The following is a 54,408-nucleotide window of genomic DNA, read 5'->3' as shown; positions in this document are numbered from 1 at the left end:
CCGGCGCCGGCGATGCGTGCCACCAGTTATTTCGCGGGTGCCATAGGCGGCGCTTCCGAGATGACCCTGCTGGCTGAACGTGCCCATGCGCGCACCGACCTGGTGGCGGCCTCGCACAGCCTGCGGCTGCTGCTGGTCACGGTGAGCATTCCTTTTGCGATGCAGTTCAGCGGCCTGCATGGCCTGGATCTGAACCCGCCGGTGCTGCGCGCGGTGAACGTGCCTGGCCTGGCCGCGCTGGCCTTGGCCACCGCCGCGGGTGCCTGGTTGATGCTGCGGCTGGGCCGGGCCAACCCGTGGTTCATGGGGCCGCTGCTGGTGACCATGGGCCTGACGATGGCCAGCCTGCATCTGTCGGGCATTCCGCCCTGGTTGACCAACACCGCGCAACTGTTGATTGCGGTGGGGCTGGGCGTGCGGTTTTCACCGACCTTTCTGCACGCGGCGCCGCGCTGGATGGCCTCGGTGGTGCTGGGAACCCTGGGCATGTTGGTGCTCTGCAGCGGCTTCGCCGCACTGCTGGCATGGGTCACCGGCCTGCCGCTGGCCACGCTGATTCTGGGGACCTCCCCGGGCGGCATCGCCGAAATGGCCATCACCGCCAAGGTGCTGCAGCTCGGTGTGCCGGTGGTCACGGCGTTTCAGGTGTGCCGGCTCGTGGCGGTGCTCATTCTGGTGGCGCCGCTGTACCGCTGGCTGTATCCGGCGGACTGAGTCCGCGTCTTCCATTCTGGAGCTTGCCGGAAGTTGCCGGCCATCCGCCGGGTGGCGACCAAGGCATGGGCACTCAGGCCGCTTCAGTGCAGTCCCACCGGCGTGTGCGCCAGTTCGGCATAACTTTCGAGCATGTCCTCGACTTCTTCCTGCGTCGGCGTGTTTTTCTGCCAGACGTTCAGGCGCTGCTGGAACAGTTCGGCCCAGGAGCCGTCCAGATAGACCTCCTTGCCGGAGCGTTTGTCGACAATTTCAAAGCCGTTGCGCACGAGCTGGGGCACGGCCGGGGCGGGCGCAGACTCCTCTGGGGCGTTGGCATGAATCTGCACCACCGCAAAGGATTCGGAGTCGTAGAGCATTTGCATGGTGTGGTTTCCTTCTTTTCTTGTATCTATATATCAACGGCTGGGCGGAGTTCAAGAGCCACAGGGTTAATCCCTGAAATGCCAAAAAAATCACATCGTGAAGGAAAGAGACGCGCTGGCGCCTGCGGATGTCAGGGTTTCTCGACCACGCGCAGTTGCTGGTCGACGAAGTCGCCGTTCTGCTGGGTGATGCGGCTGCGCACCGGCAGGTAGTCCATGGAGGGCGCGAACCAGATTTCGACGGTCTGGTCGTAGTCGCGCTGCGGCTTGCGCGTGAGCTTGAGCGTGGCAGCCTCGCCGGCGGGCAACTGGAGGGTTTCCTCGGACTCGACCGTGAACGTCCAGGTGTCGGCGTCGCGCGGGCCGGCGGTGTAAAGCGACACGCTGCTGCCGACCGGGTAGCTGGCCGGGGCGCCGGCGAGCAGGCTGCCCAGTTGCAGGAAAACACTGAGGCGGTCCTGCGCGCCGCGCAGCCAAGGGGCGTCAGGCGTGTTGGCACTGAAGCTGATCTTGCCCTTGTCTTCCTCGAAGTGCGCCGCGCGTTCGCTGCGCGACTTGTCCAGAAAACGCGTTGGCGCCAGGCCGTCGGCGGTGATGCGGCCGCTGCTGGTCATGCTGCGCGATCCCAGGAACAGGGCGCTGACCACCATCTTGGCGTCATAGGTCTGGCCGTCCTGCAGCCAGTCGAGCTGGGCAAAGGCGCTGTAGTTCATGTTTTTTGATCGCCCCGTCATCACGTATTTCAGGCGCACCGAGCCGGGGATGGTCAGGGCCGTGCTGGCGTCTGGAGGCGGCGCTGCTTCCACGGGCGTGGGCGCGACCGGTTCGGTGGTGGTTGCGGTGACCTCTGGTGGCGGGGTCTGGGGGTCGACCGGACTTGTGCTGTCATCGGCTGATGGCGCTATCGATTCGATAGCTGCTGGCGCTGTCGAAACGGGGGCTGGTGCCCGATTTGCTTGCGAAACAGGGGCGCGACGCCGGACCGGGCGCGGACGCACCGGCGTGGCCGCGGGCGCACTGGTCACGACCGGTTCCGGCTTGATCTCCAGCGTGCGCGTGATGAAGGGGCGTGGCGCGGTCGCCTGCGGGTCGGGCACCGGCCCCCATGCCAGCGGCGCCGCCTGCAGCAGCAGGACATGGGCCAGGATCACCAGCGCGGTCAGGGCGATCAGGGGTCGCGCCGGCAGCGCTGGGGCCTGCCGGGCGGTCGGGGTGTTCATGCCCCTGTGAATCCCAGATCAGCGGAAAGTTGCCGTGCGGCAGCTGCCAGCGGCCGGGCTACGGCGCCGTCCCAGGCCGGGTCGAAGCTGGCCAGCGAGCCCATCGCCACCACGCCCAGCACCAGGTGCCCGTCGGCGTCGAACACCGGCGCGCAGAATCCGGCCACTCCGGGCAGCAAGGTGTCCACCACGCGGGCCAGGCCACGCCGGCGCACCTCTTCCAGTACCGCCGTGACCTCGGCCATGGTTTGGGGAACATCCTTGCGCGCGAGCTTGTGCATGCGTGCCAGTTCGTTCTTGAGCAAGGGGGCAAGACGGTCGTGGGGGTGCCGCCGCCCGGCAGACGGCTGGGCCATGAAGGCGGAGAAACACAGGCCGGTGGCCGAGGACAGCAAAGGCATCACGTCGCCGAGGCGCAAATTGACGGTGACGGCCTGTGGCGATTCTTCCCAGTGCACGATGGTGGGCCCCTGGTTGCCCCACACCGCCAGCGCCAGGGTTTGGCCAATCTGCTCCATCAGCGGCGCGAGGCGCTGGCGTGCGAGCTTGACGCTGTCCAACCGTGAAAGTGAAGCCAGGCCGAGCTTGAGGGCCGCTGGCCCAAGGTCATACCGTGTGCTGCCCGGATCCTGGGTCACCAGCTCTAGCCGCTGGAAACTCACGAGGTAGCGGTGCGCCTTGGCGGCACTCATGCCGGCTGCAGCGGCCAGGTCGCGCAGCATCAGCGCGCCCGGTGACGCGCCCAGCACCTGCAGCAGGCTGAAGCCGACCTCTACAGACTGGATGCCTGCACGCTGGGCGGGCAGGCTGCCTGGCGAGTTTTCGGTCGGCGTTTTGCGCTCTTTCATGGAATTCGACTAAAATTAAAAATTACATTTAGGTAAATTGATTTCACTTATCGTAACTCTAGCGCAGAGTGTACGCAGGGTGCAATCAGCTTCACCCATCCGGCCCCCAGAACAGAGGAAACTGATGAAACTCGCTACCTACAAAGACGGCTCACGTGACGGCCAGCTCGTGGTTGTCTCGCGCGACCTGTCGACGGCCCATTATGCGACGGGCATCGCCAGCAAATTGCAGCAGGTGCTCGACGACTGGAACTTCCTCGCCCCGCAATTGCAGGACCTGTACGAGACGCTGAACAACGGCAAGGCACGCCACGCGTTTCCGTTCGAGCCGGCGCGCTGCATGGCGCCGCTGCCGCGCGCCTACCAGTGGGCCGACGGCTCGGCCTACATCAACCATGTGGAGCTGGTGCGCAAGGCACGCGACTCCGACGTGCCCGACAGTTTCTACAAGGACCCGCTGATGTACCAGGGCGGCAGCGACGACTTCATCGGCCCCTGCGACGACGTGGTCTGCCCCAGCGAGGACTACGGCATCGACTTCGAAGCCGAAGTGGCGGTCATCACCGGCGACGTGCCCATGACCAGCACGCCCGAGCAGGCGCTCGAAGGCATACGACTGGTGATGCTGGCCAACGACGTGAGCCTGCGCAACCTGATCCCCAACGAGCTGGCCAAGGGTTTCGGTTTTTTCCAGAGCAAGCCGGCCACGGCCTTCAGCCCGGTGGCGGTGACGCTGGACGAACTCGGCGACGCCTGGGACCACGGCCGCCTGAACCTGACCGTGCAAAGCACCTGGAATGGCCGCAAGGTCGGCATGTGTGACGCCGGGCCGGAGATGACCTTCCACTTCGGACAGCTGATTGCCCACATCTGCAAGACCCGCAATGTGCGCGCCGGCTCCATCATCGGCTCCGGCACCGTCAGCAACAAGGGTGTCGAGGTCAAGGGCAAGACCGACTGGCCCAAGGGTTACAGCTGCATCGCAGAAAAGCGCGCGATTGAGACCATCCAGGACGGCAAGCCTTCGACGGCTTTCATGAAATACGGCGACACCATCCGCATTGAAATGAAGGGCAAGGACGGCGAGCTGATTTTCGGCGCGATTGAGCAGAAGATCGTGCCGGCCGCACTGGTCAAATAAGAAAGGGCGGGGGCCGCGCGCCCGTCAGCCCGCAGCGCGCGTCTGGACGATGAACAGCTGGATGCCGCGCAGCAGCATCTCGACCGAAATCGCCACCAGGATCAGGCCCATCAGGCGCTCGAAAGCCAGCACGACCCGTTCGCCCAGCACCCGCTGGATGCGCTCGGCCAGCACCAGCACCACGGCGCACACCGCCATGGTCACGCACAGCGCCGCCACCCACTCCATGCGTCGGGCCGGTGCCTGCGATACCAGCAGCAGCACGGTGGCCAGCGCCGACGGCCCGGCCAGCGCCGGAATGGCCAGCGGCACGATCAGGGGTTCGCCCTGCAGCGGCTCCGCCACCGGATGGCCGCCTGGAAAAATCATGCGCAGGGCGATCAAAAACAGGATGACCGCGCCGGCGATCTGCAGCGACAACTCGCTGAGGTTCATCACGCGCAGGAAGCGGTCGCCGACAAACATGAAGGCCAGCAGCAGCAAAAAGGCGATCAGCACCTCGCGCAGGATCACGAAGGCGCGCCGCTCGGGCGCGACGTGGCGCAGCGCATTGGCAAAAATCGGGATGTTGCCGAGCGGATCGGTGATCAAGAGCAGCAGGATGGTGGCCGAGGCAAAGGTGTAATTCATGTCAGCCCCCACGCTCACTCACTGCGTGTAGTTCGCTGCCCCCCGAGGGGGCGCTGCGCCTGCGGACTGGCAAAGCCAGATCCGGGGCCCCCGCTTGATTGAAGAGCCTCCCCGGTAGCCCGCTGCGCGCCGGCGTGCTCAACTGCCCATCCTCATGAGGCGTAAATGGCCTGAAGGTCACGGAAACCCTTGATCTCCAGCGGGTTGCCAAACGGGTCGCAGAAAAACATGGTCCACTGCTCGCCCGGCTGGCCTTCAAAACGCACTTGCGGCGCAAACAGGAAGTCGGTGCCCGCGGCCTGCAGGCGTTCGGCCATGGCCTGCCAGTCGGGCAGCGCCAGGACCAGCCCGAAATGCGGCATGGGCACCAGCGTGTCGCCGACATGGCCGGTGCGTTCGGTCTTGAAAGGCTGGCCCAGGTGCAGCGAGAGCTGGTGGCCCATGAAGTCGAAATCGACCCAGGTCTCGGTGCTGCGGCCTTCGGCGCAGCCGAGCACGCCGCCGTAGAAACGGCGGGCCTCGTCGAGGTCGGTGACATTGAAGGCGAAATGAAACAGGCTGCGCATCCGGTCAAGGATAGCAGCCTGTGCGTCGCCGGGTGCTGTCCCGGCGAAAAATCCGCAGGTCAGACGATCGAAGGATCGGCCGCCATGTTGTCGAACTTCTTGAAGTACTGGCGGGCCAGTGCAACCAGCTGGGGGTCGCTCGGATGGTCGGCAGCCACCGAGTCCACCACGTTGTCGGCCACGGCCGGCAGGTGGCTGCTGCACCAGTCGCGGAACTGGTTGCGCACCAGGCCGGGGCCGGTGAGCAGCACTTCATGCGTGCCGCTCAGTGCCCGCGCGACGTCGGCAAAAAAGGCGGCGCTGTCGTCGGCCTTGCCCTGGTGTTTGTGGTGCGTGCGCGACTTGATGCGCTGGGCTTCCATGTGTTCGCGGTCAAACATCACCACATGGGCTTCGGACTGGTCGATCCAGACAACGGCGTGAAAAGTGCTCATGAAATCCTTGGTAGAAAGAGAGAAAAAGAAAGAGGGGTCAAGCCGGACGTGTTTGTTCGGCCTTTTCCTGGCAGGCGATGCAGCGCCACGCTTCGGGGCTGGCCTGCAGCCTGGCGGCAGGAATGGTGACGCCGCAGTCGGTGCATAAGCCGTAGGTCCCGGCTTCGATGCGGGCCAGTGCCGCGTCGATCGCCGCGAGTTCGGCCGTTTCGCGCTCGCCCAAGGCGAACTCGAGTTCGCGTTCGGTGGCTACCTGGGCACGCGAGTCCTCGGGTTGGCCGAAATGGTCGGCTGCGGCGTCAGCGCGGCTGACGGTCCCGCCACGCTGCTCCGAGATCTGTGCGAGCAGGGCGGTGCGCATGTCCAGCAATTGCTGTTGGTAGGGTGCGCTGTGTTGTTTGTCCATGGGTCATTCCTTCTTGTATTCGCCTCCATCATGCGCCACGGCGTCATGCCCCCGGTTGATGAAGGTCAAGCGGGCGGCTCCGGGTCCGTGCAGGGCACAATTCGGGGATCCCTTTTGCCACCTGACGGAGACACCATGACTGCCCAGACTATGGATTACAGCGCCTACCAGACCCTTCACATCACGCGCCGCGGCGTCGGCGGGGCGGTGCTGGATATCCAGATGAAAGCCCTCAACGGCAAGTTGCCGACGGCCGGGCACGACGGCCACCGGGAACTTGCGCAGATCTGGCGCGACGTGGGCAGCGACGACTCGGTGCGCTGCGCCGTGTTGCGCGGCGAAGGCCTGGGTTTTTCCGGCGGCGGCGATCTCGCGCTGGTGCAGGACATGGCGGAGGATTTTGAAACCCGTACCCGCGTCTGGAAGGAAGCGCGCGACCTGGTCTACAACGTGATCAACTGCGACAAGCCGATTGTCAGCGCGCTGCACGGGCCGGCGGTCGGCGCCGGTCTGGTGGCAGGCCTGCTGGCCGATATTTCGATTGCCGCCAAAAGCGCCAAAATTGTCGACGGCCACACGCGGCTGGGCGTGGCTGCCGGCGACCACGCCGCCATCATCTGGCCCCTGCTGTGCGGCATGGCCAAGGCCAAGTACTACCTGATGCTCTGCGAGCCGATCAGCGGCGAAGAGGCCGAACGCATCGGCCTGGTGTCGCTGGCAGTGGACGAAGAGCAGCTGCTGCCCAAGGCCTACGAGGTGGCCGACCGGCTGGCCGCCGGCTCGAAAACCGCCATCAGCTGGACCAAATACGCGCTCAACAACTGGCTGCGCCAGGCCGGGCCGGCCTTCGACGCCTCGCTGGCGCTGGAGTTCATGGGTTTTGCCGGCCCCGACGTGCGCGAAGGTGTGGCCAGCCTGCGTGAGCGCCGCCCGCCTTCTTACGCTCCGAAAGCCTGATTTGCTATTAAATCAATAGCTTGTGACGCCTGTCAGTCAAGGGTTTGCGGCTGATTTTACTTGAAGATTCGCAGGTGAGGACGAAGCAGCTGGTGAGCGGCCCGGGCAGGTGCGCTGCGCCAGAGGTATGCAAAAAAACGGGTTGACGCGCCGCCACGACCCTGCACAATGAAAGCACCGTGAACCGCAGACAGGTGCAGTGTTGCATCAGGGCTTCGGGCACGTCCTACAACACCAGGAGACAGCATGAGCGACGCAGACAACCCATCCTTCGCCGGTTTCGGCAAACTGGTTCCGGGCTTTGACTTTTTGCAGAACCTTGCCAAGCAGGCCGCCGGCAGCGCGTCGCAAAGCATTCCCCAGTTGCCCAACCTGGGCAACTGGGTCGCGCCGACGCTCAATGTCGAGGAGCTCGACAAACGCATCGAGGAGCTCAAGGCCGTCCAGTTCTGGCTGGACCAGAACGCCATGGCGCTCAAGGCCACCATCCAGGCGCTGGAAGTCCAGAAGATGACCCTGGCCACGCTCAAGGGCATGAATTTCAACATGGGCGACGTTGCCAACGCTTTCAAACTCAAGGTCGCCGATACGGTGGCTGGCGGCGTGCAGAAAGTAGCCGACAAGGCCAAGACGTTTTCGGGGCTGGAGGTTCCGCCCACCAGTTACCAGAACAGTGAAACGCCCGCGAAGGCCAAAACCTCGAAGCCCAAGGCTGAAAAAGCCGCCGAAGCTGCGCCTGGCGTCGTCGACCCGATGCAGTGGTGGGGCGCGCTGACGCAGCAGTTCCAGAACATCGCCACCACGGCCATGCAGGACGCCGCCAAAAAAACCGCCATGAGCACGACGAAGAACATGGCCACCGGCCTGGCCAAGGACGCGATGAAAACCGCCACCGGCATGGCCACGGACCTGGCCAAGGGCATGGCCAACTCCGCCGGCAAGACCGTGGCCCGGGGCGCCCGCTCGGCGATGGACAGCGCCCTGCGCAGCAGCCAGGCCTGGCCCACCCCGGCGGCGGCCACAACGGCGGCGCGGGCCAAACCGAAGCCGAAAGCCAAGGCGCCGGTGCGCCGGGCGGCGCGCAAGACCACGCGTTGAAACCCTGCCGGGCCGGTGGCCGGCTGGCAGTCACCTGAAAGAAAGCGAGAAAGCGTTCCCATGTACCGTCTTCATGGTTTTTGCCAGTCGGGCAACACCTTCAAGGTGGCATTCCTGCTGCGCGCCCTGGGCCAGCCCTGGGAGCCTGTCTTTGTGGACTTCATGAAAGGCGTCACGCGCACCGGGCCCTGGCGCGAGCAGACCAACGAGATGGGCGAGGCGCCGGTGCTGGAAGACGGCACGCGCCGCCTCACCCAGTCGGGCGTCATCCTGGGCTACCTCGCGAAGAAACATGGCGCGTATGAAGGGGCCACGGAAGATGACAGGCTGGAAGTGCTGCGCTGGCTGTTTTTCGACAACCACAAGTTCACGAGTTACTTCGCCACCTACCGCTTCATGAAGGCCTTCGGCCCCGCCGCACCCGACCCGGCCGTGATGGCCTGGCTGCGCGCGCGGATGGACGCCGCGTTTGCCATCGTCGACAAACATCTGGCGACGCGCGAGTGGATGGTCGGCGGGGCGGCCACCATCGCCGACTTCTCGCTGTGCGGCTACTTGTTTTATCCGCTGGAGGAAAGCGGCTATGAGGTCGCCGGCCGATACCCCCACATCGAGGCGTGGCTTGCGCGCCTGCGTGGGTTGCCCGGCTGGGCTTCGCCATACGATGTGCTTCCCGGAGAGCGATTGCTGCCCAAGTGGTGAGGCAGTGTGCCAGCGCCAACCTACCGTGACAACACCATGAAACTTTTCCCCTACGGCCACGCCACCCACCCGCAATGGCGCATGGCGGCCGGCTTGGTGCTGGCCCAGTTGCGCGCGCAGATGGCCCTGCACGGTTATGCCAGTTCGCCCGGCCTGGGCCTGCTTTACATCACCGACCACTACACCGCGCAGGCGCAGGACATCCTGGATTTTTTGGGCGCCGAGCTGCCTGAAATCACCGACTGGGCGGGCACGGTCGGCATCGGCATCGCGTCGAACAATGTCGAGTATTTCGACGAGCCGGCGCTGGCGGTGATGCTGTGCGAGCTGCCGTCGGACCAGTACCGCGTGTTTTCCGGCGTGTCGCCCCTGCCACCGCCCGGTGCCAGCCATTTCCAGGCGCACACCGCGCTGGTGCATGCCGACGCCAGCACCCCCGACGTGGCCGAGCTGATCGCCGAGATGGCCCAGCGCACCAGCAGCGGGTATGTCTTTGGCGGGCTGGCGTCGAGCCGCAGCAAGGCGGTCCAGTTCGCACTCAGCGGCAGCGGCAATGTGAAGGGGCAGGGTGCCGCCAGCGGGGTGTTCAGCGGCGGCCTGAGCGGTGTGGCCTTTGCCCAGGGCGCCGGTCTGATGTCGCGCGTGACGCAAGGCTGCCAGCCGGTTTCAAGGGAGCACGAGATCACCGCCTGCGACGCCAATGTGGTGACGGAACTGGACGGCCGGAGCGCGCTCGATGTGATGCTGGCCGACCTCGGTGTGTCGCTCGATGCGCCGCGCGAGGCGCTCGAAAAAGTGCGGACCACGCTGGTCGGGCTGAGCAGCGCTGACGCCGCCCTGCAGGACGGCCGGATCCGGCGTCCGGGCCAGTTCGGGGCCGATGTGCTGGTGCGCCACATCATCGGCCTGGACCCGGCGCGCCAGGGCGTGGCCATTGCCGAGGTGCCCAGCCCGGGCATGAGGCTGGCTTTTTGCGAACGCAATGCCGAGGCGGCGCGCGCCGACCTGGTGCGCGTCTGCGCCGAAATCCGCGAGGAACTGGAGCCGGAGGAGTTGACGCTGGAAGTCGCCAGTGCGCTGAGCGCGTCCGAAGCCGAATCGGCCCCGCACCCGGCCCGGCGCATCGCCGGCGCGATCTACATCAGCTGCGCCGGGCGCGGCGGCCCACACTTCGGTGCGCCCAGCGCCGAGCTGCAGATTGTGCGGCGTGCCCTCGGCGACGTGCCGCTCGTCGGGTTTTTTGCCGGCGGCGAAATCGCACGCCACAACCTCTATGGCTACACCGGCGTGCTGACGGTGTTTACCGCCCCGGAGTGACAAGCGTCGCTTTTTGAGGGGGGACTGCGCCATGGCCCACTCGCAGCAGGGACCGCAGATTTGGCTCCGCCAGTTTGCAGGCGCAATCACCCGCAAGGGGAGAGGCCGCTACACGCAGTGAGCGGCAACAGGGGTGTGCCCAATTTATCGCCGCAAGGCCGCAAACGCTTCGAACTCCCAGCTGCGCATCGCCAGCAGCAGGGTGTAACCTTCGCGGTCTTTCTCGGCGAGCTTCTGGTCGGCCTGGTGTTGCTGCGCAAAATCCTGCGCGACACGCTGCATGCGTTCGAGAAACGACGGCGCGAGGCTGCGGCTGATGGAGCCATGCACCAGCAGCAGCCCCTCTCCGCCGCCGTCAAAACCGCCCGAGAAGTAGTCCAGCAGGGCGTTGTCCCTGAAGTAGTCCATCACCGGCCCGTGCGGCCGCCAGCGGAAGGTCTTGGCGAGTTTGAGCCGGTAGCGGTTCTGCGGCTTGAGCTCGATGATGCCGATGTGATCGAGTTGCACCAGGTATTTGACGCATTCGGCCTGTGACAGGCGGTAGCTGCCCGTGATCTGCTCCAGCGTCCACTGCGATAACACGCAGATCGCGGTGAGCAGGAGTTTCTTGTCGGCCACCACGGCTTTTTCCTGGGCCTGCGTCAGCTCGGCCAGCAATGGCTGGGCATCGGCCACCCGCCTGGCCAGTTCAGCAAAGTCCAGTTTCAGCGCGCGGCAGATCGCATCGATGCGCGACAGCGGCATATCGCCTTTGGCCAGCATGCGTTTGACGCTGGACTCCGCCATGCCCAGCTTGGCCGCGAGATCGGCATAGGTCATGTGGACGGCTTTGAGTTCCTTCTTCAGCAGAAGAACCAGGTCGGCGGTGGTGCTCATGGGTATCAATTATCAATACTTTTGGTTCCAGAAGGAAAGACCGGGCTGAATATTGATGCTTTGAGAGCGTGCCTCACCGCACATTGCAGGCTCATATATTTCAGGAGCCATCGTCATGCAACACACCCTTCACCCCCAGCCGCGGCAAGAGGTGCGGCCCGCGCACTCTCCGGCGTGGCCGCGCGAACGCGCCTTGCTGCTTGTTGTTCTGCTGCTGGCCCTGGTGGCTGTGGCCGGGCCAGCCCTGCTCCAGCCGTCGCGTTACCACGACTTTGCCGACCAGCGAGCCTGGGGCGCGCTGCCTCATGCCATGGATGTGCTGAGCAACCTGCCGTTTGCGTTGTGGGGGCTGGCGGGTGCGGGTGTGCTGGTTCAGGCCCTCCGCCGGCAGGCGGTGGACAGGACGGTGGCCTGGCTGGCAGGCCTGTTTTTTGGCGGCCTGATGGTGACCACCGCTGTCTCTGCGATGTACCACTGGCAGCCAGACAATGCGGGACTGCTCTGGGACCGCGGCGGCATGGTGCTGGCCTTTGCCGGGCTGCTGGGCCTGGCTGCGTGTCAAGGCATCAGTGCCCGGGCTGGTGTGGCACTGGCAGCGGCGGTGCTGGTACTGGGGCCGGTGTCTGTCCAGGTGTGGGCGGTGTCAGGCAATCTGTTGCCCTGGGGCGTGCTGCAGTTCGGCGGCATGGCGCTGATCGTCGGACTGGCCTGCCTGCGCCCCGTAGCCGCCGGTGCGGGGCCATCGCACCGGGGCCTGCCCATCCGCTGGTCGCTGCTGATCGCCTTGTATGCCCTGGCCAAGGTATTGGAACTGGGTGACCATCAGGTGTTTGAGTGGACAGGGCACCTCGTTTCGGGTCACAGCCTTAAACATATCGTGGCCAGCTGTGCCGCCTGGCCGCTTGTTGCCGCGCTGATGGCTGTCATGAAAAGCAGGGCAGAATCCGGTTCACCCTCCAGAGCAGGCTCTAAGGGAGCAGACAGGCTGTCCCCGACGCCTGCTGCATAACAAAACTGAAAAGAGGAGTCCATCATGAGTGTTGAAGCCACCGTTCAGGCATCCCCGCCCAAGGCCCAGGAGTACCCCAACCAGTTCGCGCTGCTCCGCCAGCGCCGCTTTGCCCCCTTTTTCTGGACCCAGTTCTCGGGTGCCGCCAACGACAACCTGTTCAAGTTCGCCTTCACCGTGATGGTGACCTACCAGCTCAGCGTGAGCTGGTTGCCGCCCGCGCTGGCGGGGCTGGTGATTGGCGCGCTGTTCATCCTGCCCTTTCTGCTGTTTTCGGCCACCAGCGGGCAGCTCACCGACAAATACGAAAAGACGCGCGTGATCCGCTTCGTGAAGAATCTGGAAATCGTGATCATGGCAGTGGCCGCCGCCGGCTTTCTCAGCAGCGACGTGAACCTGCAGGTGCCGCTGCTGCTGGCCTGCACTTTTTTGATGGGACTGCATTCCACGCTGTTCGGCCCGGTCAAGTTCGCCTACCTGCCGCAGGCCCTGAACGAGCGCGAGCTGACCGGCGGCAACGGCATGGTGGAGATGGGCACGTTTGTCGCCATCCTGCTGGGCAACATTGTCGGTGGGCTGATGGTGGCCGTGCCGGGGGTCGGTCCGCTGTATGTGGCGCTGTCCTGCGTATTGCTGGCCGTGGCAGGACGGGTGGTGGCGCAATTCATTCCTTCTGCGCCGGCCACCGACCCTGGCCTGAAGATCAACTGGAACCCGGTCACGGAGACCTGGCACAACCTGCGGCTCGCTTACGGCAACATCGTGGTGTTCCGCTCCATGCTGGGCATCAGCTGGATGTGGTTTTTCGGTGCGGTCTTTCTGAGCCAGTTCCCCAGTTTTGCCAAGGAGGTGATGCACGGCAATGAGCAGGTGGCCTCCCTGCTGCTGGTGGTATTTTCCATCGGCATTGCCACCGGTTCGCTGCTGTGCGAGGTGCTGAGCCGGCGCCATGTCGAGATCGGCCTGGTGCCGCTGGGCGCCATCGGCATGAGTGTGTTTGCGATCGACCTGTATTTCGCCTCGCGTGGACTGCCGTCTTCACCGATTATGGGACTGGCCGCCTTTGTGGCCCAGCCGGCGCACTGGCGCGTGTTGCTGGACCTCACGCTGCTGAGCCTGTTTGCGGGCCTGTACAGCGTGCCCATGTATGCGCTGATCCAGCTGCGCAGCCAGCCTACCCACCGCGCCCGCATCATTGCTTCCAACAACATTCTCAATGCGCTGTTCATGATCGTCAGCGCCATCCTCGCGGGCGCCCTGCTCAAGGCCGACTTCAGCATTCCTCAGGTCTTTCTGTTCGTCGGCCTGGCCAATGCGGTGGTGGCGTTCTACATCTTCATGCTGGTGCCGGAGTACCTGCTGCGTTTCATCGCGCTGATCGCCTCGCGTTGTATTTACCGCTTCAAGGTCACGGGAGACGACAACATTCCGGCGCAGGGCGCGGCCGTGCTGACCTGCAACCATGTCAGTTTCATTGACCCGGTGCTGTTGATGGCGGCCAGCCCGCGGCCCATTTATTTCGTGATGGACCACCGCATTTTCAAAATGCCGGTGCTCGGCTGGCTGTTCCGGCTGGCCAAGGCGATACCGATCGCCCCGCGTGCCGAAGACCCGGCGGCGTATGAAGCAGCTTTCGAGGCGGCGGCCAAAGTGCTGCGCAATGGTGATCTGCTGGCGATCTTTCCCGAGGGCGGCATCACCCAGGACGGTGAACTCCAGCCCTTCAAGGGGGGCATCATGAAAATCCTGGAAAACGCCGACCGCGACGGCCTCAGCGTGCCCGTCATTCCCATGGCCTTGACCAACCTCTGGGGCTCATTCTTCAGCCGCATTGAGAAAGGCGGTGCCATGGTGCGGCCTTTCAGGCGCGGCATCTTCAGCCGTGTGGGGCTCACTGCCGGCCCCGCCATGCCCTTGGCCCAGGCGCAACCTGAAATCCTGCGTGCCCGCGTTGCCGCACTCATGAAACCCTGAAAAGTATCTCAATTCAATACCAACAGGGTATTCAAACGTCACCGTATTGTTATTCGCCCCTGCTTCCGGCCATCCCGGTGCACATTGGCGTCACATCAACAAGCAAGAAGGATTTTATGCAAGTACTGATTCACCGCGATTCCAAACCCTGGCAGTTCCAGGTCTGGGCCTCTTTCCTGATTGCCGTTTTCCTGTGCGCCGTCGGCCTGTCATACCTGCCCGGCCAGGACCTGGACCGCGCTTTCATGATCATGGGTTACTTTTTCTGCCTGTCTGCGGCTTTTGTGCTGGCCAAGTATGTCCGCGAGTAGGAGAAGGCCGAGGCCGAAAGCAAGCTGACCGAAACGCCAATGTTCAGGTTTGTGGTGTGGGGTGGCTTTTTCCTGGCCATGTCGCTCACCGGCTGGGGTTTGTGGCGCATGGAGGTCAACGAGACCTACAAGGCTTTTCTCGGCGTCAGCTGGCTCTACCTGATCACCTGCAGCTTCACGCTGGCCAAAACCCTGCGTGACAAACATGAAGCCGACCTGAGCGAAGCGCGTCTGGCCGGCCGCGCCACGGTGCGAGACACCGACATTGAATAAACCTGATCCAGGACATGCAAGGAAGTATCATGAAAAAGAAATTTGCTACTTATTTAATAGCTGTTTGCGCAATGACGACGGGGGCTACGGCCTCTTTTCATGTCCAGGCGCAAACCGGCGCATCGGCCCTGAGCGCGGTGTCTGCCTTGCCGGTGGCGTCCGTGGTGGTCGGCACCAGCGCGGTTGCGGGCGCCGTCGTGGCGATACCGGTGGTGCTATCGACCACCGGCGCGGTGCTGGTCGTCAAGACCGTGGAGAGCACCGCCCGCGGGACGGTGTATGTGCTGGAGCGGGCCTCCGACGGTGCGCGGGCCAGCATTGAAGTGGTGGGCAAGGGTGTGGCTGGTGCGTCCATGGTGGCCGGAACGGCCGTGGTTGTGAGCGTGATCGGTACCGGCGTGGTGCTGTCCGCGGCCGGCGAGGCGATTGCCTTCATTCCCAATGCCCTGGGCCGCGCCCTGCTGCACAACGAACGGCTGACGCAATGAGAAAACGCGAGGGAACACCCATGAAAAAAGCTTCTCTGACTTTTCTGTGCCTCGGCCTCACCGCCGCTTGCATGCTGGCGCCAGCAGCCCATGCGGGACGCTCGTGCGAGGCCAGCAAGATCACCCCGCAGACGGTGGAGCGCGGCATGTCGCTGGCCGAAAAAACCCTGGCCTCGCTCAATGCCAGCGGCGAGAAGGTCGTGCTGCTGGCACGCGCCGGTCAGGACCTGAGCAAATACAAGCTGCGTTATTCCCACCTGGGGTTGGCTTACCAGGAGCCTGACGGGCAAGGCGGCCACACCTGGCGTGTGCTGCACAAACTCAACGAATGCGGCACCAGTGAATCGGCGGTTTACCGCCAGGGCCTGGGCGAGTTTTTCCTGGATGACCTGTGGCGCTTTGAAGCGGCCTGGGTGGCGCCTGTGCCCGAGGTGCAGGCCAAGCTGCTGGCGTTGCTGCAGGATCCTGCGCGCACCGTGAGCATGCACCACAAGCCCTACAGCATCGTCAGCTATGTCTGGGGCCGCACATACCAGCAGTCCAACCAGTGGGCCATCGAAACGCTGGCCGCCGCTGTGGAGCCCGGCGCCAACTCGCGCGAGCGGGCCCAGGCCTGGCTGCAGTTCAAGGGTTACGAGCCCACCGTCCTCAAGCTGGGCCCGCTGACGCGGCTGGGTGGCCGCATGACCGCGGCCAATGTGGCGTTTGACGACCATCCCAACGACAAACGTTATTCGGACCGCATCGAAACCGTCACGGTGGATTCGGTCTTTGACTGGCTGCAGCGTGCACAGCTGACAGCGACCGGCAAGTCGCCGACCTTCGTCAAACTTTAACAATGGCTGTTTAACTCCCGGAGTTTCCATGAGCAAAGCATTACGACTGTCCGAAAAATGGTTTCAGCGCGGCCTATGGCTGGTTGCCTTTGTGTTTGCCGCCTTCCTCATCGGGCTGGGCAGCACGGTCGTGGGCGACCTGCCGCAGGTCGAGAAAACCCTGACCCTGGACGATTTCATCGAGCAGCCTGCCGCCATGCAGGCGCGCGAGAGCCTCAGGACGGCCGAACGCCAGGGGCGGCAGGCGCAGGAAGCGCTGGACCAGGCCAGGCTCAAGCTGCGCGTGGCGCAGGCCAATTCGCGCTCTGCCAGCGAGACCTTCAACAACTGGCTGGCGACACGGCGTGCGACCGAGCGGGCCGAACAGGACCCCGAGCTGATCGAACGAACACGCGCGCTGGACAGCCTGAAGGCGGCCGAGCGGCAGGCGCTGGCCACGATGGAGGCCGAGCAGCAGAAGGCACTGGACGCCAGCCAGGGCGCCACGCGCACGCGTGAACGCATCGCCGAGCTGGAGCGCGCGGCGCAGGACAAGTGGCAAAGCGCGCGGCGCGCCCAGGAGCTGCGCGTGTTTTTGTACCGGCTGGCCCTGACGCTGCCGCTGCTGGTGGCGGCCGGCTGGCTGTTTGCCAAAAAACGCAAGAGTACCTACTGGCCTTTTGTCTGGGGCTTCATCTTTTTTGCGCTGTTCGCCTTTTTTGTCGAACTCGTGCCCTACCTGCCCAGTTACGGCGGTTATGTACGCTACATCGTCGGCATCCTCATCACGGTGCTGGTCGGGCGGCAGGCGATTGTTTCGCTGAACCGCTACCTGGAAAAGCAGAAGCTCGCCGAACAGCTGCCCGATGCGCAGCGCCGAGAAGAGCTGAGCTACGACACGGCGCTCACCCGCCTGTCCAAGGGGGTGTGCCCCGGTTGCGAGCGGGCGGTGGACCTGAAAAATCCGGAGATCGACTTCTGTCCGCACTGCGGCATTGGGCTGTTCGACCATTGCGCGCAGTGCACCGCGCGCAAGAGCGCGTTTGCCAAGTTCTGCCATGCCTGCGGCGCGGACGGCAAGCGGGCCGGCGTGCTTTCCGCGCCCGCGCCGGGCGCTGCAGCGCAGGCAGGCTCCACGCCCATGGGTTGACGGCGTCTTGTCCTTGGCGCTTCCCGCTGGCCGCCTACGGCCGGCGACCCCCGGCGCCTACAGGTTGTGCGTTGCGCTGCCATCACAGTGGGCAAACCCATTTACAAGGTTTGAACATCATGAAAAAACAGATACGCAACCAGGTCGCAGCCTTTTTCCTGCTGCTTCCCGCCGCCACCGCCCTGCTCGCCCTGCCGGGTACTGCCATGGCCCAACCGGCCGCGCCCGAGTTGCGATCACTGCAGGTGGGTACCGACGGAGGTCTCCAGGCCGGCGCCAAGCTGCAGTTCACGCTGGAAGGCACACCGCGGGGTCAGGTCCGCCTCACCGTGCGCGGTGCGCCGCGCACCATCGTGCTCAAGGAAACCGCACGGGGGATCTACACGGGAAGCTACACCATCCGGCGCCAGGACCGGATCACCGAAAGCAGCGCCATCCGCGCCACGCTGAAAGTGCGCAACCGCAGCATCGCAACCAACTACACCTTTCCTGCCGGCATCGCCAGCCAGGACGTGGCCACGGCGCCGGCCGGCCTGAAAATCGACCGCTTCTCGGTGGCTCCCGTCGACAGAATCGAACCGGGCGCTGAACTGCGCTTCACGCTGAACGGCGCACCTGGCGGTACGGCGGAGTTCGACATTCCCGGTGTCATCAACAATGTTGCGATGCGCGAAGTGCGGCCCGGTGTTTATGAGGGCGCCTACACCATCCGCCGCCTCGACAACCTGGCGCCGTCACGGCCTGTCGTCGCCACCCTGCGTGTCGGCGACCGCGCTGTCACCTCGACCCTGACCCAGCCCCTGATGGCCGATGCGAAGCCGCCGGTGATCCGCAACATGTCCCCGCGCGATGGCGAGTCGGTCACGCGCGGTGCGGCCACCTCGGTGTCCGGTACCTTTGACGATGCGGGCGGCGTGGGTGTGGACCCCAAGAGCGTTCGCATCATGCTGGCGGGGCGCGATGTCACCGCCGCCACACAGATCACGCCGCAGTTTTTCACCTATCGCGCGGACCTGCCCGCCGGCCGCTACGCGGTGGACGTGACAGCCAAAGACCTGGTCGGCAATGCCGTGCGCCAGACCTGGACCTTCGACGTAGCTTCGGCCGTGAGCGCCGCGCCTGCCACCGTGCTGTTGCAGGTAACCAGCCACGCCAACAACGCCGTGGTTGAAGGCAGCCCGGTGGTGGTGCGCGGCCGCACCGCGCCAGGCGCGGTGGTTGATGTCAAGGTCAACGCCGTCGGAACGCTCGCCGGCCTATTTGGCATGAACCAGGATTTGCTGACGCAGCGGATTCAGGCCGATGGCAACGGCAACTTCTCGTTCAGCTTCACGCCGCAGTTGCCGCTGCCCGGCACGCGTTACGAGGTGTCGATGACAGCTGGCAAGGACGGCATGGTCGCCACCGAAACCAAGCTGGTGCTGTTCCAGAAGCAGGGTTAAGCCGGATTTGCAGTAAAAACTGCCTGCAGCCCTTATGTAGCGGGCGCAGGCAGCTACTGATTAAATAGCAACGGGCTGAAGCGGGCGGCCGTAAAAAGGATAACTCGGGTCGTTGTAGCCGTGGCTGGAGGCGTGGCCCGGAATCACCAGCTCGTTGATGAAGGCCTCGTCCTCAGCGTCCAGCACTAACTCGGTCGCGCCGTAGACGTCTTCCAGGTGCGAGAGCAGGCGGGGCCCGGCAATCACCGAACTGACCAGCGGATTGGCCAGCACCCAGGCGGCGGCAAACTGGCCCGGCACCCAGCCTTTGGCCTCGCAGCGCGCCTTGATCTTCTGGGCAATCACCAGCGACTCTTCACGAAACTCGGTTTCCAGGATCCGTTTGTCGCCGCTGCCGGCGCGTGTGCCCTCGGCCGGTGGTTGGCCCGGCGGGTACTTGCCGGTGAGCACGCCGCGCGCCAACGGGCTGTAAGGCACGACGCCCAACCCGTAGTGGCCGCAGGCCGGCAGGATTTCCACCTCGGGGCCGCGGTTGAGCAGGTTGTAATACGGCTGGCAGACCACTGGTTGCGGCACGCCGGTTTTTTCGCAGAGGCGCATGATCTCGGCAATGCGCCAGCCGCGGAAGTTGGACAGGCCAAAACTGCGAATTTTTCCGGCGCGAATCAGGTCACCCAGCGCGCGAACCGCTTCCTCGAGGTTTTCGCCGTGGAAGTCGCGGTGCAGGTACAGGATATCGAGGTAGTCGGTGCCCAGCCGCGCCAGGATGGCATCGGTCTGCTGCATGATCCAGCTGCGCGAATAGTGGCCCTGGTTCACGCCCGGCCCGGCCTTGTTGCCCAGCTTGCTGGCCAGCACCCAGTGCGGGCGTTGCCCGGCCAGCAGTTTGCCCAGCAGGATTTCGGACTTGCCTTCGTTGTAGACGTCGGCCGTGTCGATGAAATTGATGCCGCGTTCCTTCGCCGAAGCGACGATGCGCGCCGCCTCGCCGTCGGGCGTCTGTTCACCAAACATCATGGTGCCCAGGCACAGGACGGACACCTTCAGGTTGCTGTTTCCAAGCCGGCGGTATTTCATGGGAGTTCCTTGTCTTTGATGGACCGCGGGCTAGACACCGCGCTGCCGGTCCTGTTTGAATTGCAGCACAAAGGCGCCGAAGCGGCCGGCGTCGAGTGCGTCGCGTACTTCCTGCATCAGGTTCAGGTAGTAGTGCAGGTTGTGGATGCTGCTGAGCATGGGGCCCAGCATTTCGCCGCAGCGGTCCAGGTGGTGCATGTAGGCACGGCTGAAATTTTTGCAGGTGTAGCAGCTGCAGGTGCTGTCCACCGGCGCCTCTTCGGTCTTGTAGCGCGCGTTGCGGATTTTCAGGTCACCGAAGCGCGTGAACATGTGGCCGTTGCGCGCATTGCGAGTGGGCATCACGCAGTCGAACATGTCCACGCCCGCGGCCACGCCTTCGACCAGGTCTTCCGGCGTGCCCACACCCATGAGGTAACGCGGCTTGTGGGCGGGCAGGCGGTGCGGCGTGTGCGCCATGATGCGCTGCATCTCTTCCTTGGGCTCGCCGACACTGACGCCGCCGACGGCGTAGCCGGGAAAGTCCATCTCGACCAGGGCGTCGAGCGATTCCTGGCGCAGGTTTTCGAACATGCCGCCCTGCACGATGCCGAACAGCGCGTTGGGATTCTCCAGCCGGGCAAACTCGTCCTCGCAGCGTTTCGCCCAGCGCCGGCTCAGCTCCATCGAAAAACGCGCTTCGTTCTCGGTCGTGATGTGGCCCTTGGTGTCGTAAGGCGTGCATTCGTCGAACTGCATGACGATGTCGCTGTTCAGGATGGTCTGGATCTGCATCGAGATCTCGGGCGTCAGGAACAGCTTGTCGCCGTTGACTGGCGAGGCGAACTTCACGCCTTCCTCGGAGATCTTGCGCATCTCGCCGAGCGACCAGACCTGGAAGCCGCCGCTGTCGGTCAGGATGGGCTTGTGCCAGTTCTCGAACTTGTGCAGGCCGCCGAATTGGGCCATCACGTCCAGCCCCGGTCGCATCCACAGGTGGAAGGTGTTGCCCAGGATGATCTGAGCGCCCATCTCGTGCAGCGACTGCGGCATCACGCCCTTGACCGTGCCATAGGTGCCGACCGGCATGAAGATGGGGGTCTGCACCACGCCGTGGTTCAGGGTGAGCGTGCCGCGGCGGGCGAAGGAGCCGAGGTAGGCGCCCTCGGGGCCGGTGGTGGGCGCGTCGGTGGTCAGGACTTCAAATTTCAGCATGGGGTGATTGTCTCAGGGGCGTCGTTGCAGCAGCATGGCGTCGCCGTAGCTGAAAAAGCGATAGCGCTGGGCGATCGCGTGGCGGTACAGCGCCATGATGTGTTCGTAGCCGGCAAAGGCGCTGACCACCATCATCAGCGTGCTTTTGGGCAGGTGGAAATTAGTCAGCAGCAGGTCCACCACCTGGAACTCGAAGCCCGGGGTGATGAAGATGTTGGTGTCGCGGCAAGCGGGGCCGAACTTCGCGGCAGATTCGAGCGCCCGCACGCTGGTGGTGCCGACCGCGACCACGCGGCCGCCGCGCGCCTTGCACGCCGTGATGGCCTGCAGTGTTGATTCCGGCACCTCGAAGCGCTCGAAATGCATCTGGTGATCGGCGATGTTCTCGGTCTTGACGGGCTGGAAGGTGCCTGCACCGACGTGCAGGGTGACGGTGGCGCGCTGGATGCCACGCGCTTCCAGCCGCGCCAGCACCGCGTCATCAAAATGCAGCGCTGCGGTCGGTGCGGCGACCGCGCCCGGGTTTTTGGCAAACACCGTCTGGTAGCGTTGCTCGTCCACGGCCGAGTCGGTGTGGGTGATGTAGGGTGGCAGTGGCACATGGCCATGGCTGGCCATCAGCGCATACGGATCGCTGCTCAGGGCGAAGCGGTACAGCGGTCCGTCCTCGTTGGGCCAGCGGCCCAGCAGCGTTGCGGTGAAGCCACCGTCCATCTGCAGCACCGCGCCCGGCAGCGGCTTCTTGCTGACCTTCATGTGGGCGGCGACTTCATGGCCGGCATCCGGCGTGGGTGAGAGCACCCGCTCGATCAGCAGCTCCAGCCGGCCGCCGCTGCTTTTCTGCCCGAACAGCCGCGCCTTGACGACCTGGGTGTCGTTGAGCACCAGCAGGTCGCCGGGCTGCAGCAGGTCCGGCAGCTCGGTAAAACGGCGGTCCACAGGGGTGTCGCCCCGGCCGTCCAGCAGGCGCGAGGCGCTGCGTTCTGCGGCCGGGTGCTGGGCGATCAGTTCGTCGGGGAGCGTGAAATCAAAGTCACTGAGGCGGAACAAGGTCTTCATGGATGCACAATTGTCCCATGTCCCCCCCCGCAGCTTCTCCCCGCAAGGCGCCGCCGGCTGAGGCTGGCACCGGCAACGCGGTGGCGCCCAAGTCCCAGCCGCAGAAAGCGCTGGAAAAGCTGGGCCTGCGCCGTGACATCGACCTGGCGCTGCACCTGCCGCTGCGTTACGAGGACGAAACCCGCATCACCCGGCTGGCCGATGCGCGCGACGGTGACATGGTGCAGATCGAGGCGCAGGTCACCCACAGCGAAATCACGTTCCGCCCGCGCCGACAGCTGCGTGTGACGGTGGACGACGGCAGCGACACCTGCGTGCTGCGTTTCATCAACTTTTACCCGGTGCACCAGAAAACCCTCAGTGTGGGCGCGCGCGTGCGGGTGCGCGGGGAGATACGCGGGGGTTTTGTCAGCCGCGAAATGGTGCACCCGAGCTTTCGCGCCGCCGGCGGTGAACTCGCGACCGCCCTGACGCCGGTGTATCCCACGGTGGCCGGTTTGCCGCAGGCCTATCTGCGCAAGGCCGTGCTTGGCGGGCTGGCCCGGGCCGATCTGGCGGAAACCCTTCCGGCCGAATTTACAAGTAAAAACCTGCCCCAGCCCTTGTCCAGCCTGCGCGAGGCGCTACAGTTTTTGCACCACCCGACGCCGGACGTGATGCTGGCCACGCTGGAGGACCGCAGCCATCCGGCCTGGCAGCGGCTCAAGGCCGAGGAGCTGCTGGCCCAGCAGTTGTCGCAGCTGCAGGCGCGTCGCGTGCGCGCCGCCATGCGGGCGCCGCCGTTGCGGTCGCCCATACACGGCCCCCAGTGCACGCTGCAGGAGCAACTGCTGGAGCGCCTGCCCTTTCGCCTGACGGCCGCGCAGCAGCGCGTCGGCACCGAGATCGCGGCCGATCTGACGAGGAATGTTCCCATGCACCGCTTGTTGCAGGGTGACGTGGGCTCCGGCAAAACCGTGGTGGCGGCGCTGGCTGCGGCGCGCTGCATGGACGCTGGCTGGCAGTGTGCGCTGATGGCGCCCACCGAAATCCTGGCCGAGCAGCACTTTCGCAAGCTGATCGGCTGGCTCGAACCGCTGGGCATCCAGACCGCCTGGCTCACCGGCAGCCAGAAGGCGAAGGAGCGGCGCGAAGCCCTGGCCATGATCGAAAGCGGCGCGGCCGGCCTGGTGGTCGGCACCCATGCGGTGATCCAGGACAAGGTGGTTTTCAAGAACCTCGCGCTGGCCATCATCGACGAGCAGCACCGCTTCGGTGTGGCGCAGCGGCTGGCCCTGCGCAGCAAGATGACCGAGGGTGGCGAGGAACCTCACCTCTTGATGATGACGGCCACGCCGATTCCGCGCACGCTGGCCATGAGTTATTACGCCGACCTCGATGTTTCGACGATTGACGAGCTGCCGCCCGGCCGCACACCCATCGTCACCAAGGTGGTCAGCGAGGCGCGGCGCGACGAGGTGGTGGAGCGCATCCGCAGCCAGCTCGCCGAGGGCCGGCAGGTCTACTGGGTCTGCCCGCTGATCGAAGAGAGTGAATCGGTCGACCTGATCAACGCCACCCAGACCCATGAAGCGCTGAGCGCCGCCTTGCCCGGTACGCCCGTCGGCCTGCTGCACTCACGCATGCCGCCGGCTGAAAAGAAAGCGGTGATGGCCTTGTTCACCAGTGGCCAGCTCGGCGTGCTGGTCAGCACCACGGTGATCGAGGTGGGGGTGGACGTGCCGAACGCCTCGCTGATGGTGATCGAACACGCCGAACGTTTTGGCCTGAGCCAGCTGCACCAGCTGCGCGGCCGCGTCGGGCGCGGCGCCGCCGCCTCGGCCTGTGTGTTGCTTTATTCGACCGGCGAAGCGCCGCGCCTGGGCGAGACCGCACGCGCCCGGCTCAAGGCCATGGTGGAAACCCAGGACGGCTTCGAAATCGCCCGGCGCGATCTGGAGATCCGAGGCCCTGGGGAATTTCTGGGGGCACGCCAGTCGGGCGCGCCGCTGCTGCGGTTTGCGGACCTGGCTACGGATACCGAGCTGCTGGCCTGGGCGCGGGCCCTGGCGCCGGTGATGCTGGACAAGTACCCTGAGCTGGCGCACCGGCATATCTTGCGGTGGCTGGGGGGGAAGGCGGAGTTTTTGAAGGCTTGAAAAGCTTGCAAACATGACGGGCTGTTGGGATTCCCGTCCTTGAAGCGCTGCGCGCTTCAAGGACTCCGGATTCTTTTTCCCGCATTGGTTGTTCCCCACCCGTCGGGCTGGGCGCGGAGGGACCCAGACCATCGGGTCGCCTTCTCTTTGCTTACTTTCTCTTGGCGAAGCAAGAGAAAGTGAGTCGCCCGCCGGGGCGAGACCCGGCTTGCCGGCGTACTCTCGGTGGTGGAAAAAGATCCGTCCACCACGAAAAGCCGCACAATAAGCCCATGACGCTCACCGAACTCAAATACATCGTCGCCGTCGCCCGCGAAAAACACTTCGGCAAGGGCGCCGAGGCCTGCCATGTGTCGCAGCCGACGCTGAGCGTGGCGATCAAGAAGCTCGAGGAAGAGCTGCAGGTCAAGCTGTTCGAGCGCAACGCCAATGAGATCACGGTGACACCGCTGGGCGAAGAGATCGTGCGTCAGGCGCAAAGCGTGCTGGAGCAGGCCGACAGCATCCGCGAGATTGCCAAGCGCGGCAAGGACCCGCTGGCCGGCGCCATACGCCTGGGCGTGATCTACACCATCGGGCCCTACCTGCTGCCCGACCTGGTGCGCCAGGCGATTGCGCTGACGCCGCAGATGCCGCTGATGCTGCAGGAGAACTTCACCGTCAAGCTGCTGGAAGAGCTGCGCACCGGCGAGATCGACTGCGCGATCCTGGCCGAACCTTTTCCCGACACCAACCTGGCGATCGCGCCGCTGTACGACGAACCCTTCATGGCGGCCGTGCCGAGCAACCACCCGCTGGCGGCGCGCAGCAACATCACCGCCGAAGAGCTGAAGAAAGAAACCATGCTGTTGCTGGGCACCGGCCACTGCTTTCGTGACCACGTGCTCGAGGTCTGCCCCGAGTTCGCCCGGTTTTCGAGCAACGCCGAGGGCATACGCAAAAGTTTTGAAGGCTCGTCGCTGGAGACCATCAAACACATGGTTGCAGCCGGCATGGGTGTGACGCTGGTGCCGCGACTCAGCGTGCCCAAGGAGGCCCTGCTGCCCCCGGCACCTGCCAAAGCCGTTTCGAAAGCCAAGAGCAAGGAAGTGCCGGAGTTGCCCTCCTACATCCGTTACCTGCCGTTTGAGGGCCATGTGCCGACGCGGCGTGTGGTGCTGGCCTGGCGCCGCAGTTTCACCCGGTATGAAGCCATCGCCGCCTTGCGCAACGCGATTTACGCCTGCGAGCTGCCGGGTGTGACGCGCCTGTCCTGAGCGGCGCCCGCGGGCATTTCATGATGCCTATCAAGGCGATACAGTTTGACTGTTGCCTTGGGCTTGCCGATTGCTTAGAGTGATGTCCAGACTCTTTTATCCAAGTCAATCAAGGACACACCATGGCCAAAACATCTCCCAAGGCTTCTGCCGGCCGCACTGGCGCACCGCCCATCAACATCGGCATCGGCGAAAAAGACCGCGCTGCGATTGCCCAGGGCCTGAGCCGTTTGCTGGCGGACACCTACACGCTGTACCTGACCACGCACAACTTCCATTGGAACGTGACGGGGCCGATGTTCAACACCCTGCATGCCATGTTCATGACGCAGTACACCGAGCTGTGGGCGGCGGTGGACCCGGTGGCCGAACGCATCCGCTCGCTGGGTCACCCGGCGCCGGGTTCGTACGCGCAGTTCAGCAAGCTGGCCTCGGTGCCCGACGTGCCCACCACCCCGCCCAAGGCGCTGGAGATGGTGCGCATTCTGGTGAAAGGCCATGAGGCGGTCGCGCGCACGGCCAGGGAGCTGTTCCCTGTGGCCGACAAGGCCGACGACCAGCCGACCGCCGACCTGTTGACGCAGCGCCTGACGGTGCACGAACAGACTGCGTGGATGCTGCGTTCGCTCCTCGAAGAATAGGACCTGGCGTCCGGGCGGGGCAGTGGTGCCAGAATTGAGGGCTTGAAAAACAAATTCGCCCTCTATTTGCAACTGATCCGCTGGGACCGACCCGCCGGTTGGCTGCTGCTGCTCTGGCCCACGCTGTCGGCGCTGTGGGTCGCGTCGCACGGTTTCCCTGGCTGGCACCTGCTGACGGTGTTCACCTTGGGCACCATCCTGATGCGCAGTGCCGGCTGCTGTCTCAACGACGTCGCCGACCGCGAGTTTGACCGGCATGTCAAACGCACCGCGCAGCGCCCGGTGACCCGTGGTGCGGTGTCTGTACGGGAAGCCTTGATCCTGGGCGCCGTGCTGGCGCTGCTGGCTTTTGGCCTCGTGCTGACCACCAACACGGCCACCATCACCTGGTCGTTTGCCGCGCTGGCGGTGGCCGTGGTCTACCCCTATGCCAAGCGTTATGTGTCCATGCCGCAAGCCGTGCTGGGCGTGGCCTTCAGCTTTGGCATCCCCATGGCGTTTGCGGCGGTGCAGTCGCGTGTGCCGGCGCTGGCCTGGCTGCTGTTGCTGGGCAATCTGTTCTGGGTGATTGCCTACGACACCGAATACGCCATGGTGGACCGCGACGACGACCTCAAGATAGGCATGAAAACCTCGGCGATCACGCTGGGCCGGTTCGACGTGGCGGCGGTGATGGCGAGTTACCTGATTTATCTGTCAATTTGGGCCTGGGCCCTGATGGATATTGCGCAGCCAGCTATTTATTTCATAGCAATCGCGGTGGCGCTGGGACAGGCGCTGTGGCATGGCTGGCTGATCCGCCGGCGCGGGCGCGACGACTGTTTCAGGGCTTTTCGCCTGAACCACTGGCTGGGGTTCACGGTGTTCGCCGGCATCGCGCTGTCGTATGCGCTGGCTGGCGTGTAACTGCCTGCCGGTGATTTCTTCGAATAAAATCAGGCTCTAGCCCTTATCGCACGGGCGCCGACAGCTACTCTTTTAATAGCATTAGGCCGCACCGAACTCGTCACCGAGTTCCGCGGCGCGCTGACGGGCGGCGTGCATGGCGCGCATGAACTGCAGCCGCACGCCATCCCGCTCCAGGGAGGTGAGGGCCGCGTAGGTGGTTCCCCCTTTGGAGGTCACGCGTTCACGCAAGGTCTCCGGTGGCTCGCTGGACGCTTTGGCCAGTGCGGAGGCGCCTACAAAAGTCTGCACCGCCAGCTGGTGCGCCTGCTCGCGGCTCAGCCCCATCTCGGTGCCGGCCTGCACCATGGCTTCGATGAAATAAAACACATAGGCCGGACCGGAGCCGGACAGCGCGGTCACCGCGTCCAGTTGCTCTTCCTGCGCCAGCCACAGATGCTCGCCGGTGGTCTGGATCACGCGCTCTACCGTCTGGCGCTCGGCGGCGCTGACGGCTGGGCGTGCAAAGAGGGCGGTCATGCCCTGGCCGACGAGGGCCGGTGTGTTGGGCATGGCGCGCACGATGCGTTCGGTCGCCAGCCAGGAGGCCATGCTGTCCGAGCGGATGCCGGCCGCCACGCTCAGGTGCAGCGCCTGGCCGGTGTGCGGGCCGGCCTGCAGGGCGGCTTCCCGAAAGGTCTGGGGCTTGACGGCCCAGACCACCAGAGCGGCGGAGGCCAGCGCCGCGCCGGGCGCCGCCTCGGCGGCGATGCCGAACTGCGCCTGGAGTTTCGCGCGCTGCTCGGCCCAGGGCTCGACGATCTGGATCCGGTCGGCGGGTGTGCCTTGTTTGAGCAGGCCGCCAATGATGGCGCTGGCCATGTTGCCGCCGCCTATGAAGGCGATGACGCTGCTGTCTGGGGAAAGGGATGAAGTCATGAAGGGTCAGTCAAAAAATTCATAAGCCAGCCATTGGGTGATTTGCCGCGAATTGAAATTGTCGTCGCTAATGAAGTGCAGGCTGCGGTTGCCATTGGGAAGCCGTGGGCCCCAGCACATGCCTTCGGTGTTGTCGAGGCGGGCCAGCCTGTGGCCGGGGCCTGCGCCGGTGAAGGCGGAAAAATCGGCGAGCAGCCTCTTGGCGACCGGCTGGTAAGCCCCGGGCTGCAGCGCCGGGATAGCCAGCGTGTCTGTCCCCTCGCGCGTGTCGATCAGGTAAAGGCGCAGCGAATTACCCGAGAGGGCATCTTGCCCCGCCATGTAGGCCCGCTCCAGCACCAGCAGGCGGTCGGCGTCCAGCAGCAGGATTTCAGTAACGCCGTTGTCGGCCTGCGTGGCCGGCGGGACAGGTGCGCGCGGAATCGCATCGGGGATGTAGGCGATCTGGCGCAGGATTTTTCCATTGGCCAGGTCCAGCTGGGTGAAGCGGCACGGCCCGCCCGGCGCCTGCACGGTGGGCAGGGGGCCGTCCTGGCGCAGCGCGCCTTCCGTGGCGATCCAGGCATGGCGGCCGTCCGGGCTCAGGGCCAGGCCTTCCAGGGTCCGGTTGCTGCGCGGCCCCCGCGTGAGCTGAAAGTCGAACATGGCCGGCAACGCCAATTCGCGCACCAGCGTGCCATCGGTGCGGCTTTCGCGCAAGGCCGGTGCAGCTCCTGTCAGGGCGTGCCCCTCGCTGGTCCACAGCAGGGTCTGGCTGGCCGGGCGCCAGCGGATCGCTTCCGGGTCGGCAACCTGGATGCCTCGCAGCGCCGCCGGGTAGGTGCTGCCATCGGCCTGGCGCAGGCTGGTCACGCCCGTCAGGATGGGCTCACCCAGCCGGTCTGTTTCCAGTGACAGGCGTGCCGTGTAAAACCGCGCCGGATTGATGGCCGAGCCATCATCACTGAGCAGATAGAACAGGCCGCTGGCCTCGTCGTAGTCCACACCCGACAAGCCGCCGACGATCGTGCCCTGAAACTGGAGCCGGTGCGGCAGACGGGCCTCACCGATCAGTCGCAGGCGGGGTGGCGCCAGCGATGCCAGAGCCGGCTTCGGCAGCCTCAAGCCCGCCAGACCCAGCGCGGCGGCAGCGCCGTAACCGAGCACCCGGCGCCGTGTCAGTTCAAACGCGGCTGTGGCGGGCGGGGGCTGGCTGGGCATGAAGCGAGTCTAGCTCTCCCGCTTGTAGGCGTTGTGACAGGACGTGGACGTGCGCCGGCCCGGGCTTACAAGGCCACGGTTTGCCGCACCGCGTGTTCCCACTGCGCCATCAGGCCGGCCGCGCGGTCGGCGCTCAAGGTCGGCAAAAAGGTGCGTTCTGCGCGCCACAGGGTCGAGAGTTCAGCGGTGCTGGCGTAGACGCCGCTGGACAGCCCGGCCAGGTAGGCCGCGCCCAGCGCCGTGGTTTCGGTCACGGCCGGCCGAACGACAGGAATGCCCAGCAGGTCGGCCTGGAACTGCATCAGGAGGTCGTTGATGCAGGCGCCGCCATCCACCCGTAGTTCGGCCACCGGTGCGGCCCCGGCCGCCACCGCATCGCGGCTCATGGCCTGCAGCAGGGCGGCGCTTTGGTAGGCAATGCTTTCCAGCGCGGCCCGCGCGATGTGGGCCACGGTGGTGCCGCGGCTCAGGCCGGTGATGGTGCCGCGGGCGTCGGGTTTCCAGTAGGGGGCGCCCAGGCCGGTGAAGGCCGGCACCATCATGACGCCGCCGGAGTCGGGAACGCTTTGCGCCAGCGCCTGCACCTCGCCGCTGCCCTGGATCGCGTGCAGGCCGTCGCGCAGCCACTGCACCACGGCGCCGCCGACAAACACGCTGCCTTCAAAGGCATATTCGGTTTGCGGCGTGACCTGCGCCGCGCTGGTGGTGAGCAGGCCGTTGTGCGAGGTCTGGAATTTGTGGCCGGTGTGCACCAGCATGAAGCAGCCCGTGCCGTAGGTGTTTTTGGCCATGCCTTCCTTGAAGCAGGCCTGGCCGAACAAGGCGCTTTGCTGGTCGCCCGCCACGCCGCCAATCGGGATGGCCCCGCCCAGCAGGTCCGGCAGCACGTCGCCGTAGTGCGTGCTCGAGGGCAACACCCGCGGCATCAGGCCCTCCGGAATGTCCAGCAGCGCCAGCAAGTCGGCGTCCCAGCTGTTGGTGTGCACATTGAACAGCATGGTGCGCGAGGCATTGGTCACGTCGGTGGCATGCAGGGCGCCGCCGGTGAGTTGCCACATCAGCCAGCTGTCGATGGTGCCGAAAGCGAGTTCGCCGCGCGCCGCCTGTTGCCGGGCCTGCGGCACGTTGTCGAGCAGCCACTTGAGTTTGGTGCCGGAAAAGTAGGCATCGACCAACAGCCCGGTTTTGGCCTGGATCAGGTCGGCCTTGCCATCCTGGCGCAACTGCGCGCAAGTGGCTTCGGCGCGCCTGTCCTGCCAGACGATGGCGTGGTGGATGGGCTGGCCCGTCTTGCGGTTCCAGACCACGGTGGTTTCGCGCTGGTTGGTGATACCCAGCGCGCGGATGTCGGCGGCCTTGAGCCCGGCCTTGGCCAGGGCCTCGCGCGCCGTGGCGAGCTGGGTGCGCCAGATCTCCATCGGGTCGTGTTCGACCCAGCCCGGCCGGGGATAGATCTGCGGCAGTTCCTGCTGCGCGAGCGCCACGATGTGGCCTTGCGCGTCAAACACGATGCTGCGAGAGCTGGAGGTGCCCTGGTCCAGGGCAAGCAGGTAGGTCATGGGAGTCGCTTGGGTGAAGGGGCTCAGGGGAGGGCCACGACGCAGCTTACCCCGGCTTCGGCCAGCAGCGCCGGAAAGGGCTCGGGCGGCGGCTGGTCGGTAAACAGCCGGTCGATTTGCGACAGGGTGGCGAGTTCGACCATGGCGGGCCGGTTGAACTTGCTGCTGTCGGCGGCGAGCCAGACTTCGCGGGCATGGCCAATGATGGTTTGCGCGACCTTGACCTCGCGGTAGTCGAAGTCGCGCAGGGAGCCGTCGGCCTCGATGCCCGAAATGCCGATCAGCGCGATGTCCACCCGGAACTGGCGAATGAAGTCGACGGCCGCCTCGCCCACGATGCCGCGGTCGCGCGCGCGCACCACGCCGCCGGTGACGATCACCTCGCAGTTGGGGTTGCTGCTCAGGATGGCCGCGACGTTGAGGTTGTTGGTGATGACGCGCAGCCCCTTGTGATGCATCAGTGCCCTGGCAATGGCTTCGGTGGTCGTGCCGATGTTGAGGATCAGCGAGCAGTTGTCGGGCACCTCCTTGGCGACAGCCAGCGCAATCCGCGCCTTGCCGTCGGCATTGAGGCTTTCGCGCTGGCGGTGCGCGAGGTTTTCAATGGTCGAGCCTGGAACCCGCACGCCACCGTGAAACCGCGTCAGCAGCCCGGCTTCGGCCAGACGCTGCACGTCACGACGCACGGTCTGCAGCGTGACCGCCAGGGTCTCGGCGAGTTGTTCAACGGTGACGGAGCCGTGCGCGCGGACCACGTCGAGGAGTTTGAGTTGCCTGGGATTGGAGTTCACGCGCCATTCTGTCCGAGAAGTCACGCGACTTTATATCGAAGCAAAAAGAAAAGAATAAGGGAAAACATGTATTCAAAACAATCAAAAAGGAAGAAAAATAGAAAAGATACGAACATAAATAAACGAATCGTGCATGTAATTCCTTCCCCGACACCCGTGCGCGTTGCCGCCCCGAAAGGCGTGTGATGCAGCTTGTGCTCGACCGCATCAGCAAAAAAGTCGGTCCCGAAACCTGGCTTTACGAAATGAGCCTTGCACCGCGGCCGGGCGAAGTCACGGTGCTGCTGGGTGCCACGCAAGCCGGCAAGACCAGCCTGATGCGGGTGATGGCCGGCCTCGATGTCCCCAGCGCAGGTCATGTCCGGGTGGACGGCGCCGATGTGACCGGCATGGCGGTGCGCGAGCGCAACGTGGCCATGGTCTACCAGCAGTTCATCAACTACCCCTCGCTCAAGGTGGCCGACAACATTGCCTCGCCGCTCAAGCTGCGCGGCGAAAAGAACATTGCCCGGCGCGTGCGCGAGATTGCTCAGCGCCTGCATATCGAGATGTTCCTGGACCGCTACCCGGCCGAGCTGTCCGGGGGGCAGCAGCAGCGCGTGGCGCTGGCGCGCGCACTGGCGAAAGGCGCGCCCCTGATGCTGCTCGACGAACCGCTGGTCAATCTGGACTACAAGTTGCGCGAAGAGCTGCGTGAGGAGCTGACGCAATTGTTTGCAATCGGGGATTCGACGGTGATTTACGCGACCACCGAACCGGGGGAGGCCTTGCTGCTGGGCGGCTACACCGCGGTTCTGGATGGCGGGGAACTGCTGCAGTACGGGCCGACGGCAGAAGTGTTTCATGCGCCGAAGTCGCTGCGTGTCGCCCGCGCCTTCAGCGACCCGCCGATGAACCTGATGGCCGCCACGGCCAGCGGGCAGGGTGTGCAACTGGTGGGCGGCCCCGAGCTGGCCATCGCGCTGGCTCCGGGGGCATCGCCTGCACTGACAGTGGGTGTGCGTGCCAGCGCCTTGCGCGAAACCCGGCGCGATGGCGACATCACGCTGGCCGGCAAGGTCGAACTGGCAGAAATTTCCGGCTCAGACACCTTTGTGCATGTGAGCACGGCTGTGGGCGAGCTCGTGGCCCAACTCACGGGGGTGCACTATTTCGACCTGGGTGCTCCGCTTGCGCTGTATCTCCATCCCTCGCATGCCTATGTGTTTGATGCGAACGGCGCCCTGCTGGTCGCGCCGCAGCGCAAAGGAGGGCATTGACATGGCCCGCATTGACCTGGATCTTGCGCACTCGTACAAGGCGAATCCGCGCGAAGATGCCGACTACGCGCTGCTGCCCCTGCAGATGACGTTTGAGGATGGTGGTGCTTACGCGCTGCTGGGTCCCTCGGGTTGCGGCAAGACCACCATGCTCAATGTGATCTCCGGCCTGCTGGCGCCGTCGCAGGGCACGGTGAAATTCGATGGGCGGGACATGACACATGCCACGCCGCAGGAGCGCAACATTGCGCAGGTGTTCCAGTTCCCGGTCATCTACGACACGATGACGGTGGCCGAAAACCTCGCCTTCCCGCTGCGCAACCGGAAAATGCCGGAAGACCAGATCAAAAAACGTGTCGGGCAGATCGCCGAGATGCTGGAGATGAGTGGTCAGCTGAACCAGCGCGCAGCCGGCCTCGCGGCCGATGCGAAACAGAAGATTTCGCTGGGCCGCGGCCTGGTACGGCCCGATGTCTCGGCGGTTCTGTTCGACGAGCCGCTGACCGTCATCGATCCGCACCTGAAGTGGCAACTGCGCCGCAAGCTCAAGCAGATCCACCATGAGCTCAAGCTCACACTGATTTATGTCACGCATGATCAGGTGGAGGCGTTGACCTTCGCCCAGCAAGTGGTGGTGATGACCCGCGGCCGCGCCGTGCAGATCGGGTCAGCCGATGCACTGTTCGAGCGGCCGCAGCACACGTTTGTGGGTCATTTCATCGGTTCACCCGGAATGAACTTTTTGCCCGCAAGGGCTACCGGCGAAGCCCTCGACATCGCGGGTCATACGCTGCCCATGCCGGCCGGTCGGGAGCTGCCGGCCGGCGACTACAAACTCGGCGTACGCCCCGAATATGTGGCTCTGGCGGCGTCCGGCGCTGCGGGTGCCGTGCCTGCGAGCGTTGTGCGTGTGCAGGACATCGGGACCCATTTGATGCTGACGGCGACGGTGGGTGAGGGTGCTGTGAAGGTTCGCCTGCATTCCGGCGCGACGGCGCCGCAAGCCGGCGACACCGCCTGGCTGCAACTGCTCGGAGCCCATACCTGTTTCTACAAAAATGAGGAGCTGATCGCATGAGCGCAGCGCGAAACCGTTCCAGGCCAGGAAGCGGGAGGGCTCCATGAGCACCACCACAAAACCCGTCAACCAGAAGGCATGGCTGCTGGTGTTGCCGGTCATCATCTGTGTGGCCTTCTCGGCCATCCTGCCTCTGATGACAGTAGTCAACTATTCGGTGCAGGACATCATCTCGCCCGAGCGGCGCGTGTTTGTCGGCACCGAATGGTTTGCCGCCGTCATGCGCGACGAGGACCTGCATGCGGCGCTCTGGCGCCAGCTGACTTTTTCGTTTGCCGTGCTGGCCGTCGAAATTCCCCTGGGCATCGCGTTGGCGCTGTCCATGCCCGCGCAGGGCTGGAAGGCATCGGCCGTTCTGGTGCTGGTGGCGCTGTCGCTGCTGATCCCGTGGAACGTGGTCGGCACGATCTGGCAGATCTACGGCCGCGCCGATATCGGCCTGCTTGGCAGGATGCTGCAGGAAATGGGATTCGACTACAGCTACACCGGCAATGCGCTGCATGCCTGGATCACTGTGCTGGTCATGGACGTCTGGCACTGGACACCGCTGGTTGCGCTGCTTTGTTATGCCGGACTGCGTTCCATCCCGGACGCCTACTACCAGGCCGCACGTATCGACGGGGCCAGCAAGTTCGCGGTGTTTCGCTACATCCAGCTGCCCAAGATGCGCGGCGTGTTGATGATTGCCGTGCTGTTGCGTTTCATGGACAGTTTCATGATCTATACAGAACCCTTTGTACTGACCGGCGGCGGGCCCGGCAACGCGACCACCTTCCTTTCGCAATACCTCACGCAGAAGGCGGTGGGCCAGTTCGATCTGGGGCCCGCGGCTGCCTTCTCGCTGATCTATTTCCTGATCATCCTGCTGCTGTGTTTCATTCTCTACAACTGGATGCAACGGGTCGGCACGGCGACCAAGGAGAACACCGGTGAATAAGCCCCGTTTCCAGGCGAGGACGCTGTTCCTCATTGCCTACATTGTTTTTGCGCTGTTGCCCATCTACTGGATGATCAACATGAGTTTCAAGACCAATGGCGAAATCCTGTCGAGTTTTTCCTTTTTCCCTCAGGAGTTCACCTGGGCCAACTACCGGACCATCTTCACCGACCCGTCCTGGTATTCGGGCTACATCAATTCCCTGATTTATGTGGCTATCAACACCGTGATTTCGATCACGGTGGCCTTGCCCGCGGCGTATGCGTTCTCCCGCTACAGCTTCATCGGCGACAAACACGTGTTCTTCTGGCTACTGACCAACCGCATGACGCCACCGGCCGTGTTTTTGCTCCCCTTTTTCCAGCTCTACACCACGGTGGGCCTGATGGACACCCACATCGCGGTGGCGCTGGCGCACCTGCTGTTCAACGTGCCGCTGGCGGTCTGGATTCTTGAAGGCTTCATGAGCGGCATCCCGCGCGAGATCGACGAGACAGCGTATATCGACGGTTATTCGTTTCCGCGCTTTTTCGTTCGCATCTTCCTGCCTCTGATCAAGGCCGGTGTGGGTGTGGCGGCTTTCTTCTGCTTCATGTTCAGCTGGGTCGAGCTGTTGCTGGCCCGCACCCTGACCAGCGTCAACGCCAAGCCTATCGTGGCCACGATGACGCGCACGGTGTCTGCTTCGGGCATGGACTGGGCGACGCTCGCCGCTGCAGGCGTGCTGACCATCGTGCCTGGTGCGATCGTGATCTGGTTCGTACGGCACTACATCGCCAAGGGCTTTGCGATGGGTCGGGTATGAAACCGCAGACAAGGAGAAACAGGCATGTTTGAGTGGATGGCGTGGACCCTGCCGGTAGCCATTTTTTTTACCTGCATTGTCCTGATGCTGATTGGCATGACGGTCTGGGAGATCAAGTCTCCGACAACGGCGCGTCGCGGCTTTTTGCCGCTGGAAACAACACGCGGCGACCGGCTGTTCATCGGCCTGCTGGGCGCCGCCTACATCAACCTGATCTTTGTGGGCCTCAGTGGAAAGCTGGGTGCCGCACTGGGCCTGCAGGCCGACCCGTCTATCTGGTTCAGTTTTGTCATTTCCATGGGATGGCTTGCGCTTGTCATGCGCAAGGGTTAGCGGAGGGTACGGATTCGGCTCATTGCTTCCCCGGAGCCGGGCGAGTCGTGGAAACACTGGGGGAGGTCATCAATTGAGGAGACAAGTCATGAAGATGCGCTACACAGCACTGGCACTCGCAGCGGCCCTGGTGGTCATGCAGAACGCCAGCGCCGGCGATGCCGAGGCGAAGAAATGGATAGACAGCGAATTCCAGCCATCAACGCTGAGCAAGGCCCAGCAGATGGCCGAGATGAAATGGTTCATCGAAGCGGCGAAAAAGCTGCAGGCCAAGGGGGTGAAGGAAATTTCCGTGGTGTCGGAAACCATCACCACCCACGAATACGAGTCCAAAACGCTGGCCAAAGCCTTCGAGGAAATCACCGGCATCAAGGTCAAGCACGACCTGATCCAGGAAGGCGACGTGGTCGAGAAGCTGCAGACCTCGATGCAGTCGGGCAAATCGATTTACGATGGCTGGATTTCGGACTCGGACCTGATCGGCACCCATTACCGCTACGGCAAGGTCATGAACCTGACCGACTACATGGCCGGCAAGGGCAAGGAATGGACCAACCCGGGGCTGGATCTGAAAGACTTCATCGGTACCAGCTTCACCACTGCACCGGACGGCAAGCTGTACCAGCTGCCTGACCAGCAGTTTGCCAATCTGTACTGGTTCCGTGCCGACCTGTTTGCGCGCAAGGACCTGCAGGACAAATTCAAGGCCAAGTACGGCTACGAGCTGGGCGTGCCGCTGAACTGGAGCGCCTACGAGGACATCGCCGCCTTTTTCAGCGAAGACGTCAAGACCATCGACGGCAAACCGATCTACGGTCACATGGACTATGGCAAGAAGGATCCATCGCTGGGCTGGCGCTTCACCGACGCATGGCTGTCGATGGCCGGTACGGCCGACAAGGGCATCCCCAACGGCATGCCGGTCGATGAATGGGGCATCCGCGTGGCGGCAGACAAATGCACACCGGTCGGTGCATCGGTCTCCCGCGGCGGTGCGACCAACTCGCCTGCCGCCGTCTACGCACTGACCAAGTATGTGGACTGGATGAAAAAATACGCTCCTAAGGAAGCCACCGGCATGACTTTCGGCGAGGCCGGCCCGGTGCCGGCGCAGGGGCAGATTGCCCAGCAGATCTTCTGGTACACCGCTTTCACGGCCGACATGACCAAGAAGGGCCTGCCGGTGGTCAACGCCGACGGCACGCCCAAGTGGCGCATGGCGCCCGGCCCCAACGGACCTTACTGGAAACAGGGCATGCAAAACGGCTACCAGGACGTGGGTTCCTGGACCTTCTTCTCGGCCCATGACGAAAACCGCACGGCGGCCGCCTGGCTGTACGCGCAGTTCGTGACCGCGAAGACCACCTCGCTGAAGAAGACCATTGTTGGCCTGACGCCGATCCGCGAATCGGACATCCGCTCCAAAGCCATGACCGACATGGCGCCCAAGCTCGGTGGCCTCGTGGAGTTCTACCGCAGCCCGGCCCGTGTGGCCTGGACACCGACGGGTACCAATGTGCCCGACTATCCGAAGCTGGCTCAGCTCTGGTGGAAAAACGTGGCCCAGGCTGTGACCGGCGAGAAAACACCGCAGGGTGCAATGGACACGCTGGCAGAAGAGATGGACCAGGTCATGGCCCGCCTCGAGCGTGCGGGCATGGACCGGTGCGCTCCCAAGCTCAACCCGAAAGGCGATCCGGCCAAGTACCTCAGCGACACCGGCGCGCCATGGAAAAAGCTGGCCAACGAAAAGCCCAAGGGCGAGACCATCAACTACGACAAGCTGCTGCAGGCCTGGAAGGATGGCAAAGTCCGTTGACCGCAACCGCCCGGGCTCCGGCCCGCATGTTGCTTGACTGATGCAAGCCCGCGCACGGACCACCGCGTCCGTGCGCGCTTGCCAACAAGAAAGCCAGGAAGGCGCAACCTGTTCCGGGGTTGCTGCGGAGATGGACAATGGAGCCCATGACTTTTGATTCCCCGCCGTTGCCGACGCGACGCGCAGACCTGATAGAACGCCTCAAGGCACCCCACACTTACGACATTGCGATCATCGGCGGCGGGGCTACCGGCCTCGGTGTCGCGCTGGATGCCGCGGCACGCGGATTTTCCGTCGTGGTGGTCGAATCGCACGACTTTGCCAAGGGCACCTCCTCGCGCGCTACCAAGCTGGTTCATGGCGGGGTTCGCTATCTGGCGCAGGGCAACATTTCCCTGGTTCGCGAAGCCCTGCACGAACGCACGCGCCTGCTGGCCAATGCGCCGCATCTGGCGCAGCCCTTGCCTTTTGTGATGCCTTCCTACAAGTTCTGGGAGGCTCCGTTTTATGGCATCGGACTCAAGATGTATGACGCGCTCGCCGGCAAGGCCGGCTTGGGCGCCACCGAATTCCTCAACCGCGCTGAAACATTGCAGCTCCAGCCAACGGCCCGCCAGTCCGGACTCAGGGGCGGGGTCAAATATTGGGACGGCCAGTTCGACGATGCGCGGCTGGCACTGGCGCTGGCGCGCAGTGCCGCGCGCGCCGGCGCCTTGCTGGTCAATTATTGTGCTGCGACCGGTCTCGTCCATGAGGGGGACAAGCTGGTGGGCTTGCATGTAGTTGATCATGAAAGTGGGCGGGCACTTACGCTGCGAGCCAAATGTATTGTGAATGCGACCGGGGTTTGGGTCGACCAGCTGCGACTGCTCGACGGCCAGGCCATAGGCCGCGAGGCGAAGCCCATGGTGGCGCCCAGCCAGGGTGTTCACATTGTCGTTGATCGCTCGTTTTTACCTACCGACCACGCCCTGCTGGTTCCCAAAACCGCCGACGGGCGGGTGCTGTTTGCTGTGCCCTGGCTGGGCAAGACCATCCTGGGGACCACCGACACGCCGCGCAACGACCTGGCGCGTGAACCCCTGGCCTTTCGCGAAGAGGTCGACTTTATCCTCGGCGAGTCGGCGCGCTACCTGAGCCGGGCACCCGGCCCGGCCGACATCAAGAGCATCTGGGTCGGGTTGCGTCCTCTGGTCAAACCACCGGAAGAAGATGGCGACAGCACCCAGGCGCTGTCGCGTGAACACACGGTACTGGTCAGCAAAAGCGGTCTGGTCACCGTGACCGGCGGCAAATGGACGACCTACCGCGCCATGGCTGAAGACGTGCTGGACAGCTGTTTCGGTGCTGAACTGCTGGCAAAACGCCCGGGCGGCGTCACGGCCAGCCTCCAACTGGTAGGCGCCCAGCCATCCGTTCACAAGATTAGCGATGCGCCCGGGCTGCATCTGTATGGGAGCGATGCGGCTGCCGTCCAGGCCCTGCCTGGGGCGGAAAGGATGCTGGGCGGTGGCCTGACGGAGGCGATGGTGCGTTTTGCCGCGCGCTACGAGTACGCCCGTACGGTGGAGGATGTGCTGGCGCGCCGATCCCGGCTCCTGTTTCTGGACGCCGCGCTTGCCAAGACCCTGGCGCGGAGTGTGGCTGAGTTGCTGGCGCAGGAAACCGGGGTGGATCCCCGGCTCGCCGATTTTCTGGCCCTGGCGGATCAGTACCTGACTTTTCCGGCCTGATTCCCTTCCATCCCCGCGCCCAGCGCCGAAGAACCGGTTGTGGCCGCTACATTTTTAATAGCTGCCCGCGCCCGTCCGCAAATGGGATGAGGCTGTTTTTGTAGTTGATTCTGATGGGATGTCGTACCTGGCGAACAATTTGCAGCAAGAGGTGTTGACAGCCGCAGCGAATTTGTTAATAATCGTGGGCTTCGCTGTAAAAAGCTGAGAATTCTGCCTAACGGAAGCATCGCAAGTGGTTTGTGGTGTGGACGACGGGCCCAAGACTGACTGGCAAGACTTCCCTTTGGGGAAAAGGCGCTGGTGCAAGTTGGGACTAATTTAAATGATTCAAACGCAATCCAAACTCGATGTTGCTGACAACACGGGTGCCAAATCTGTGATGTGCATCAAGGTGCTGGGCGGGTCCAAGCGCCGCTATGCCAGCGTCGGTGATGTCATCAAGGTGAGTATCAAAGAAGCCGCTCCGCGTGGCCGCGTCAAAAAAGGCGAGGTCTACAGTGCTGTGGTGGTTCGTACTGCCAAGGGCATTCGTCGCGGCGATGGTTCACTCGTCAAATTCGATGGCAACGCAGCCGTGTTGCTTAATGCCAAGCTGGAGCCTATCGGCACCCGCATCTTCGGACCGGTGACGCGCGAGTTGCGCACCGAGAAGTTCATGAAGATCGTGTCCCTGGCTCCTGAAGTTCTGTAAGGACGCGCCATGAACAAGATTCGCAAAGGCGACGAGATCATTGTGATCGCAGGTCGTGACAAGGGTAAGCGCGGCACGATTTCGCTGCGCAAGGACGACAGCCATGTGCTGGTGGACGGGATCAACCTGGTGAAAAAACACACCAAGCCCAACCCTCTCAAGGGAGCCGCTGGCGGCATCGTGGAAAAAAGCATGCCGATTCACCAATCCAATGTGGCCATTTTCAATGCTGCAACGGGCAAGGCGGATCGGGTGGGCATCAAGTTGTTGGCTGACGGCAAAAAAGTGCGCGTCTTCAAGTCCAGCGGCGAAGAAATTAAGGCTGCATGAACATGGCACGCTTGCAACAGCAATACCGCGAAAAAATCGCACCAAGCTTGATGGAAAAGTTTGGTTACACCTCCCCGATGCAGGTTCCCCGCATCACCAAGATCACCCTCAACATGGGTGTGAGTGAGGCTGTGGCCGATAAAAAGGTCATGGAGCATGCCGTCAGCGACATGACCAAGATTGCCGGCCAGAAGCCGGTGGTGACCAAGGCCAAGAAGGCTATCGCCGGTTTCAAGATCCGCGAAGACCTTCCGATTGGCTGCATGGTCACGCTGCGCGGCGTCCAGATGTATGAGTTCCTTGATCGTTTCGTGACGGTGGCCTTGCCCCGTGTCCGTGACTTTCGCGGTATCTCCGGTCGGGCCTTTGATGGTCGCGGCAACTACAACATCGGCGTGAAAGAGCAGATCATTTTCCCTGAGATTGAGTACGACAAGGTTGACGCCTTGCGTGGTCTCAACATCAGCATCACCACCACGGCTAAGACCGACGAAGAGTGCAAGGCGCTCCTCACCGGCTTCCGTTTTCCGTTCAAGAACTGAGGCGGGCATGGCAAAACAGGCTTTATTGCAACGTGAACTGAAGCGCGACAAACTCGTGGCCAAGTTCGCCAAGAAACACGCTGAACTCAAGGCGACGTCCAACGACGCCAAGCGCTCCGATGAAGAGCGCGCACTGGCTCGTCTGGAGTTGCAAAAGTTGCCCCGCAATGCGAATCCGACACGTCAGCGCAACCGCTGTGCGATCACGGGTCGTCCGCGTGGCACATTCCGTCAATTTGGCTTGGCTCGCGCCAAGATCCGCGAGTTGGCTTTTGCTGGTGATATCCCTGGTATCACCAAGGCAAGCTGGTAAGCATAGGAGAACCGCAAATGAGTATGAGTGATCCTATTGCCGACATGCTGACACGCATCCGCAATGCACAAATGGTTGAAAAGGCCGTTGTGCTGGTGCCGTCTTCAAAAGTCAAAGTCGCCATTGCGCAGGTGTTGAAGGATGAGGGCTACATCGATGGCTTTTCCGTCAGCGCCAACGATGGCAAGCCCCAGTTGGAAATCGCCCTGAAGTATTACGCAGGACGCCCGGTGATTGAGCGCATTGAGCGCGTCAGCCGCCCCGGCCTTCGCGTCTACAAAGGCCACGGCGCCATCCCCCAGGTCATGAACGGTCTGGGTGTCGCCATTGTCACGACCCCCCAGGGTGTCATGACTGATCGTAAGGCGCGCGCTACCGGTATCGGTGGTGAAGTGCTTTGCTATGTGGCCTAACGGGCATTGAGGAGTAACTGAAATGTCTCGTGTAGGAAAAATGCCAGTCGTCGTGCCCCAGGGCGTGGACGTGGCGATGAAAGACGACCAGATCAATGTCAAGGGTGCCCTCGGGGCCCTGGCGCTGACGCAAAATTCCCTGGTGACCATCAAGAATGATGCTGGCCAGTTGACTTTTGTGCCGGCCAACGAGTCGCGTGAAGCCAATGCCATGAGTGGAACCATGCGTCAGCTGGTCAACAACATGGTGACGGGCGTCACCAAGGGTTTCGAGAAGAAGCTGAACCTGGTTGGTGTGGGTTACAAGGCCCAGGCGCAAGGTGCCAAGCTGAATTTGACGGTAGGTTATTCGCACCCTGTGGTGATGGATATGCCGGCTGGTATTCAGGTCGCGACGCCTACGCCTACCGAAGTGGTGATCAAGGGTGCGGATCGTCAGCGCGTCGGCCAGATTGCTGCCGAAGTTCGTGCGGTTCGTCCTCCCGAGCCTTACAAGGGCAAGGGCATCCGTTATTCGGATGAGAAGATCACGATCAAAGAAACCAAGAAGAAATAAGGAGCTGCACCATGTTGACCAAAAAAGAGCAGCGCCTTCGTCGTTCACGCCAGACCCGCATCCGCATTGCCACGCAAGGTGTTGCCCGTCTGACGGTGAATCGCACCAATTTGCATATTTACGCCAGCGTCATCTCTGGCGACGGCACCAAGATCCTGGCATCTGCCTCGACCGCGGAAGTCGAAGTTCGCAAGGACCTTGGCGCTTCGGGCAAGGGTGCCAACGTTGCTGCTGCGCAGGCCATTGGCAAGCGTATTGCCGAAAAGGCAAAAGCGGCAGGTGTGGAAAAAGTAGCGTTTGACCGCGCTGGCTTTGCGTACCACGGCCGCGTCAAAGCGCTGGCCGAGGCAGCTCGCGAAGCTGGCTTGCAGTTCTAAGCAGACTGGAATTAAGTATGGCTAAGTTTCAAGCAAAACAACAAAACGACGCTCCAGACGATGGTCTGAAGGAAAAAATGATCGCGGTGAACCGCGTGACCAAAGTTGTCAAAGGCGGCCGGATTTTGGGTTTTGCCGCCCTGACCGTGGTTGGTGATGGCGACGGTCGTGTCGGTATGGGTAAGGGCAAGTCGAAAGAAGTGCCTGCGGCCGTGCAAAAAGCCATGGAAGAAGCCCGTCGCAACATGACGAAAGTGTCCCTGAAAAACGGCACGCTTCACCATAACGTGTTCGGCCATTGGGGTGCTGCCAGCGTCATGATGATGCCGGCCGCCAAAGGTACTGGCATCATTGCCGGTGGCCCGATGCGTGCGGTGTTTGAAGTGATGGGTATCACTGACATCGTCGCTAAAAGCCATGGCTCCAGCAATCCGTACAACATGGTGCGTGCAACGATGGACGCCCTGAATAACTCCACGACGGCTTCGGACATCGCAGCCAAGCGTGGCAAATCCGTCGAAGAAATCTTCGGCTAAGGCGATACCCAATGACGACAGAGAAAAAACTCACGGTGACGCTGGTTCGCAGCCCGATTGGCACCAAGGAATCCCATCGCGCCACGGTGCGCGGTCTGGGTCTCCGCGGTATCAACAGCAAGAGCGAACTGCAGGACACGCCCGCTGTGCGCGGCATGATCAACAAGATCAGCTACCTGGTCAAGGTGCTGTAAGCGGAGCTTATGATGGAACTAAACGGAATCAAGCCTGCCGCAGGCGCAAAACATGCCAAACGCCGCGTCGGTCGCGGTATCGGTTCGGGCATCGGCAAAACGGCCGGTCGTGGCCATAAAGGCCAGAAATCCCGTGCCGGTGGCTACCACAAGGTGGGGTTTGAAGGCGGTCAGATGCCTTTGCAGCGCCGCTTGCCCAAGCGTGGCTTCAAGTCGCACAACCTCAAGTTCAATGCGGAAGTGACCTTGACTGCTCTTGAGCAGCTCGGCCTTGCCGAAGTGGATCTGTTGGCGCTCAAAACGGCTGGCCTCGTGGGGCAGCTGGCAAAGAACGTCAAAGTCATCAAGTCGGGTGCACTGACCAAGGCTGTCAAGCTCAATGGCATCGGTGCGACGGCAGGTGCCAAGGCCGTGATCGAAGCCGCTGGCGGCGTGATCGCTTAATACTCATACACGGATAACGACCAGTGGCAACCAGCTCTGCACAAATTGCAAAAACCGGCAAGTTCGGCGATCTGCGCAACAGGCTTGTGTTTTTGCTGCTTGCTCTGGTGGTGTATCGGGTTGGGGCTCACATTCCGGTTCCCGGAATTGATCCCGGGCAGCTGCAGCAGCTGTTCAAGGGGCAGCAGGGCGGCATATTGAGTTTGTTCAATATGTTTTCCGGTGGAGCCTTGTCGCGGTTCACGGTGTTTGCGCTGGGCATCATGCCCTACATCTCGGCTTCCATCATCATGCAGCTGCTCACCTATGTCGTTCCGACATTCGAGCAGATGAAAAAAGAAGGTGAAGCTGGTCGCAGGAAGATCACGCAATACACCCGTTACGGGACCCTGGGTTTGGCGCTGTTTCAGTCCATGGGTATCGCGATTGCGCTGGAGAGCTCGCCGGGTCTGGTGCTCGCTCCTGGCTTCGGATTTCGCATGACGGCGGTGGTCAGCTTGACGGCAGGCACGATGTTTTTGATGTGGCTCGGCGAGCAGATCACCGAGCGTGGCTTGGGTAACGGTATTTCGATTCTGATTTTTGCGGGTATCGCCGCAGGTCTGCCCAGTGCGCTTGGCGGTTTGCTTGAACTTGTTCGCACCGGTGCCATGAGTATTCTGGTGGCCATCGTGATTGTTGCGGTTGTCGTCCTGGTTACTTATTTTGTTGTGTTTGTCGAGCGTGGTCAGCGAAAGATTCTGGTGAATTACGCCAGGCGGCAGGTGGGCAACAAGGTCTATGGCGGTCAATCCTCCCATCTGCCCTTGAAGCTCAACATGGCCGGTGTAATCCCTCCGATTTTTGCTTCGTCGATCATTCTGTTGCCGGCGACCGTGGTTGGCTGGTTCAGCACGGGCGAGGGCATGCGCTGGCTCAAGGATATCGCCGGCACATTAACGCCGGGCCAGCCGATCTATGTATTGCTGTATGCCAGTGCAATCATATTTTTCTGTTTCTTTTACACGGCGCTGGTGTTCAATAGCCGTGAAACGGCTGACAACCTGAAAAAGAGCGGTGCTTTCATTCCTGGTATTCGCCCCGGTGACCAGACGGCGCGTTACATTGACAAGATTCTGGTGCGGTTGACTCTGGCGGGCGCCATTTACATCACTTTTGTGTGCTTGCTGCCGGAGTTTCTGATTTTGAAGTACAACGTGCCGTTTTATTTCGGTGGAACCTCGTTGCTGATTATTGTGGTTGTCACCATGGATTTCATGGCACAGGTACAAAACTACATGATGTCCCAGCAATATGAATCCCTGCTGAAGAAAGCGAATTTTAAAACGTCACCAGGTGGTTGATTGGGATGTCGAAGGATGATGTTATCCAGATGCAGGGGGAGGTCGTGGAGAACTTGCCCAACGCGACGTTTCGCGTAAAGCTGGAAAATGGTCATATTGTTTTGGGTCACATCTCGGGAAAGATGCGAATGCACTACATCCGCATTCTTCCTGGTGACAAGGTAACGGTTGAGTTAACGCCTTACGATTTGTCGCGAGCACGCATCGTGTTTCGCGCCAAGTAAGTACAGTTCAGAAGTTTAGGAGAAAGAAATGAGAGTTTCAGCTTCGGTCAAGAAAATTTGCCGCAACTGTAAAATCATCCGCCGCAAGGGCGTTGTACGCGTGATTTGCACAGACCCACGCCACAAACAGCGTCAAGGCTGATTTCAAGAGTTTTAGAGGACGCACATGGCTCGTATCGCTGGTATCAATATTCCGCCGCAGCAGCACGCCGAAATCGGTTTGACTGCTATTTTCGGCATCGGTCGCACTCGTGCTCGCAAAATTTGCGAAGCATGTGATATTGCGTATTCCAAAAAAGTCAAAGATCTCTCAGACGCTGACTTGGAAAAGATTCGTGACCAGATCGCGCAATTCACCATTGAAGGTGACCTGCGTCGTGAAACCACGATGAACATCAAGCGGTTGATGGATATCGGCTGCTACCGTGGCTTCCGCCATCGTCGCGGGCTGCCCATGCGCGGACAGCGCACACGCACCAATGCACGTACCCGCAAGGGTCCGCGCAAGGCGGCACAGTCCTTGAAGAAATAATTGAGTAAGAGGTAGTTATGGCAAAAGCCCCCAGCAGTAACGCAGCACAACGCGTTCGCAAGAAAGTACGCAAGAACGTTGCCGACGGCGTCGCTCACGTTCACGCGTCTTTCAACAACACCATCATCACGATCACAGATCGCCAGGGCAACGCCTTGTCGTGGGCCTCTTCTGGCGGTCAGGGCTTTAAAGGTTCGCGCAAGTCGACTCCCTTTGCAGCTCAGGTCGCTTCTGAGGTGGCTGGTCGCGCTGCCATTGAACAGGGCATCAAGAATCTTGATGTCGAAATCAAGGGCCCTGGTCCAGGACGTGAGTCATCAGTTCGCGCGCTGGCAGCGCTTGGCATTCGCATCAATTCGATTGCTGACGTCACGCCAGTGCCGCATAACGGCTGCCGTCCCCAGAAACGCCGTCGTATTTAAGTTCTGCTTTTCCGGTTTGTTCCTCGTTTTCACGCAGGCCAACCGGGCGAGTTTTTATCAAGCCCACCGCCGTCAGGTTGCTACCTGCGGCTCCTGCAGTTTCTGCAGCAGATGACATAAGGAATTCAAGTGGCACGTTACCTCGGCCCCAAGGCCAAACTATCCCGCCGTGAAGGCACCGACCTGTTCCTGAAGAGCGCTCGCAGAGCCATTGGTGACAAGGCCAAATTCGATTCCAAGCCCGGTCAGCACGGCCGCACTTCCGGTACCCGGACCTCGGACTTCGGTCTGCAGCTTCGTGAGAAGCAGAAGGTCAAGCGCATGTACGGCGTGTTGGAGAAGCAGTTCCGCCGTTATTTCGAAGAAGCTGATCGTCGCAAGGGAAACACCGGCGCCAATCTGCTGTTCATTCTGGAATCTCGTCTGGACAATGTGGTTTATCGGATGGGTTTCGGTTCTACCCGTGCCGAAGCGCGTCAGCTGGTGTCGCACAAGGCGATCACCGTCAATGGCAGCTCGGTCAACATTCCGTCTTACATGGTTAAAACGGGCGACGTGATCGCTGTTCGTGACAAGTCCAAGAAGCAGACCCGCGTGGCGGAAGCTCTGCAGTTGGCGCAGCAAGTCGGCATGCCGGCCTGGGTGGATGTCAGCATAGACAAAGGCGAGGGCATTTTCAAGAAAGTGCCGGATCGCGACGAGTTTGCTGCGGACGTCAACGAATCGTTGATCGTCGAACTGTATTCACGTTAATTTTCGTTCCTGCGCTTACGGGGCACTGTAAGCGCAGGGTCGCTTCACCCGGCCTTATCGGTGTAACGAGCCGAGGGTATTGAGAGGAAGAATGCATGCAAACCAATTTACTGAAACCAAAAACTATCAACGTTGAGCAGCTTGCCGCCAATCGCGCCAAGGTGACTCTGGAGCCTTTCGAGCGTGGCTATGGTCACACGCTCGGCAACGCCCTGCGCCGCGTTTTGCTTTCGTCCATGGTGGGTCACGCCGCAACTGAAGTCACGATCGCCGGTGTGTTGCACGAGTACTCGTCCATTGATGGCGTCCAGGAAGACGTTGTCAATATCCTTCTGAACCTCAAAGGTGTCGTTTTCAAGCTGCACAATCGCGATGAAGTGACGCTGAGCTTGCGCAAGGAGGGCGAAGGCCCTGTAACCGCTGCCGACATTCAGACGCCCCATGACGTCGAAATCATCAATCCAGAGCATGTGATCGTCAATTTGTCGCACGGCGGCAAGATCGACATGCAGATCAAGGTCGAAAACGGCCGTGGTTACGTTCCCGGCACCATGCGCCGCTATGGCGACGAATCCACCAAATCGATTGGCCGGATTGTCCTGGATGCGTCGTTTTCACCAGTCAAACGTGTGAGCTATACCGTTGAAAGTGCCCGCGTTGAGCAGCGCACCGATCTCGACAAGCTTGTCCTGGAAATTGAGACCAACGGTGCCGTGACCGCGGAAGACGCTGTCCGTGCTTCGGCTAAAATTCTTGTCGAGCAGCTTGCTGTATTTGCACAGCTTGAAGGCAACGAACTGGCTGCTTTTGATGCACCTGTGCAGCGCAGCTCCCAGCAATTTGATCCGATTTTGCTGCGCCCGGTCGATGAACTCGAATTGACAGTTCGTTCCGCCAACTGCCTCAAGGCGGAGAACATCTATTACATCGGTGACCTGATTCAGCGTACGGAGAACGAGCTTCTCAAGACGCCAAATCTGGGCCGCAAGTCGCTCAATGAAATCAAGGAAGTCCTGGCATCCCGGGGGCTGACACTTGGCATGCGCCTGGAAAGCTGGCCTCCGGCTGGTCTTGACAAGCGTTAATTGAAAACAGGCCTCTCTCGGGAGGCAGTGCACGGGTAGTACCTGATACGGCTATCTGAATTACAAAATGAAAGGACAGCACCATGCGTCACGGACACGGACTTCGTAAACTCAATCGGACCAGCTCACATCGACTGGCCATGTTACGCAACATGATGAATTCCCTTATTCAGCATGAAGCCATTAAAACGACCTTGCCCAAGGCCAAAGAGCTGCGCCGCGTCGTCGAGCCGATGATCACACTGGCAAAAGAGCCTACGCTCGCGAACAAGCGTCTCGCATTCGACCGTCTGCGTGACCGCGACATGGTGGTCAAGCTTTTTGCAGAGCTCGGCCCTCGCTACAAGGCACGCCCTGGTGGCTACACCCGTATCCTGAAAATGGGTTTTCGTGTGGGTGACAACGCACCGATGGCGTTGGTTGAATTGGTGGACCGCCCGGAAACTGCCGAAGACATTACTTCTGACACTGCCAAGTCAGAATAGGTTATAATAAATACATATCGCTAGGTTATAATAAATACATATCGCGCGGTGGAGCAGCCTGGTAGCTCGTTGGGCTCATAACCCAAAGGTCGTAAGTTCAAATCTTGCCCGCGCAACCAATCTCCCGGTTAATCATGCCGGTAACAAAACGCCCACATCAAGTGGGCGTTTTGCTTTCACATCTACTTGTCAGATGGTGGGAGTGGCTCCACGTTGCGGGTGAGACCATGTGCTCAGGATCTGATCCGGGGTTTCTTCATGGCAGCTTGGGGATTTCCATGAGAAGCAGGTGTTCTGTGACACCTAGAGGCGGGCACCCTTGGCGAGGTAACATGCGCCAGTAGCAGTGCTTTTATCTCCCAACCACACAATTGGCGAATCTGTATGGCCATGTGTCGCGTAAACTCCCTGTACGTTCCGAAGCTGGGGATGGTGGGCCACATGGGGCTGTGGTCATGGGGTCAAGCCACCACACTAAGCAGGCAATGTCGCCAAAAAAGCTGCCAACCTGCAAAATCTGACATGCAGATGTGGCGGCAAGTGCTTGATTTTATTACAATTGGTTACGTCAAGTGTCAATTCGAGTTTTAAATGAGTTGACCCTAAAGATCAAGAAATGAGTGACATGAACGTGCCATTGCAGACCAGTCCTAAGAGCGAGGCTAGCCACTTGGCCCAAGGCTTGCGCGAAGACTTGTTGCATCACGATCCTTTGCTCGATTGCCTGGTGGAACTGACGCGCATACATGGCCGCCCAAGCACCCGGGCAGCTTTGTCTGCCGGCCTTCCCCTGCCCAAGGCGGGTCTTCCTCCCTCGCTCTTCTCCCGTGCTGCAGCGCGCGCAGGTCTGTCATGCAAGATATTGCGGCGCCCTCTCGAAAAAATTGATTCGGCGCTGTTGCCTGTTGTTCTGCTCCTTGAGGGAGATGGGGCGTGTCTTTTGCTGGGCTGGGATGACCAGGGGCAAACGGCAAACCTGCTTTTCCCGGAGGCTGGGCAGGGCGTTGTGCAGTTGTCACGTGAACAACTGCTTGGCCGATATGTCGGCATTGCGATCTTCTCGCGGCCGAACTTTCGTTTCGATCAGCGTACGCCTGAGCTGGCTGACATTCCTCAGCGCCATTGGTTTTGGGGCGCTTTTCGCGATCAGTTTCCTCTTTACCGGGATATCCTGGCGGCGGCGCTCCTCATCAATTTGTTTGCGCTCGCGTTGCCACTTTTCTCGATGAATGTCTATGACCGTGTTGTACCCAACTTCGCGGTTGAGACACTCTGGATGCTGGCTTTCGGCCTGTTGCTGGTGCTGGTCATTGATTATTTTCTTCGCGTCATGCGGGGTTATTTTGTGGATCTCGCGGGTTCGCGCATAGATATCAAGCTTTCCACGCTGATCATGGAACGGGTGCTCGGGATGCGGCTCTCCGAGCGGCCGGCTTCTGTGGGTTCCTATGCAGCGACACTGCGCTCCTTCGAATCGGTGCGTGATTTCATTGCGTCAGCCACGGTCACTGCTGTGGTTGACCTCCCGTTTGCCCTCCTCTTTTTCCTTGTTCTCGGCTGGATTTCCTGGCCGCTGGTCATTCCACCCCTGGTAGGGGTCATTGTGGTTGTCATCTACAGTTACGTTGTTCAGCACAAAATGCACCTGCTTTCAGAGACCACGTTCAGGGCCTCTGCAATGCGCAATGCCACGTTGGTGGAGACACTAACAGCCATGGAGGCCATCAAGGCTCACGGTGCAGAAAGTCAGATGCAGGCCAAGCTCGAAGACACCGCCGCGTTTCTGGCGCGTGTCAGTGCCCAACTGCGGTTGTTGTCGTCTTCGGTGATCAACGTCGTCTCAAGCCTGCAGCAACTGATCAATATCGTGATGATTGTGGCAGGGGTGTACCTGATTCATGAAGGCAAGCTGACCATGGGCGGCCTGATCGCGGCCACGATGTTGTCTGGGCGCGCCATGGCTCCGCTGGGGCAAATTGTGGCTCTCTTGATGCAATACCAGAATGCCAGAACAGCCTTGGCCTCGCTTGAGGACACGATGAAAAAGCCGGGTGAGCGTTCCGATGAAATAAATTTTGTACACCGTCCCGATATCGCCGGGGAAATCGTATTTGACAATGTGCACTTCAGTTATCCCGGGCGGACGCAGGAGGCGTTGCGAGGCGTGTCCTTCAGGATCAAGCCTGGGGAAAATGTGGTCGTGATTGGCCGGGTCGGGTCGGGTAAAACGACCCTGCAGAGATTGATCCTGGGTCTTTACACCCCTTCTGAAGGCGCGATCACCATGGATGGCATCGACCTCCGGCAGCTCGATCCCGCAGATTTGCGTCGCAACGTCGGTTACGTCGAGCAGGATGCCATGCTTTTTTACGGCACCTTGCGCGACAACATCGCGATCGCTGCTCCCTATGCTGATGACGGTGCCATTCTGGCGGCTGCCGAGGTGGGCGGTTTGATCGAATTTGCCAATCGCCATCCCCAAGGCTTCGACATGATCATTGGCGAGCGAGGAGAGTCGCTTTCCGGCGGCCAGCGACAAGGTGTCGCAATCGCCCGTGCAGCGTTGCTGGAACCGCCCGTGTTGTTGCTGGACGAGCCGACGGGCGCCATGGACTTCTCATCAGAAGCACAATTCAAGGAACGCTTGCGCAGCTATGCCAAACACAAGACGATGGTTGTGGTGACGCATAGAAATACCTTGCTTGATCTGGCCGACCGCATTATTGTTATCGACGAGGGCCGCATCGTTGCCGATGGACCCTATGAGCAGGTTATCGAGGCCCTGAAAGCCGGCCGTATTGGGAAAGCCTCATGAAGCCGCGATGGATAGCGTTGGCTCGCCCCTTGATCGCGGGCCTGGAGTCTGTCCGGCGCATGTTGCAGCCTGGGCTTGACCGCACCCTATCCTCTTGGCGGGAGGATGATCGCCGTATGGATGCAGGGTTTGGCGGAGATGCAGATCGCGCCATGCTCGCCCAGGAGCCGCTTCGAGCCAGAATGCTCGTGAATAGCCTCGGCGTGGTTTTCATTCTGGCGGTTTTATGGGCTGGGCTTTCGGAAGTCGATGAGATTACAAAAGGCGAAGGCAAGGTCATTCCCTCCAGGCAATTGCAAGTCCTGCAAAGTCTGGATGGCGGTGTTGTTTCCGAGATTCTTGTGCAGGAGGGGCAGGTTGTGGAGCCCGGGCAGGTGTTGGTAAACATCGATACGACGCGGTTCGATTCTTCCGTGAAGGAAAACCGCGTTCAGTACCTGGCCCTGCTGGCCAAGGCGGCCCGACTTCGTGCCCTTGCTGAAGGGGTGGCTTTTGTACCTCCCCCTGAAGCCGTTGCCGAGGCGCCGAAGACAGTCGGAGAAGAACTCCGTTCCTACGAAGCCAGTACATCAACATTGAATGCACAGCTGGCTATCGCCCGGCAGCAATTGGCTCAGCGTCAGCAGGAACTGGTTGAAGTGCGGGCGAAACGGGAGCAGGCGTCCCGGGCTTACGAGTTGACCGCCAGGGAGTTGGGGTATACCAAGCCCTTGCTCAAGGATGGCGCTGTATCGGAAGTCGAATTGCTGCGACTGGAGCGGGAAACCGGACGTTTTCTGGGGGAGCGGGAAATGGCCTCCGCCCAAATTTCAAAAACACAGTCGGCGATCGAGGAGGCCTCACGCAAGATTCAGGAAATCACCCTGAATTTTCAGAGCGAGGCCCGCAAGGAGTTGTCCGATACGCTGGCGAAACTAAACGTGAGTTCCGCTGGCGGAGTGGGACTGGCGGACAAGGTCGATAAATCCTCCCTGCGGTCGCCGGTCAAAGGCACGGTCAAGCGCCTTCTTGTCAATACGGTGGGGGGCGTGGTCCAGCCCGGCAGGGACATCATCGAAATTGTGCCGCTCGAGGAAAACCTGCTTCTCGAAGCCAAGGTTTTGCCAAAAGACATTGCTTTCTTGCGACCAGGAGATCGGGCGCTGGTGAAATTCACGGCGTATGATTTTTCCATCTATGGCGGTCTGGAGGCCAAGCTGGAGTTTATTGGCGCCGATTCGGTCACCGATGAACGCGGCAATACCTTTTATACCGTGCGTGTTCGTACCGAAAAATCCAAGCTGGGCGAGGGCTTGCCCATCATTCCGGGGATGGTCGCTGAAGTGGATATCATCACCGGCCAAAAATCCATACTGTCCTACCTTCTCAAACCTGTATTGAAGGCAAAACAAGCCGCCTTTACAGAGCGCTAGATCGGGGCGGCAGTGGGAATTCAGGACACCGGACATCTATTTCTCTGCCCGCACGGACGCATGCTTCCTCGCTGGAGTGAGGCTTTCAAGACGGGAAGAGCCGGCAAAGTCCACTCCGCGAGACCTGGTTCTGGGGGCGGCAGGGTAGATCTCGTTTGGCTACGGCTGGAGCAGGGTGTGTCTGTGGCTGTGCAGATGGAACGTCTTGCCCCGCGTTTGAAGCTGGTTCCATGCGTGGTATTGAGCGATCTGCCGACAGATGAGGAGGCGATTGCCGCTTTTTCGGCAGGTGCACGGGGATATTGCAATACGCACGCCTTTGCTCAGGTTTTAGTTCAGGTAGCTGCAGTCGTGTTGCAGGGAGGGCTCTGGATTGGCGAGTCGTTGATGCAGCGGCTGGTCAGCGCCACCAGCCGCGTTCAGGCGCAGGCCAGCGGGGCTGCCTCCGCAGTGGGACCGAGCTGGTTTAAAGATCTCACTGATCGGGAGAAAGAGGTTGCCACCACGCTGGCCGCCGGGGCCAGCAACAAGGAAATTGCCCGTGCACTCGGCATTACAGAGCGCACCGTCAAGGCGCATGTAGGCGCCATTCTTGAAAAACTCCATGTGCGGGATCGCCTCCAGTTGTCGCTGGTCGTGAACGGCCAAGCGCCTGGACGCCCCTAAAGTCCAGGTTCGACCTAGTACCTCAGTACAGTTCCCCCGGTCAGGCAAACGGACTACATTGAAACCCAATGTAATAACTCCGTCTGGAATTCGCTATGGCAAAAGAAGCCAACGTCGTCGGCAATGTCGTTTTGATTGAAGGCATTGCTTTCGCTCAAAACAGCGATGGTGAGCAGCGACCTCTCAAGTTTGGCGATCCTGTTTTTGAAGGGGAGGTGATTGTCACGGCTACCGGAGGCCGTGTGGAGCTCGCCTTCGATCAGGGGGGGAAGTTTCTTCTCCGCTCCAGAGAAACCGTAACACTTGACTCAACGGTCTTTGGCAACGTCTTGCCGGATGCCGACAGTGGCGCCCTTTTGCCGCGTGTCGGAGAGCTCACAAGCATTCTTAATGCCATCAGCGAAGGCAGTAGTCTTGACAGGCTATTGCAGGAAACATCATCCGGGTTGAATTCATCTTCTGAGGTCGGCGGCACCAACATCAGGGCTGACGATGGCAACAATTTTGTTCAGTTGCTACGGACAGCCGAGGAGCTTGCACCGTTAACCTATGAATACGCCTCGCTTGGCAGGCAATCTCTGGGGTATTTGCCGGCTGGCGGCGCGCAGCGATCCGACAATGCGGCGGATGCGTCTGATCTGGGCGATCAGGGCTTTTCCGCTGCACTTCCCGCGGCTGGCGCTTCTGTGGCTCCGGCGGCTCCTGTGTCGGTTGCTACGGATCTTGGGGGGGCAGTCTCGACCCTGACCAGCGCGACCGCCAACCTCAGCGAGACCAACGCGGTGCTCTCCACCGGCGGGACCCTGAGCCTGACCGACCTGGACGCGACCGCG

The 54,408-nt window shown here is 62.0% G+C and carries 60 protein-coding genes, 1 tRNA gene and 1 pseudogene (1 of these 62 only partly in view); 47 read left to right on the top strand and 15 right to left on the bottom strand.

Annotation, left to right across the window (positions count from 1 at the left end):
* Window positions 1-714 carry the 3' portion of an AbrB family transcriptional regulator gene (locus tag B7X65_RS20350; RefSeq protein ID WP_293596099.1) on the top strand. 345 nt of this gene lie to the left of the window's left edge, so only the last 714 of its 1,059 coding nucleotides appear in the window; its start codon lies beyond the left edge, outside the window; its stop codon occupies window positions 712-714.
* A gap of 83 nt (window positions 715-797) precedes the next feature.
* On the opposite strand, the gene B7X65_RS20345 is transcribed toward B7X65_RS20350, so the two are convergent.
* From B7X65_RS20345 to B7X65_RS20335, 3 genes are all read right to left on the bottom strand, one after another.
* Window positions 798-1,079 (bottom strand): DUF3567 domain-containing protein, encoded by a 282-nt coding sequence (locus B7X65_RS20345; protein ID WP_293596098.1) that lies wholly within the window; start codon window positions 1,077-1,079, stop codon window positions 798-800.
* A gap of 131 nt (window positions 1,080-1,210) precedes the next feature.
* A complete protein-coding gene (locus B7X65_RS20340; RefSeq protein WP_293596097.1) occupies window positions 1,211-2,299 on the bottom strand; it encodes a DUF3108 domain-containing protein in 1,089 nt (362 codons plus the stop codon).
* Window positions 2,296-3,105, bottom strand: coding sequence for an IclR family transcriptional regulator (locus B7X65_RS20335; RefSeq protein ID WP_293596128.1), 810 nt, complete (start codon window positions 3,103-3,105; stop codon window positions 2,296-2,298). The genes B7X65_RS20340 and B7X65_RS20335 overlap by 4 nt, the downstream gene beginning before the upstream one ends.
* Window positions 3,106-3,271: 166 nt before the next feature.
* Between B7X65_RS20335 and B7X65_RS20330 the strand changes: the two genes are divergently transcribed.
* Complete coding sequence (locus B7X65_RS20330) at window positions 3,272-4,288, top strand: fumarylacetoacetate hydrolase family protein (RefSeq protein ID WP_293596096.1); 1,017 nt, start codon at window positions 3,272-3,274, stop codon at window positions 4,286-4,288.
* A 24-nt stretch (window positions 4,289-4,312) separates the two neighbouring features.
* On the opposite strand, the gene B7X65_RS20325 is transcribed toward B7X65_RS20330, so the two are convergent.
* The 4 genes from B7X65_RS20325 to B7X65_RS20310 form a co-directional block, all read right to left on the bottom strand.
* Entirely contained in the window at window positions 4,313-4,918 is a 606-nt protein-coding gene (locus B7X65_RS20325) for a MarC family protein (protein ID WP_293596095.1), read from the bottom strand.
* Window positions 4,919-5,070: 152 nt separating this feature from the next.
* Window positions 5,071-5,484, bottom strand: a complete 414-nt coding sequence (locus tag B7X65_RS20320) for a VOC family protein (protein ID WP_293596094.1) — start codon at window positions 5,482-5,484, stop codon at window positions 5,071-5,073.
* A gap of 59 nt (window positions 5,485-5,543) precedes the next feature.
* The gene (locus tag B7X65_RS20315) at window positions 5,544-5,918 is read right to left on the bottom strand and encodes a hypothetical protein (protein ID WP_293596093.1); all 375 of its coding nucleotides are present in this window, start codon (window positions 5,916-5,918) and stop codon (window positions 5,544-5,546) included.
* Between the two features lie 37 nt (window positions 5,919-5,955).
* On the bottom strand, window positions 5,956-6,324 hold the full coding sequence (locus B7X65_RS20310; RefSeq protein WP_293596092.1) for a TraR/DksA family transcriptional regulator: 369 nt from the start codon (window positions 6,322-6,324) through the stop codon (window positions 5,956-5,958).
* A 150-nt stretch (window positions 6,325-6,474) separates the two neighbouring features.
* Between B7X65_RS20310 and B7X65_RS20305 the strand changes: the two genes are divergently transcribed.
* The 4 genes from B7X65_RS20305 (at window position 6,475) to B7X65_RS20290 (ending at window position 10,398) form a co-directional block, all read left to right on the top strand.
* Window positions 6,475-7,281: an enoyl-CoA hydratase/isomerase family protein gene (locus B7X65_RS20305; RefSeq protein ID WP_293596127.1), complete on the top strand. Its 807-nt coding sequence runs from the start codon at window positions 6,475-6,477 to the stop codon at window positions 7,279-7,281.
* A gap of 246 nt (window positions 7,282-7,527) precedes the next feature.
* Window positions 7,528-8,379, top strand: coding sequence for a PhaM family polyhydroxyalkanoate granule multifunctional regulatory protein (locus tag B7X65_RS20300; RefSeq protein WP_293596091.1), 852 nt, complete (start codon window positions 7,528-7,530; stop codon window positions 8,377-8,379).
* Window positions 8,380-8,439: 60 nt separating this feature from the next.
* Window positions 8,440-9,081 (top strand): glutathione S-transferase family protein, encoded by a 642-nt coding sequence (locus B7X65_RS20295; RefSeq protein ID WP_293596090.1) that lies wholly within the window; start codon window positions 8,440-8,442, stop codon window positions 9,079-9,081.
* A 36-nt stretch (window positions 9,082-9,117) separates the two neighbouring features.
* Window positions 9,118-10,398, top strand: coding sequence for an FIST N-terminal domain-containing protein (locus tag B7X65_RS20290; protein ID WP_293596089.1), 1,281 nt, complete (start codon window positions 9,118-9,120; stop codon window positions 10,396-10,398).
* Between the two features lie 144 nt (window positions 10,399-10,542).
* Here B7X65_RS20290 and B7X65_RS20285 read toward each other — a convergent pair whose 3' ends face one another.
* On the bottom strand, window positions 10,543-11,274 hold the full coding sequence (locus B7X65_RS20285; protein WP_293596088.1) for a helix-turn-helix transcriptional regulator: 732 nt from the start codon (window positions 11,272-11,274) through the stop codon (window positions 10,543-10,545).
* Window positions 11,275-11,389: 115 nt separating this feature from the next.
* Here B7X65_RS20285 and B7X65_RS20280 point away from each other — a divergent pair, with 115 nt between their 5' ends.
* The 7 genes and pseudogenes from B7X65_RS20280 to B7X65_RS20250 all read left to right on the top strand — a co-directional run bounded on the left by B7X65_RS20280 (window position 11,390) and on the right by B7X65_RS20250 (window position 18,736).
* Window positions 11,390-12,283, top strand: coding sequence for a hypothetical protein (locus B7X65_RS20280; protein WP_293596087.1), 894 nt, complete (start codon window positions 11,390-11,392; stop codon window positions 12,281-12,283).
* 24 nt (window positions 12,284-12,307) lie between these two features.
* Window positions 12,308-14,257: an MFS transporter gene (locus B7X65_RS20275; RefSeq protein WP_293596086.1), complete on the top strand. Its 1,950-nt coding sequence runs from the start codon at window positions 12,308-12,310 to the stop codon at window positions 14,255-14,257.
* 116 nt (window positions 14,258-14,373) lie between these two features.
* Window positions 14,374-14,841, top strand: a pseudogene (locus tag B7X65_RS20270) (YiaA/YiaB family inner membrane protein).
* 29 nt (window positions 14,842-14,870) lie between these two features.
* Window positions 14,871-15,329, top strand: a complete 459-nt coding sequence (locus B7X65_RS20265) for a hypothetical protein (protein ID WP_293596085.1) — start codon at window positions 14,871-14,873, stop codon at window positions 15,327-15,329.
* Window positions 15,330-15,349: 20 nt separating this feature from the next.
* Complete coding sequence (locus B7X65_RS20260; RefSeq protein ID WP_293602104.1) at window positions 15,350-16,165, top strand: DUF2145 domain-containing protein; 816 nt, start codon at window positions 15,350-15,352, stop codon at window positions 16,163-16,165.
* A 28-nt stretch (window positions 16,166-16,193) separates the two neighbouring features.
* On the top strand, window positions 16,194-17,294 hold the full coding sequence (locus B7X65_RS20255; protein WP_293596084.1) for a serine endopeptidase: 1,101 nt from the start codon (window positions 16,194-16,196) through the stop codon (window positions 17,292-17,294).
* Window positions 17,295-17,413: 119 nt separating this feature from the next.
* Window positions 17,414-18,736 (top strand): Ig-like domain-containing protein, encoded by a 1,323-nt coding sequence (locus tag B7X65_RS20250; RefSeq protein WP_293596083.1) that lies wholly within the window; start codon window positions 17,414-17,416, stop codon window positions 18,734-18,736.
* Between the two features lie 60 nt (window positions 18,737-18,796).
* On the opposite strand, the gene B7X65_RS20245 is transcribed toward B7X65_RS20250, so the two are convergent.
* The 3 genes from B7X65_RS20245 to queA are packed head-to-tail and all read right to left on the bottom strand — an operon-like array spanning window position 18,797 to window position 22,066.
* Window positions 18,797-19,813, bottom strand: a complete 1,017-nt coding sequence (locus B7X65_RS20245) for an aldo/keto reductase (protein ID WP_293596082.1) — start codon at window positions 19,811-19,813, stop codon at window positions 18,797-18,799.
* 30 nt (window positions 19,814-19,843) lie between these two features.
* Window positions 19,844-21,007 (bottom strand): tRNA guanosine(34) transglycosylase Tgt, encoded by a 1,164-nt coding sequence (gene tgt / locus B7X65_RS20240; RefSeq protein ID WP_293596081.1) that lies wholly within the window; start codon window positions 21,005-21,007, stop codon window positions 19,844-19,846.
* A 12-nt stretch (window positions 21,008-21,019) separates the two neighbouring features.
* On the bottom strand, window positions 21,020-22,066 hold the full coding sequence (queA, locus tag B7X65_RS20235; protein ID WP_293596080.1) for a tRNA preQ1(34) S-adenosylmethionine ribosyltransferase-isomerase QueA: 1,047 nt from the start codon (window positions 22,064-22,066) through the stop codon (window positions 21,020-21,022).
* A gap of 17 nt (window positions 22,067-22,083) precedes the next feature.
* Between queA and recG the strand changes: the two genes are divergently transcribed.
* The 4 genes from recG to ubiA all read left to right on the top strand — a co-directional run bounded on the left by recG (window position 22,084) and on the right by ubiA (window position 27,007).
* On the top strand, window positions 22,084-24,204 hold the full coding sequence (recG, locus tag B7X65_RS20230) for an ATP-dependent DNA helicase RecG (protein ID WP_293596079.1): 2,121 nt from the start codon (window positions 22,084-22,086) through the stop codon (window positions 24,202-24,204).
* Between the two features lie 272 nt (window positions 24,205-24,476).
* Entirely contained in the window at window positions 24,477-25,460 is a 984-nt protein-coding gene (locus B7X65_RS20225) for a LysR substrate-binding domain-containing protein (protein WP_293596078.1), read from the top strand.
* A gap of 122 nt (window positions 25,461-25,582) precedes the next feature.
* A complete protein-coding gene (locus B7X65_RS20220) occupies window positions 25,583-26,101 on the top strand; it encodes a Dps family protein (RefSeq protein ID WP_293596077.1) in 519 nt (172 codons plus the stop codon).
* Between the two features lie 42 nt (window positions 26,102-26,143).
* Window positions 26,144-27,007, top strand: coding sequence for a 4-hydroxybenzoate octaprenyltransferase (gene ubiA / locus B7X65_RS20215; protein ID WP_293596076.1), 864 nt, complete (start codon window positions 26,144-26,146; stop codon window positions 27,005-27,007).
* Window positions 27,008-27,088: 81 nt separating this feature from the next.
* Here ubiA and proC read toward each other — a convergent pair whose 3' ends face one another.
* From proC to B7X65_RS20195, 4 genes are all read right to left on the bottom strand, one after another.
* On the bottom strand, window positions 27,089-27,925 hold the full coding sequence (gene proC, locus B7X65_RS20210) for a pyrroline-5-carboxylate reductase (protein WP_293596075.1): 837 nt from the start codon (window positions 27,923-27,925) through the stop codon (window positions 27,089-27,091).
* 6 nt (window positions 27,926-27,931) lie between these two features.
* Window positions 27,932-29,125 (bottom strand): esterase-like activity of phytase family protein, encoded by a 1,194-nt coding sequence (locus B7X65_RS20205; protein ID WP_293596074.1) that lies wholly within the window; start codon window positions 29,123-29,125, stop codon window positions 27,932-27,934.
* A gap of 65 nt (window positions 29,126-29,190) precedes the next feature.
* Window positions 29,191-30,684 (bottom strand): glycerol kinase GlpK, encoded by a 1,494-nt coding sequence (gene glpK, locus B7X65_RS20200; protein WP_293596073.1) that lies wholly within the window; start codon window positions 30,682-30,684, stop codon window positions 29,191-29,193.
* Window positions 30,685-30,707: 23 nt separating this feature from the next.
* On the bottom strand, window positions 30,708-31,475 hold the full coding sequence (locus B7X65_RS20195; RefSeq protein ID WP_293596072.1) for a DeoR/GlpR family DNA-binding transcription regulator: 768 nt from the start codon (window positions 31,473-31,475) through the stop codon (window positions 30,708-30,710).
* A gap of 185 nt (window positions 31,476-31,660) precedes the next feature.
* On the opposite strand from B7X65_RS20195, the gene B7X65_RS20190 reads away from it, so the two are divergent.
* The 30 genes from B7X65_RS20190 to B7X65_RS20045 form a co-directional block, all read left to right on the top strand.
* On the top strand, window positions 31,661-32,734 hold the full coding sequence (locus B7X65_RS20190; protein ID WP_293596071.1) for an ABC transporter ATP-binding protein: 1,074 nt from the start codon (window positions 31,661-31,663) through the stop codon (window positions 32,732-32,734).
* Between the two features lies 1 nt (window position 32,735).
* Window positions 32,736-33,812: an ABC transporter ATP-binding protein gene (locus B7X65_RS20185; RefSeq protein ID WP_293596070.1), complete on the top strand. Its 1,077-nt coding sequence runs from the start codon at window positions 32,736-32,738 to the stop codon at window positions 33,810-33,812.
* Between the two features lie 43 nt (window positions 33,813-33,855).
* Window positions 33,856-34,749: a carbohydrate ABC transporter permease gene (locus B7X65_RS20180; protein ID WP_293596069.1), complete on the top strand. Its 894-nt coding sequence runs from the start codon at window positions 33,856-33,858 to the stop codon at window positions 34,747-34,749.
* On the top strand, window positions 34,742-35,554 hold the full coding sequence (locus tag B7X65_RS20175) for a carbohydrate ABC transporter permease (protein ID WP_293596068.1): 813 nt from the start codon (window positions 34,742-34,744) through the stop codon (window positions 35,552-35,554). Before B7X65_RS20180 ends, B7X65_RS20175 begins: the two co-directional genes overlap by 8 nt.
* Before the next feature lie 24 nt (window positions 35,555-35,578).
* A complete protein-coding gene (locus B7X65_RS20170) occupies window positions 35,579-35,887 on the top strand; it encodes a DUF2160 domain-containing protein (protein ID WP_293596067.1) in 309 nt (102 codons plus the stop codon).
* An 88-nt stretch (window positions 35,888-35,975) separates the two neighbouring features.
* The gene (locus B7X65_RS20165) at window positions 35,976-37,706 is read left to right on the top strand and encodes an ABC transporter substrate-binding protein (RefSeq protein WP_293596066.1); all 1,731 of its coding nucleotides are present in this window, start codon (window positions 35,976-35,978) and stop codon (window positions 37,704-37,706) included.
* A gap of 146 nt (window positions 37,707-37,852) precedes the next feature.
* The gene (locus B7X65_RS20160; protein ID WP_293596065.1) at window positions 37,853-39,439 is read left to right on the top strand and encodes a glycerol-3-phosphate dehydrogenase/oxidase; all 1,587 of its coding nucleotides are present in this window, start codon (window positions 37,853-37,855) and stop codon (window positions 39,437-39,439) included.
* A 325-nt stretch (window positions 39,440-39,764) separates the two neighbouring features.
* On the top strand, window positions 39,765-40,133 hold the full coding sequence (rplN, locus tag B7X65_RS20155) for a 50S ribosomal protein L14 (protein WP_007869247.1): 369 nt from the start codon (window positions 39,765-39,767) through the stop codon (window positions 40,131-40,133).
* Window positions 40,134-40,142: 9 nt separating this feature from the next.
* On the top strand, window positions 40,143-40,463 hold the full coding sequence (rplX, locus tag B7X65_RS20150) for a 50S ribosomal protein L24 (RefSeq protein ID WP_293596064.1): 321 nt from the start codon (window positions 40,143-40,145) through the stop codon (window positions 40,461-40,463).
* A gap of 2 nt (window positions 40,464-40,465) precedes the next feature.
* Window positions 40,466-41,005 (top strand): 50S ribosomal protein L5, encoded by a 540-nt coding sequence (rplE, locus tag B7X65_RS20145; RefSeq protein WP_293596125.1) that lies wholly within the window; start codon window positions 40,466-40,468, stop codon window positions 41,003-41,005.
* A 7-nt stretch (window positions 41,006-41,012) separates the two neighbouring features.
* Entirely contained in the window at window positions 41,013-41,318 is a 306-nt protein-coding gene (gene rpsN / locus B7X65_RS20140) for a 30S ribosomal protein S14 (RefSeq protein ID WP_077592484.1), read from the top strand.
* A 17-nt stretch (window positions 41,319-41,335) separates the two neighbouring features.
* Complete coding sequence (gene rpsH, locus B7X65_RS20135; RefSeq protein ID WP_096669194.1) at window positions 41,336-41,731, top strand: 30S ribosomal protein S8; 396 nt, start codon at window positions 41,336-41,338, stop codon at window positions 41,729-41,731.
* Between the two features lie 22 nt (window positions 41,732-41,753).
* Window positions 41,754-42,287, top strand: a complete 534-nt coding sequence (gene rplF / locus B7X65_RS20130) for a 50S ribosomal protein L6 (RefSeq protein ID WP_293596063.1) — start codon at window positions 41,754-41,756, stop codon at window positions 42,285-42,287.
* 11 nt (window positions 42,288-42,298) lie between these two features.
* Window positions 42,299-42,664 (top strand): 50S ribosomal protein L18, encoded by a 366-nt coding sequence (gene rplR, locus B7X65_RS20125; protein ID WP_077592481.1) that lies wholly within the window; start codon window positions 42,299-42,301, stop codon window positions 42,662-42,664.
* 17 nt (window positions 42,665-42,681) lie between these two features.
* Window positions 42,682-43,200, top strand: coding sequence for a 30S ribosomal protein S5 (gene rpsE / locus B7X65_RS20120; protein WP_096669190.1), 519 nt, complete (start codon window positions 42,682-42,684; stop codon window positions 43,198-43,200).
* 11 nt (window positions 43,201-43,211) lie between these two features.
* Window positions 43,212-43,394, top strand: coding sequence for a 50S ribosomal protein L30 (gene rpmD / locus B7X65_RS20115; protein WP_077592479.1), 183 nt, complete (start codon window positions 43,212-43,214; stop codon window positions 43,392-43,394).
* 12 nt (window positions 43,395-43,406) lie between these two features.
* Entirely contained in the window at window positions 43,407-43,838 is a 432-nt protein-coding gene (gene rplO / locus B7X65_RS20110) for a 50S ribosomal protein L15 (protein WP_096698173.1), read from the top strand.
* A gap of 23 nt (window positions 43,839-43,861) precedes the next feature.
* Complete coding sequence (secY, locus tag B7X65_RS20105) at window positions 43,862-45,181, top strand: preprotein translocase subunit SecY (protein WP_293596062.1); 1,320 nt, start codon at window positions 43,862-43,864, stop codon at window positions 45,179-45,181.
* 5 nt (window positions 45,182-45,186) lie between these two features.
* Window positions 45,187-45,405 carry a translation initiation factor IF-1 gene (infA, locus tag B7X65_RS20100; protein WP_077563621.1) on the top strand — a complete coding sequence of 73 codons (219 nt, stop codon included), beginning with the start codon at window positions 45,187-45,189 and terminating at the stop codon, window positions 45,403-45,405.
* Between the two features lie 28 nt (window positions 45,406-45,433).
* The gene (gene rpmJ, locus B7X65_RS20095; protein WP_011481465.1) at window positions 45,434-45,547 is read left to right on the top strand and encodes a 50S ribosomal protein L36; all 114 of its coding nucleotides are present in this window, start codon (window positions 45,434-45,436) and stop codon (window positions 45,545-45,547) included.
* 24 nt (window positions 45,548-45,571) lie between these two features.
* The gene (gene rpsM / locus B7X65_RS20090; protein WP_293596061.1) at window positions 45,572-45,937 is read left to right on the top strand and encodes a 30S ribosomal protein S13; all 366 of its coding nucleotides are present in this window, start codon (window positions 45,572-45,574) and stop codon (window positions 45,935-45,937) included.
* A gap of 17 nt (window positions 45,938-45,954) precedes the next feature.
* Window positions 45,955-46,359: a 30S ribosomal protein S11 gene (gene rpsK / locus B7X65_RS20085; RefSeq protein ID WP_077592475.1), complete on the top strand. Its 405-nt coding sequence runs from the start codon at window positions 45,955-45,957 to the stop codon at window positions 46,357-46,359.
* Between the two features lie 129 nt (window positions 46,360-46,488).
* On the top strand, window positions 46,489-47,112 hold the full coding sequence (gene rpsD / locus B7X65_RS20080; RefSeq protein ID WP_096669184.1) for a 30S ribosomal protein S4: 624 nt from the start codon (window positions 46,489-46,491) through the stop codon (window positions 47,110-47,112).
* A 95-nt stretch (window positions 47,113-47,207) separates the two neighbouring features.
* The gene (gene rpoA, locus B7X65_RS20075) at window positions 47,208-48,197 is read left to right on the top strand and encodes a DNA-directed RNA polymerase subunit alpha (RefSeq protein WP_096669182.1); all 990 of its coding nucleotides are present in this window, start codon (window positions 47,208-47,210) and stop codon (window positions 48,195-48,197) included.
* 83 nt (window positions 48,198-48,280) lie between these two features.
* Window positions 48,281-48,682, top strand: coding sequence for a 50S ribosomal protein L17 (gene rplQ / locus B7X65_RS20070; RefSeq protein WP_293596060.1), 402 nt, complete (start codon window positions 48,281-48,283; stop codon window positions 48,680-48,682).
* Window positions 48,683-48,724: 42 nt separating this feature from the next.
* Window positions 48,725-48,801: transfer RNA gene (locus B7X65_RS20065), tRNA-Met, on the top strand.
* A gap of 506 nt (window positions 48,802-49,307) precedes the next feature.
* Complete coding sequence (locus B7X65_RS20060) at window positions 49,308-51,497, top strand: type I secretion system permease/ATPase (RefSeq protein WP_293596059.1); 2,190 nt, start codon at window positions 49,308-49,310, stop codon at window positions 51,495-51,497.
* 116 nt (window positions 51,498-51,613) lie between these two features.
* A complete protein-coding gene (locus B7X65_RS20055; RefSeq protein ID WP_293596058.1) occupies window positions 51,614-52,909 on the top strand; it encodes an HlyD family type I secretion periplasmic adaptor subunit in 1,296 nt (431 codons plus the stop codon).
* 195 nt (window positions 52,910-53,104) lie between these two features.
* Window positions 53,105-53,575, top strand: coding sequence for a response regulator transcription factor (locus B7X65_RS20050; RefSeq protein ID WP_293596057.1), 471 nt, complete (start codon window positions 53,105-53,107; stop codon window positions 53,573-53,575).
* A gap of 95 nt (window positions 53,576-53,670) precedes the next feature.
* Window positions 53,671-54,408, top strand: a 738-nt coding sequence (locus B7X65_RS20045; RefSeq protein ID WP_293596056.1) for a retention module-containing protein, incomplete at its 3' end; no start/stop codon positions are given.

The organism is Polaromonas sp. 39-63-25 (assembly GCF_002278925.1).
GTDB lineage: Bacteria > Pseudomonadota > Gammaproteobacteria > Burkholderiales > Burkholderiaceae_C > Polaromonas.
The sequence above is the reverse complement of the archived record's forward strand: the minus strand, read 5'-3'. Positions and strand labels throughout refer to the sequence as shown.

What these genes read in the sequence shown, in the direction of transcription:
- B7X65_RS20055 (WP_293596058.1), top strand. Translation starts at nt 51,614, where the DNA reads ATGGATGCAGGGTTTGGCGGAGATGCAGATCGCGCCATGCTCGCCCAG.
- B7X65_RS20275 (WP_293596086.1), top strand. Translation starts at nt 12,308, where the DNA reads ATGAGTGTTGAAGCCACCGTTCAGGCATCCCCGCCCAAGGCCCAGGAG.
- rplO (WP_096698173.1), top strand. Translation starts at nt 43,407, where the DNA reads ATGGAACTAAACGGAATCAAGCCTGCCGCAGGCGCAAAACATGCCAAA.
- B7X65_RS20205 (WP_293596074.1), bottom strand. Translation starts at nt 29,125, where the DNA reads ATGCCCAGCCAGCCCCCGCCCGCCACAGCCGCGTTTGAACTGACACGG.
- B7X65_RS20255 (WP_293596084.1), top strand. Translation starts at nt 16,194, where the DNA reads ATGAGCAAAGCATTACGACTGTCCGAAAAATGGTTTCAGCGCGGCCTA.
- rpmD (WP_077592479.1), top strand. Translation starts at nt 43,212, where the DNA reads ATGACGACAGAGAAAAAACTCACGGTGACGCTGGTTCGCAGCCCGATT.
- B7X65_RS20330 (WP_293596096.1), top strand. Translation starts at nt 3,272, where the DNA reads ATGAAACTCGCTACCTACAAAGACGGCTCACGTGACGGCCAGCTCGTG.
- rpsN (WP_077592484.1), top strand. Translation starts at nt 41,013, where the DNA reads ATGGCAAAACAGGCTTTATTGCAACGTGAACTGAAGCGCGACAAACTC.
- B7X65_RS20295 (WP_293596090.1), top strand. Translation starts at nt 8,440, where the DNA reads ATGTACCGTCTTCATGGTTTTTGCCAGTCGGGCAACACCTTCAAGGTG.
- rpmJ (WP_011481465.1), top strand. Translation starts at nt 45,434, where the DNA reads ATGAGAGTTTCAGCTTCGGTCAAGAAAATTTGCCGCAACTGTAAAATC.
- tgt (WP_293596081.1), bottom strand. Translation starts at nt 21,007, where the DNA reads ATGCTGAAATTTGAAGTCCTGACCACCGACGCGCCCACCACCGGCCCC.
- rpoA (WP_096669182.1), top strand. Translation starts at nt 47,208, where the DNA reads ATGCAAACCAATTTACTGAAACCAAAAACTATCAACGTTGAGCAGCTT.
- B7X65_RS20305 (WP_293596127.1), top strand. Translation starts at nt 6,475, where the DNA reads ATGGATTACAGCGCCTACCAGACCCTTCACATCACGCGCCGCGGCGTC.
- B7X65_RS20050 (WP_293596057.1), top strand. Translation starts at nt 53,105, where the DNA reads ATGGAACGTCTTGCCCCGCGTTTGAAGCTGGTTCCATGCGTGGTATTG.
- rpsH (WP_096669194.1), top strand. Translation starts at nt 41,336, where the DNA reads ATGAGTATGAGTGATCCTATTGCCGACATGCTGACACGCATCCGCAAT.
- B7X65_RS20265 (WP_293596085.1), top strand. Translation starts at nt 14,871, where the DNA reads ATGAAAAAGAAATTTGCTACTTATTTAATAGCTGTTTGCGCAATGACG.
- rplN (WP_007869247.1), top strand. Translation starts at nt 39,765, where the DNA reads ATGATTCAAACGCAATCCAAACTCGATGTTGCTGACAACACGGGTGCC.
- B7X65_RS20185 (WP_293596070.1), top strand. Translation starts at nt 32,736, where the DNA reads ATGGCCCGCATTGACCTGGATCTTGCGCACTCGTACAAGGCGAATCCG.
- rplF (WP_293596063.1), top strand. Translation starts at nt 41,754, where the DNA reads ATGTCTCGTGTAGGAAAAATGCCAGTCGTCGTGCCCCAGGGCGTGGAC.
- B7X65_RS20320 (WP_293596094.1), bottom strand. Translation starts at nt 5,484, where the DNA reads ATGCGCAGCCTGTTTCATTTCGCCTTCAATGTCACCGACCTCGACGAG.
- rpsK (WP_077592475.1), top strand. Translation starts at nt 45,955, where the DNA reads ATGGCAAAAGCCCCCAGCAGTAACGCAGCACAACGCGTTCGCAAGAAA.
- B7X65_RS20325 (WP_293596095.1), bottom strand. Translation starts at nt 4,918, where the DNA reads ATGAATTACACCTTTGCCTCGGCCACCATCCTGCTGCTCTTGATCACC.
- B7X65_RS20315 (WP_293596093.1), bottom strand. Translation starts at nt 5,918, where the DNA reads ATGAGCACTTTTCACGCCGTTGTCTGGATCGACCAGTCCGAAGCCCAT.
- queA (WP_293596080.1), bottom strand. Translation starts at nt 22,066, where the DNA reads ATGAAGACCTTGTTCCGCCTCAGTGACTTTGATTTCACGCTCCCCGAC.
- B7X65_RS20310 (WP_293596092.1), bottom strand. Translation starts at nt 6,324, where the DNA reads ATGGACAAACAACACAGCGCACCCTACCAACAGCAATTGCTGGACATG.
- B7X65_RS20290 (WP_293596089.1), top strand. Translation starts at nt 9,118, where the DNA reads ATGAAACTTTTCCCCTACGGCCACGCCACCCACCCGCAATGGCGCATG.
- B7X65_RS20280 (WP_293596087.1), top strand. Translation starts at nt 11,390, where the DNA reads ATGCAACACACCCTTCACCCCCAGCCGCGGCAAGAGGTGCGGCCCGCG.
- B7X65_RS20300 (WP_293596091.1), top strand. Translation starts at nt 7,528, where the DNA reads ATGAGCGACGCAGACAACCCATCCTTCGCCGGTTTCGGCAAACTGGTT.
- B7X65_RS20170 (WP_293596067.1), top strand. Translation starts at nt 35,579, where the DNA reads ATGTTTGAGTGGATGGCGTGGACCCTGCCGGTAGCCATTTTTTTTACC.
- recG (WP_293596079.1), top strand. Translation starts at nt 22,084, where the DNA reads ATGTCCCCCCCCGCAGCTTCTCCCCGCAAGGCGCCGCCGGCTGAGGCT.
- rplR (WP_077592481.1), top strand. Translation starts at nt 42,299, where the DNA reads ATGTTGACCAAAAAAGAGCAGCGCCTTCGTCGTTCACGCCAGACCCGC.
- B7X65_RS20260 (WP_293602104.1), top strand. Translation starts at nt 15,350, where the DNA reads ATGAAAAAAGCTTCTCTGACTTTTCTGTGCCTCGGCCTCACCGCCGCT.
- rpsE (WP_096669190.1), top strand. Translation starts at nt 42,682, where the DNA reads ATGGCTAAGTTTCAAGCAAAACAACAAAACGACGCTCCAGACGATGGT.
- rplE (WP_293596125.1), top strand. Translation starts at nt 40,466, where the DNA reads ATGGCACGCTTGCAACAGCAATACCGCGAAAAAATCGCACCAAGCTTG.
- B7X65_RS20340 (WP_293596097.1), bottom strand. Translation starts at nt 2,299, where the DNA reads ATGAACACCCCGACCGCCCGGCAGGCCCCAGCGCTGCCGGCGCGACCC.
- glpK (WP_293596073.1), bottom strand. Translation starts at nt 30,684, where the DNA reads ATGACCTACCTGCTTGCCCTGGACCAGGGCACCTCCAGCTCTCGCAGC.
- B7X65_RS20225 (WP_293596078.1), top strand. Translation starts at nt 24,477, where the DNA reads ATGACGCTCACCGAACTCAAATACATCGTCGCCGTCGCCCGCGAAAAA.
- B7X65_RS20285 (WP_293596088.1), bottom strand. Translation starts at nt 11,274, where the DNA reads ATGAGCACCACCGCCGACCTGGTTCTTCTGCTGAAGAAGGAACTCAAA.
- rpsM (WP_293596061.1), top strand. Translation starts at nt 45,572, where the DNA reads ATGGCTCGTATCGCTGGTATCAATATTCCGCCGCAGCAGCACGCCGAA.
- B7X65_RS20220 (WP_293596077.1), top strand. Translation starts at nt 25,583, where the DNA reads ATGGCCAAAACATCTCCCAAGGCTTCTGCCGGCCGCACTGGCGCACCG.
- infA (WP_077563621.1), top strand. Translation starts at nt 45,187, where the DNA reads ATGTCGAAGGATGATGTTATCCAGATGCAGGGGGAGGTCGTGGAGAAC.
- rplQ (WP_293596060.1), top strand. Translation starts at nt 48,281, where the DNA reads ATGCGTCACGGACACGGACTTCGTAAACTCAATCGGACCAGCTCACAT.
- B7X65_RS20250 (WP_293596083.1), top strand. Translation starts at nt 17,414, where the DNA reads ATGAAAAAACAGATACGCAACCAGGTCGCAGCCTTTTTCCTGCTGCTT.
- B7X65_RS20165 (WP_293596066.1), top strand. Translation starts at nt 35,976, where the DNA reads ATGAAGATGCGCTACACAGCACTGGCACTCGCAGCGGCCCTGGTGGTC.
- B7X65_RS20190 (WP_293596071.1), top strand. Translation starts at nt 31,661, where the DNA reads ATGCAGCTTGTGCTCGACCGCATCAGCAAAAAAGTCGGTCCCGAAACC.
- B7X65_RS20060 (WP_293596059.1), top strand. Translation starts at nt 49,308, where the DNA reads ATGAACGTGCCATTGCAGACCAGTCCTAAGAGCGAGGCTAGCCACTTG.
- B7X65_RS20245 (WP_293596082.1), bottom strand. Translation starts at nt 19,813, where the DNA reads ATGAAATACCGCCGGCTTGGAAACAGCAACCTGAAGGTGTCCGTCCTG.
- proC (WP_293596075.1), bottom strand. Translation starts at nt 27,925, where the DNA reads ATGACTTCATCCCTTTCCCCAGACAGCAGCGTCATCGCCTTCATAGGC.
- B7X65_RS20160 (WP_293596065.1), top strand. Translation starts at nt 37,853, where the DNA reads ATGACTTTTGATTCCCCGCCGTTGCCGACGCGACGCGCAGACCTGATA.
- B7X65_RS20345 (WP_293596098.1), bottom strand. Translation starts at nt 1,079, where the DNA reads ATGCAAATGCTCTACGACTCCGAATCCTTTGCGGTGGTGCAGATTCAT.
- B7X65_RS20180 (WP_293596069.1), top strand. Translation starts at nt 33,856, where the DNA reads ATGAGCACCACCACAAAACCCGTCAACCAGAAGGCATGGCTGCTGGTG.
- rplX (WP_293596064.1), top strand. Translation starts at nt 40,143, where the DNA reads ATGAACAAGATTCGCAAAGGCGACGAGATCATTGTGATCGCAGGTCGT.